Here is a 56,202-nt window from a genome sequence, read left to right as displayed (position 1 = left end):
TGCAGCGCGGCGAGGGTGACCTGCTGTGTGACTACCAGAGCGACTGGCTGCCCGGCGCGTTTGCGTGGAGCCGGCCCTTCATCCCCGACCAGGCCTTGCTCATCACCAGCGCAGCGGCACCGGCGCCGGCCGGCTTGACGGCGCTGGCCGGCCAGCCGGTGGGTACGGTGCGCGGCTATGTCTACCCCGAGATGGCCGAGGCGTTGCGTGGTGGCTTTGTGCGCGAGGATGCGCCCGATGCGGTGGTCAATCTGCAAAAGCTTGAGCTCGGCCGCGTGCAGCACGCGCTGACCGGCCGGCGCGTGCTGGAGTACCAGCAACGCATCGGGCACTTCAAGCTGGCTCTGCACCCGCCGCTGGTGGTGTCGGAGGTGCTGGCGCAGTGCGCGCTGTCGCCAAGCAGCCCGGTGCGGTTGCCGGCGCTGAACGCGGCCATCCAGGGCCTGGTGAACGAAGGCGAGCTGGCGCGGCTGATGGCGCGCTACCGCTAGCCCGCCAGCTCGCGGTGCAGCCAGGCCCGCGCGAGCGCCCAGTCGCGCTTGACGGTCGTGCGGCTGAGGTCCATCACCTCGGCAATCTCCTCCAGCTCCAACCCGCCGAAGAACTTCAGCTCGACGACCTTGGCGGCGCGCGCGTCCTGCTGCTCGAAGGCCAGCAAGGCCTCGTGCACGCGCAGCACGTCGGCATCCGCGCCACCGGCCACCTGCTGGGCCTCGGTCAGCGTCAGCGGCACCAGCATGGCCTCGCGCTTGGCGGCCTGCTTGGCCAGCGCATGGTTGACGAGGATGCGCCGCATCATCAGCGCCGCCACGCCCAGGAAATGGCTGCGGCTCTGCCACTCGGTGCGCGTCTGCTCGGCCATGCGCAGCCAGGCCTCGTGGGTCAGCGCCGTGGCGCTCAGCGTGTGGCCGGCGTGCTCCTTGCGCATCTGCGCGCTGGCGCAGCGGTGCAGTTCGTCGTAGAGGCTCTGGTTCAGCGCGTCGGACGGCGGGGCGGGTGGCGTCATGCAGAAATTCTTGCATGCGTGGTCCTTTTGGCGCCGACCTGCTGCGTGTAGGGAATGAGGCCCGACGTTTCTGCCGGGCTCACTCCCAGGAGCCCTTCATGTCCCGCCGATTCCTCATCCTCGCCGCGCTGTGCGGTGGCCTGCTGCAACCCGCCTTGGCCAAAGAGCCCACGCCGGTGCTGCTACCCCAGCCCTTCGACCTGGCCCAGGCCGCCGCCAGCCTTGTCGAGGTCACCAACGTCAAGGCGCTGAAGGGCCTGAAGCGCGTCGCCGTGCCGCAGTTCAGCATCGAGTTCGTCACCAGCGACAACGTCCGCGCCGAGACCTCCGGCTTTGCCGCCGCCGGCCGCGCCAGCGTGACGGGCTACTACCGCCTCGTCGGCGTGGCCGAGCCGGAGTTCCAGGCGCTGACCGACCAGCTCTACGCCAGCTTCGTGCAGGCGCTGCAGGCGCAAGGGCTGGAGGTGCTGACGCCCCAGCAGCTGGCTGCCGCGCCGACATGGAACAAGCTCGTGGCCGGCGGCATGCCGCTGCCGCACCGGGCCGACACCAGCATCACCGTTGCACCCGCAGGCATGGCGCTGTACGGCGGCAATCGCATGATGGCCAACCAGGGCAAGGGGCCGCTGGCGGCGCTGGCCGGCTTCAGCGCCGGCATCTCGGCCGTCTCCGAGGCAATGGACAACGTCACGCTGCAACAGGAGCTGGGCGGCGCCGCGCTGCTGGAGGTGGCGATGCGCCTGCACTTCGCCGGCCTGACGAACGACAACAAGGGCTTCTTCGGCCGCCTCAGCAGCACCGCTTCGGTCAGCGCCAAGGCCCACCCCATCCTGACGCAGGCGCGCATGCAGGTGTTCGCCGGGCCTGACGGCTCCCTCATCAGCGCCAAGGCGCCGCTGCTGCTGGACCCGGCCGCGTTCACCGAGATGCGCAAGGAGGCCGCCACGACCGGCGACATCGCCGGCGCCGTCGCCGTGGGCCTGCTGCGCATGGCCATCGGCTCCAAGGACAGCAGCTCCAGCGAGAAGTACGAGGTCGTCACCGACCCGCAGCGCTACAACGAGCGCATCGGCGCCAACCTGATGCAGACGCACGCGATGCTGATTGCCCGCATGGTCAACGAGCGTTGAGGCCGGGACACTGCGGCATGAGCAAGCCTGAAGAGTCCTGGCGCCGCGTGAAGGCGGTGTTCGATGCGGTGCTGGACCTGCCGCCCGCCGAGCGCGAGCCGCACATTGCCGAGGCCGCGCCGCCGCCCGAACTGCTGGCCGAGCTGCGCAGCCTGCTGCTGCATCACGACGAGGCCACCGGCGGCTTCCTCGCCGAGGCCGCGGCTGTGCCGGGCGACGACTGGACCGGCCGCCGCCTGGGCGCCTGGCTGCTGGTGCGGCTGGTGGGCACGGGCGGCATGGGCGAGGTCTACGAAGCGCAGCGCGCCGACGGCACTTACGAGGGGCGGGCCGCCATCAAGCTGTTGCCTGATGGCGGCAAGGGGCGCGGCGCCGGCTGGCTGGCGCGCTTCGAGCAGGAGCGCCGGCTGCTGGCGCGCGTCAACCACCCGCACATTGCGCATCTGATGGACGCGGGCATGACGCCCGAGGGCCAGCCCTATTTCGTCATGGAGTTCGTCGACGGCCAGCCGCTGGACGAGGCCGCGCGCGGCCTGCCGGTCGAGGGCCGCATCGCGCTGATGCTGCAGCTCTGCGACGCCGTCGCCTTCGCGCACCGCCAGCTGCTCGTGCACCGCGACTTGAAGCCCGGCAATGTGCTGGTGGACGCGCAGGGCCGCGTCAAGCTGCTGGACTTCGGCATCGCCAAGGCCATCGCGCCGGACGGCGCCGAACTGGACGCGACGCAGGCCAGCGCCATGACGCCCAACTACGCCAGCCCCGAGCAGGTGCGCGGCGAGCCGGTCGGCACGGCCACCGACATCTACAGCCTGGGCGTGCTGCTCTACCTGCTGCTGACCGGCGTGCGCCCGACCGGCCGCGACGCCACCACGCCGCAGGAGGCCGCGCGCAGCGTGCTGGAGGACGAGCCCACGCGCCCCAGCCGCCTCAGCCCCGACRACGTGGGCAACCCGCAGTGGCTGGCCCAGGCGCGCACGCTGCAAGGCGACCTCGACAACATCGTGCTGAAGGCGCTGGAGAAGGCGCCCGAGCGCCGCTACGCCAGCGTCGACGCGCTGGCCGCCGACCTGCGCGCCTATCTGGGCGGCTACCCCGTCAGCGCCCGCGCGCCCACCTGGGGCTACCGCACGGCCAAGCTGCTGGCCCGCAACCGCCTGGCCAGCGCCTTGGGCGCGCTCGGCCTGGTGGCATTGTTGGGCGGCCTGGCGGCGACGACCTGGCAGGCCCGCGAGGCGCGGCTGGCGCAAGGCCTGGCCGAGCAGCGGCTTGCCGAGGTGAGGCGGGTCACGCACGACCTGGTGTTCGGCTTCGGCGACAGCGTGGAATACCTGCCGGGCGGGCAGAAGATCAAGCTCGACCTGCTGCGCGACACGCACGCCGCGCTGGAGCGCCTGCTGCCCACGCTGGGCGGCGACACCGCCGTTGTGGCCGACATGGCCCAGGTGCAGGTGCGCATGGCCGAGGCGCTGATGCCCGGCTACCCCGGCTCGCTGGAAAAGCCCGACGACGCCCGCCGCCATGCCCAGGCCGCCATGGACCTGGTGGCCCGCGCCTGGCCCACGCAGAAAAGCAATGCGCTGTTCGCGACCTATGCCTCGCGGGCCTACAACGTGATGGCTTCGGCCGAGCAGGAGGCGGGCCGGCTTGAGCAAGCCGCGACGCTGACGCGCCAGGGCCTGAAGCTGGCCGAGGAGGGCTACACGCTGGCGGCACCCGGCGTGGACCGTTTGCGGCTGCTGGGCGCCATCACCGCGTCGCAGTTCAACCTGGGCCTGCTGCTGGACGACAACGGCCAGGGCCTGGACCGGCCGGCCGAGGCCATGAAGGCCTACGAGGCAGCGCGGGTGGGCGCGCTGGCGCAATTGGGCATGACGGCGGAGATCGCCGCCGTCAACGCCACGTTGCGGCCCGAGGAGACGCGCCTGGAGGCCGAGCTGGGGCAGACCCAGTCCGTCATCGCCGGCGCCATCGCGTCGTCGCGGCTGCGCCGAGGCGACTACGCCGGCGCTGCCGAGGCGCGCCGCGAGAACGTCGAGCACCTGAGGCGTGTGCAGCCCATGCACCCCGAGCAGCAGCAGTTCTGGGCCAGCCTCGCGGCCACGCTGTTCATGCAGGCGGAGCTGGAGCTGCAACTGGCCCATCCGGCCGACGCACTGACGGCGATGCGCGAGAGCATGGGCTGGACCCAGCGCCTGCTGGAGAAGGACGCCGACAACCCGCGCTGGCCCGGCGACCGCGGCGCCCGGGCGTTGACGCTGGGCACGGCGCTGGGCCGGACCGGCGCCGCCGCCGAAGCCAGGCCCTGGCTGGCGCAGACGCGCGCCTACTGGGCGGCCGAGACGGCCAAGGCCGGCAACGCGCGCAACCGGCGCTCGCTGGCCTTGAGCGAGCTGCGGCTGGCGCGCGTCGACGGCGACGCCAGGGCGATGAAGGCGGCTGCGGTGGCGCTCCAGGCGCTGTCGGACGCCGAGCCCAGGAGCGCCGACCACGCGCTGACCGCCGCCGAGGCCGCCTACAACCTGGCCGACAAGCCCGCCGCCTGCGCCGCCTGGGACCGCGCCGCGCCGCTGCGGCCGCTGCCGCCGCAGGCGCTCGCCTGGCACGCTGAACTGGGCTGTTAGGTCAGCCTTCCGTGATGCGCCTGGCCAGATGGGCCAGCGCCTCTTCCACCTGGTCCACCAGCACCAGGCAAAGGTCGCCTGGCTGCAGGCGTGCCAGCGCGCGGTCGATGGCGGTGAACTCGCCGATGATTTCCTCGATGTGCTTGGTGCGCGAAGCACCTTCCAGCCCGGCGCGCAGCAGCGCCACGACCTCGCCGGCCGCGCGGCCGCGCTGGCAGGCGTCTTCGTAGAGGATGACCTCGTCGAAGGCGGCGCCAAGGATCTCGGTCTGCACGCGGATGTCCTCGTCACGCCGGTCACCGGCGCCGCTGATGACGACGCTGCGCGTCTTGGCCGGCAGCGCGGCGACCGCGCCGACGAGGGCCTTCATCGCGTCGCCGTTGTGGCCGTAGTCGGCAATCACGGTGGCGCCGCGATAGTCCATCACGTTGAAGCGGCCGGGCGCGTTGTCGGCGTCGTTGGCGAAGCTGGCCACGCCACGGCGGATGGTGTCCCAGTCCAAGCCCACGGCCCAGCCGGCGGCAACCGAGGCCATCGCGTTCTCGACCTGGAAGCCGATCAGGCCGCCGCGCGTGATCGGGATCTCGCGCAGCGGAATGCTTTCGCGCCACACGCCTTGCGCGGCGACGAGCTGGTCGCCGTCCACGTAGACGCAGCGCTTGCCCTGGGCGCGGTGCGTGGCCATCACCGGGTGGTGGCGGTCTGCGGCGAAGTAGATGACCTGGCCGGGGCAGATGGCGGACATCTGCGCGGTCAGCGGGTCGGTCGCGTTCAGCACCGCGTAGCCGTTGGGCGCCACGTTCTGCACGATGACGCGCTTGACCAGGACCAGGTCTTCCGCGGTGTGCAGGAAGTTCATGCCCAGGTGGTCGCCCGCACCGACGTTGGTGACGACGGCGACCTGGCAGCGGTCGAAGCCCAGGCCCTCGCGCAGGATGCCACCGCGGGCGGTCTCCAGCACGGCGGCTTCCACGTCGGGGTGCATCAGCACGTTGCGGGCACTCTTGGGGCCGGAGCAGTCGCCGCTGTCGATCTGGCGGCCGTCGACGTAGACGCCGTCGGTGTTGGTCATGCCGACCTTGAGGCCGCAGCTGGCGAACAGGTGGGCGATGAGGCGCGTGACCGTCGTCTTGCCATTCGTGCCGGTGACGGCGACGACCGGGATGCGGCCGTCCTCTGCCTTCGGGCCGGTTCCGAACAGGTGGCCGACGATGCCTTCGCCGACATTGCGGCCCTTGCCGTAGCTGGGCGACAGGTGCATGCGCAGGCCCGGCGCGGCGTTCACCTCGACGATGCCGCCGCTGATCTCTTCCAGCGGCCGCAGCACGCTCTCGGCCACCACGTCCACGCCGCAGACATGCAGGCCGACGACCTGGGCCGCCGCGATGGCGCGGGCGGCCACCTCGGGGTGCACGTCGTCCGTCACGTCGGTGGCGGTGCCGCCGGTGGACAGGTTGGCGTTGTTGCGCAGGATGACGCGCTGGCCCTTCTCGGGCACGGACTCGGGCGTCAGGTCTTGCTGCACCAGGCGCGCGACGGCGATGTCGTCGAAGCGGATCTTGGTCAGCGAGGTGGCATGGCCGTCGCCCCGGCGCGGGTCGGCGTTGACCTTGTCGACCAGCTGCTTGACCGTGAGCTTGCCGTCGCCAATGACATGCGGCGGGTCGCGGCGGGCGGCGGCGATGAGCTTGTCGCCGATGACGAGCAGGCGGTAGTCCGAGCCGGGCAAGAACTTCTCGACCATCACATGGCCGATCTCGTCGGCCGCCTTGTAGGCCGCTTCGATGCCTTCGCGCGTCGTCACGTTGACGGTCACGCCCTTGCCCTGATTGCCGTCCTGCGGCTTGACGACGACGGGCAGGCCGATGTCCTGCGCGACCTCCCAGGCGTCGTCCACGGACTCGACCGGCCGGCCCGTGGGCACCGGCACGCCGGCGGCCTGCAGCAGGCGCTTGCAGAGGTCCTTGTCCTGGGCGATGGACTCGCTCACGGCGCTGGTTGCGTCCACCTCGGCGGCCCAGATGCGGCGCTGCTTGGCACCCCAGCCGAACTGCACCAGGCTGCCCTGGGTCAGGCGGCGGAAGGGGATGCCGCGCGCCAGCGCCGCGTTGACGATGGAGCCGGTCGAGGGGCCGAGGCGGATGTCTTCGTCCAGCTCGCGCAGTGTGGCCAGCACCGCGTCGGCGTCGAACTCGCCGCCGTCCAGCGCGGCCTTGAGCAGCTTGACGGCATGCTCGAAGGCCAGGCGGCCGACGTCTTCCTCGCTGTACTCGATGACGATCTGGTAGGTGCCGGCCTCGGGCGTCACATGCGTCTGGCTGAAGGTGACGGGGCAGCCGGCCTGGGCCTGCAGCGCCAGCGCGGCCTGCTCCAGCACCTGGGCCAGCGAGGCGTCGGCGCGCAGCTCGCCGATGGTGGGGAAGAGCTTGCGCAGGCGGGGCTCGAAGCCGGGCAGCCGTTCGAGCGAGCGCTCGGCGTCCAGGCAATTCACGACGGCCTCGATGGCCGTGTGACGGCTCCACATATTGGGGCCGCGCAGGGCGCGGATGCGGGAAACGTCCATGGGTCTTGTTCTTTAGGCGAGGTGCAAGGTGGGCACGAAAGTGTCGAGGCCGGCGGCGATCAACTCGGGTGAGATGCCCAGCGCCCAGGCGGCGGCGACGGCGGCCAGCAGCGTGGAGGCGTCGACGGCCTGATCGCCAAAGCGGCGCAGCAGTGCGTCGATGTTGGCGCCGGGCGTTTCGGCCGGGCCTTGCGCCAGCACGGCGGCGCCGCCGCGCAGGAAGACCGCGCGGCCGCCCCGGTCGCGGTGGTGTTGCAGGGCTTCGAGGTTGCCGTCCTCGGCGTAGAAGACGACCTCGCCATCGCTCAGCTCGGCCATGTCGACCAGGCGCGGGTGGGCTGCATTCAACACGGCCGCACCGTCGCTCAGCACCACGTCGATCTGCGTGCGCAGCACCTTGTAGAGCTGGTCGGCGTCCTGCACGTCGAACTCGGCCAGGGCCGCGATGCCGTCCAGGTCGGTGACGACGCCGACCGACGCGCGGTCATAGGCCAAGCCGTCACGCAGGATGGAGGCCGGGTCGTTCTCGATGACGACGGCGTTGACGCCGCGGTTCATCAGCAGGCGGTGGGCGGCGTCCCAGCGGGCGCTGTTCTTCTTCTCGACACGGCGCGTGCCCAGGAAGAGGCCGTCGCGGCAGGCCAGGCCGACATGGCGGCCGTTCAGGTGCAGCAGCCAGGCGACGAGGCGGGTGATCTGGTGCCCGCCCACCGAGCCGGCCACGCCGACGATGGGGATGCGGCCGTTCTCGTCTTCGGCAAACAGGTGGTCGATGATGGCCTGACCCACCGGCTGGGGCGAGCCGCCAGCGGGCTTGAGATGCATCAAGAGGCCCGGGCCGGCGTTCACCTCGACGATGGCGCCGCCGGTTTCGCTCAGCGGCTTGGAGATGTCCTCGGTGACGAGGTCGACGCCGGCGATGTCCAGGCCTATGGTGCGTGCCGCCAGGGACACGGCATGCGCGACCTCGGGGTGGACCTCGGCAGTGCAGTCGATGGCGACATTGCCGTTGCGCTGGATCAGCACGCCCTTGCCGGCAGGCGGCACCGCGTCGGGCGCGAATCCCTGGCGCTGCAGGTCCAGCAGCACGACGGCGTCGTCGCCGACGATGATGCGATTGAGCGGGAAGTCCTCGGTCAGGCCGCGGCGCGGGTCGGTGTTGATCTGCAGGTCCACCAGCTCGGCAATCGTGTGCTTGCCGTCGCCATGCACCCAGGCCGCCTCGCCGCGCGCGGCCGCCACCATCTGGCCGCCGACGACGAGCACACGGTGCTCGTTGCCTTTGATGTAGCTCTCCACCAGCACCGACGAGCCCTCGGCATCGGCCAGCTTGAAGGCCGACGCGCAGTCGGCCTCGTTGGCGATGTCCAGCGTCACGCCACGGCCATGGTTGCCGTCGCTGGGCTTGATGACGACGGGCAGGCCCAGGTCCTGCGCGGCGGCCCAAGCCTCGGCGGCGCTCTTGACCTCCTGGCCGCTGGGCACCGGCACGCCGACGGCCTTGAGCAGGGTCTTGGTCAGGTCCTTGTCGCCGGCGATGCCTTCGGCGATGGCGCTGGTCATGTCGGTCTCTGCCGTCCAGATGCGGCGCTGGCGCGCGCCGTGGCCCAGCTGCACGAGGTTGCCGTCGTTCAGGCGGATGTGCGGGATGCGGCGGTCCGTCGCGGCGGCGACGATGGCCGCAGTCGACGGGCCCAGGTAGCAGTCGTCCAGCTTCTCACGCACACGGGCGGTCGCTGCGGCCACGTCGAAGGGCTCGTCGTTGATGACGGCCATGAGGAGGGCGTGGCCCTCGGCCAGCGCGGCGCGGGCGACCTGCTCGTCGCGCGCCCGGAACACCATGCGGTAGACGCCGCGCTTGGACGTGCTGCGCGTCTGGCCGAAGCCCGTGGGCATGCCGGACAGGTTCAGCAGCTCGATGACGACGTGCTCCAGCACATGGCCCATCCAGGTGCCATCACGCAGGCGCTCGATGAAACCGCCGCGCTCGCCGACGCCGCAGTGGTGCTCGATCAGCGCCGGCAGGGCGGTGGTCAGGCGGTCGTTGAAGCCGGGCAGCAGGTGGCTGGGATGGTCTTCCAGCTCGCCCAGATCCAGCCAGACTTCCAGCACCGGCCGGTAGGTCCACATGTTGGGACCACGCAGGTAGTTGACGCGCAATAGGCGGATGTCTTCTTTTTTGCTCATGAGGTAGGGGGTAGGCGCGGCAAGCGCTTGGAATTGTGCGCCGAAGTCATGGCGGAGAATTGCTGCAGACCGTCGGAGCCAAGAACAACATGCAAGAGCAACTTCCAGTGGCAGCACCTCATCCGCAAACGGCCGCTCTTCAAGGGCGGCTGCTGGCTGGCGAGAACGTGGTGGCCACGCTGGAGGTTGACCTCGACGCGCACGGTCGCTTCGGCCAGGGGCTGATCGCGTTGACAAATGCACAGCTGCTGGCCTTCGAGCCCGCCAGCGGCACCTGGAGCGACCACCGGCTCGAAGCCGGCCAGACGCTCAAGCTCAGCGACCACGGCGGCCTGGCCTTCCTGGAGCTGTTCGACGCCGAGCGGCGCCTGGCGCGCTGGCGCTTCACGCTGGCCGCCAACCCGGCGGCCGTGCGACTGGTCGACGCCTTCGAGCGCGAGCTGCAGCGCCTGGCCGGCCACACGGTGCACGAGGAGGACGAGGGCGGCGACTCGGCCTTCGACTTCGGCGAAACCAGCAAGCCGCCCAGCACCTGGGTGCTGCTGCGCCTGTGGCGCTTCGCGCGGCCCTACCAGGGCCAGCTCCTGCTGGGCTTTGCGCTGATGCTGGGCGCGACCGGCGCGACGCTGGTCTCGCCCTACCTGACCATGCCGCTGATGGACCGGGTGCTCATCCCCTTCCAGAACGGTCAGTCCATCGACTCGGGCCTCGTCACGATGCTGCTCAGCGGCCTGCTCGGCGCCGCGCTGCTGTCCTGGGCGCTGGGCTGGGCGAAGACTTACTTGTTGGCATTGGTGTCGGAACGTATCTCGGCCGATCTCAGAACCGCCACCTTCGACCATCTGCTGGGCCTGTCGCTCGAGTACTTCGGCAACAAGCGCACCGGCGACCTGATGTCGCGCATCGGCTCCGAGACGGATCGCCTGTCGGTCTTCCTGAGCCTGCACGCGCTGGACTTCATCACCGACGTGCTGATGCTGACGATGACCTCCATCATCCTGTTCAGCATCCACCCCGGCCTGGCCCTGGCCACGCTCGTGCCGCTGCCCTTCATCGCCTGGCTCATCCACATGGTGCGCGACCGCCTGCGCACCGGCTTCGAGAAGATCGACCGCGTCTGGGGCGAGGTCACCAACATCCTGGCCGACACCATCCCCGGCATCCGCGTCGTCAAGGCCTTTGCGCAGGAGAAGCGCGAGGCCGCGCGCTTCCGCGAGGCCAACCAGAAGAACCTGCACGTCAACGACCGCCTCAACAAGACCTGGAGCCTGTTCACGCCCAGCGTCGCGCTGCTGACCGAGATGGGCTTGCTGGTCGTCTGGGGCGTGGGCATCTGGCTGATCTCGCATCAGAGCATCACCGTCGGCACGCTGACCGCCTTCCTGGCCTACATCGGCCGCTTCTACGGCCGGCTGGACTCGATGAGCCGCATCGTCTCGGTCACGCAGAAGGCGGCGGCCGGCGCCAAGCGCATCTTCGACATCCTGGACCACGTCTCCAACGTGCCCGACCCGATCAACCCCCAGCCCTTCGAGAACGTGACCGGCGCGCTCTCGCTGCAGGCCGTCAACTTCCGCTACGGCTCGCGCTCCATCATCCGCAACCTGAACCTGGACATCCACCCCGGCGAGATGGTGGGCTTGGTGGGCCACAGCGGCTCGGGCAAGAGCACGCTGGTCAACCTGATCTGCCGCTTCTACGACGTGACGGAGGGCGCCATCAAGGTCGACGGCGTGGACCTGCGCCGCGTCAAGGTGTCCGACTACCGGCGCCACATCGGCCTGGTGTTGCAGGAGCCCTTCCTGTTCTTCGGCACCATCGCCGAGAACATCGCCTACGGCAAGCCGGACGCGACCCGCGACGAGATCGTCGCCGCTGCCCGCGCCGCGCATGCGCACGAGTTCATCCTGCGCCTGGCGCATGGCTACGACAGCCTGGTGGGCGAGCGCGGCCAGGGCCTGTCCGGCGGCGAGCGCCAGCGCATCTCCATCGCCCGCGCGCTGCTGATCGACCCGGCCATCCTCATCCTCGACGAGGCCACCAGCGCCGTCGACACCGAGACCGAGAAGGAGATCCAGCGCGCGCTGGACAACCTCGTCAAGGGCCGCACCACCATCGCCATCGCCCACCGCCTGTCGACGCTGCGCAAGGCCGACCGCCTGGTGGTGATGGACCGCGGCGAGATCGTCGAGCTGGGCCCGCATGACGAGCTGATCGCCAAGCAAGGCCACTACTGGCGGCTGTGGGAAGCGCAGGCCCGCCGTGTCGAGGCCGAGGAGGCCGACGATGGCGGCCTGATGGTGGTTGCTCCCAACCCCAGCGCGCATACCGTAGACGCTTGACAGGACCACTGACATGACTGCACCTGACCGCGATCTCGAACTGGCCGCCGCCTGCGCCGAGCATGGCTTCGACCTCTCCGCGCCGATGCAGATCGGCGGCAGCTACACGCCGCTGACGCGCGATGGCCGAACGCTCTACCTGAGCGGACAGATCCCGCGCATCGGCGACCACGTCGCCGTGTCCGGCGTTGTCGGCGCGGAGGTGAGCCTGGAACGCGCCAAGCGGGCCGCGGGCATCGCCATGCTGCGAGCGCTCACGATCCTGCGCCAGGAACTGGGCAGCCTGGAGCGGCTGAAAGGCGTGCTGAGGCTGACCGTATTCGTGCACTGCACCGCCGACTTCACGAACCACAGCGAGGTGGCCGACGGCGCCTCCGACCTGCTGTGGCGCGTGCTGGGTGCGGCCGGTGCGCACACCCGCACCTCGGTCGGCGTGCTGCAACTGCCCAAGAACGCGGCGGTCGAGCTCGACCTGATCGCCGCTGAAGTGGAGTCCTGAATGTCCACACTTCCTTTTCGCGACCTCCACCTGGATGCCAACGGCCGGCTGGTGCTGACCGACCTCAATGGTGCCGCCCACGAGGGCGTCACGCCGGTGCGCGCCCACCCCATCTCGGCGCCCGACGAGGGCCTGTCCCTGGTGGGCGTGCACGGCCACGAGCTGGCCTGGGTCGAGCGCGTCTCGGCGCTGCCCGACGGGCCGCGCAAGCTGCTGGAGGCCGAGCTCGCCGCGCGCGAGTTCCACCCCACGCTCAAGCGCCTGATCTCGGTCAACACCTTCGCCACGCCCAGCACCTGGCGCATCGAGACCGATCGCGGCGAGATCGACTTCGTGCTGAAGAGCGAGGAAGACATCCGCCGGCTGGACGAGTGCCGGCTGCTGATCACGTCCACGCACGGCGTGCAATTGCAGGTGGCCGACCGCTGGGTGCTGGACAAGCAGTCCAAGCGGCTGCTGGAGCGGTTTCTTTGATCCGCTTGCAAGGCCTCGACCACCTCGTGCTGCGGGTGGCCAACCTCGACGCGATGCTGGGCTTCTACGTCGGCGTGCTGGGCTGCGCCATCGAGCGCCGCCAGGACGAGATTGGCCTAGTGCAGTTGCGCGCCGGCCAGTCGCTGATCGACCTTGTGCCCATGGACGGCAAGCTGGGCCGCATGGGCGGCGCGGCTCCAGGCAAGGAGGGGCGCAACCTCGACCACTTCTGCCTGCGCGTCGAGCCCTTCGACGAGGCCGAGATCCGCGCCCACCTCGCGGTGCATGGCATAGCCGCCGGCAAGACCGAAAGCCGCTACGGCGCCGAGGGCGAGGGGCCGTCCATTTACCTCAGCGACCCCGAGGGCAATGTTGTCGAGTTGAAGGGACCTCCCGCATGAAGCCGTTGACCCGTGCCATCGTCTGGGGCGGCTTGCTGGCCGGCACGGGCGACCTCGTCTTCGCGCTGAGCTACTACGGCATGAAGCTCAAGGTCTTCCAGACCGTCGCGGCGGGCCTCATCGGCAAGGAGGCAGCATTCGCTGGCGGGCAGGAAACCTTCGCGCTGGGCGTGGCGCTGCACTACGGCATCGCGCTGATCTGGGCGGCGCTGTTCTGCCTCGCCGCCCTGCGCCTGCCGGCTCTGCTGCGCAATGCCGCGGCCGCGGGGCTGGCCTATGGCTTGGTCGTCTACTTCGGCATGAACAACGTCGTGCTGCCGCTCTCGGCCCTGCGCACGCCGTTCTGGCCGCCCAGGCTGGATGCGGCGGCCATCGCGGCGCACTGCTTCGTGTTCGGGCTACCCATCGCGCTGGCCGCGCGGCGTTGCCTGATCGGGCCGCCGGCGCGCTGAACGCATCTGCTTATGCGCTGGCCGCGCAAGGCCGCGGGCGCTCCAGCAGAATCTCGCCACCATGCCCGTCCTGCCCACCAAGCTGCCCAACACGGGCACCACCATCTTCACCGTCATGTCGGCCCTGGCGGCAGAGCATGGCGCCGTCAACCTCGGCCAGGGCTTCCCGGACTTCAGCGCCGACCCGGCCCTGCTGCAGGCCGTGACGGACGCGATGGCCGCCGGCCACAACCAGTACCCGCCGATGACCGGCGTGCCGGCGCTGCGGCAGGCGGTGGCCGCCAAGCTCAACGACCTCTACGGCGCGGCCTACGACGCGGACCGCGACATCACCATCACCGCTGGTGGCACGCAGGGCATCATCACGGCGCTGCATGCCTGCGTCGGTGCCGGCGACGAGGTCATCATCATCGAGCCGGCCTACGACAGCTACGACCCGGCCATCCGCCTGGCCGGTGCCATCCCCATCGGCGTGCCGATGACGCTGGACTACCGCATCGACTGGCCGGCCGTGCGCGCCGCCATCACGCCGCGCACGCGGGCGCTGGTGCTGAACACGCCGCACAACCCCAGCGGCCGCGTCGCCACGGCGGAAGACCTGCGCGAACTGGAGCGCATCGCCGAACAACACGACCTGTTCGTCGTCAGCGACGAGGTCTACGAGCACATGGTGTTCGACGGTGCGCCGCACGAGAGCGTGGCGCGCTACCCGGCCTTGAGCGAGCGCAGCTTCCTCGTCAGCAGCTTCGGCAAGACCTTCCATGTGACGGGCTGGAAGGTCGGCTTCGTGGCCGCGCCGCCGGCCTTGAGCGCGGCCTTCCGCCGCCTGCACCAGTACACCGTCTTCACGGTCCACACGCCGACCCAGCACGCCATCGCCGCCTACCTCGCCAACCCCGTGCCCTGGCAGGGCTTGAGCGACTTCTACCAGGCCAAGCGCGACAGCTTCCGCGTCGCGCTGGCCGGCACGCCTTTGAAGCTGCTGCCCTGCGAGGGCACCTACTTCCAGACGGTGGACTACAGCGCGGTGTCCGACCTCACGGAGCTGGACTTCGCCAGGTGGCTGACCACCGAGATCGGCGTCGCGGCCATTCCGCTGTCGGTTTTCTACCAGCAGCCGCAGGAGCGGCGGCATGTGCGGTTCTGTTTCGCGAAGCGGGACGAGACCTTGGCGCTGGCGACGGAGCGGCTGCAGCGCGGCCTGCACGGCTAGCCGCTCCCGACCGAGCGGGTCGCCAAAGAAAAAGGGCGGCCAGGCCGCCCTTGTCCGAGGCTGCTGAAGGCCTCAGTTGCCGCAGCCCAGCGAGGCTATGCGGTCGTGCGCGGCCTTGGCGCGCACCAGGCCGTAGCCGAACTTGTCATCGCGGCCGGCCGCGCCGAGATCCTCTGCGCTCTTGGTCAGCGTGCTGCGGATCTGCGCGGCCGTGCAGGTCGGGAAATAGCTCCAGACCAGGGCCGCCACCGCCGAGACATGCGGCGTGGCCATCGAGGTGCCGTCGTAGAAGGCGTAGTTGGTCGCGGTGACCGCCAGCGTTGCGTTTTGGCCCAGTTGGTTCTTCATCGCGGCGCCTTCGGTGTCGGAGGCCGTCACCGAGGGGATGGTCGTGACCGTCGTGCCCAGCGTGCCGCCGAAACCGCCGGCCACGTTGTTGTAGACGATGGCGCCGACGCCGCCGCTGGCCTGGCAGTTGCTGACCTTGACGGAGAAGTCCACCGTGCCACGGGCGATCAGGCAGACCTTGCCGCTCACGGCCGTGTTCTTGACGTCGCCGATGCCGAAGTCGGCGAGCGGCGCGGTGACCGTCAGCTTCGGCGAGCCGTCCATGCCTCCGGGCGCATAGGCGACGCCGCCGACGCTCAGGCTGGAGCTGGAGCCTGCGCCCGTCGGCACGGTCGACAGCACGTTGACGCCGGGCGCGGCGAGCTCGACCTTGCTGTTGTACTGGGAGAAATCCGCCCAGTTCTTGCCCTCGTCCAGCGCCGCCACCGACACCACGCTGGCGTAGCCTGCCGGGTAGGACACGGCCGTCGTGCCGTCGTTGCCTGCCGCCGCGATCGACAGCACGTTCTTGCTTGCCAGCGCGGCAAAGGCCTTCTCTTCCGTCTTGTTCGGGCGGCCACCGCCCAGCGACATGCTGATCACGTTTGCGCCCGCAGCGCCGCACTTGTTGGCGGCGGTGGCCAGCGTGGACGAATAGGCCCAGCCATCGGCGTCGAAGACCTTGACGATGTGCAGCTTCAGATGCCGGTTCGGGTTGACGCCGACCACGCCCACGCCGCTGTTGTTGAGCGCCGCGATCGTGCCGGCCACATGCGTGCCATGGTGGTTCTCGTCGGTGTACCACCAGCCGGTACGCCGGTCGTATTCGCCGGTGATGCGGCTGGCGTCCGCGTCCAGATCCTCGTGGCCGCGGCTGTAGCCCGAGTCGATGATGCAGACCTTGCGGTTGGCGGCATAGGTGTCAGGCAGCTGATCGGCCTGGACCATCTTGATGCCGTAGGGCACGAGCTGGCCCAGCACATAGGGCGTGCCCGTCGAGGGGCTGGTGCCGCCGAGCGGATAGCGCTTCACGTCTTCCTCGACGTACTCGACATTCGGGTTGTGCGCCAGGCCCTTCAGTGCCTGGACGGGCACCTCGATGGCCATGGCGTCCATGCCTTCGATCTCGTGGACGACCTGGCCCCTGGCGGTCGCCACGGCAGCGCGGCCCATCGCCGCAGCACCGGGCTTGAACATGACGATGACACGACTGGTATCCGGGGCGGCGTTGGCGCCACCGGCCAGACAGAGGGCCGCTGCGACGGCGGCCAGCGGCAGCCGCGCGACAGCGATGCAGGACGGAAGAGTGCTTTTCATCGGGGGTCTCCAGCGATTGAATGGCCTGTCCAGCGCTTGTGGCGGAGTGGGTCAGGGGCCTTCGATGATAGGAAGCGACAGCGTTGCCCCAGAACTGGTATTCGCCCGACCCGGGTTTGAGGGGCTTGGCCGCCGGGCGCCCGGCCGGTTGGCGGCGGAGGGCATGTCTGCTTCAGCGCGGGGCTCGGCTGCAGAGGGTGGGCCGGAGTCGCCGCCTCACTGGCACGGCCCGTGCTAACCCTAGGTTGGCAGGACCGGCATGCTCGCCGCTGGGGGCACCGGTCGTGAACCAGCTCACGGAGGATGTCATGTCGCACCACCAGAGTGCAGCGCCCCATGCACGAAAAACGGGGGCCGCGCCCAAACAAACGGCGGGCGAGGTCTTTGGCAAGTTGATCAACCTCTCGGGCCGCCGCCGCTTCACGTCGCAGCGCGTCGTCCTTTACGCGGTGCTGGCCTCGCAGGGCCGCGAGGGCGCCCCGGCGACGGCGCGCGAAGCCTTGGTGACCTTCAGCGACGCCCACCGCGCGTTGCTTGAAGGCGAGCTCTCGCCGCAGGCCTTAGGCGGCGAGTTGCAGCAGGCCTATTTCGGCCCGGACCGCGCCCACGAGCGCATCACCGCCTTCATCGAGCTGGCCGGGCGCTCGCTGGACCTCATCGCCACCAATGCCTTCAACGCGCCGACGCTGCTCGAAGAGCTGGTGGAGGCCGCCACGCCGCTGCTGGCCACGCTGAACCGGCTGACGCAGATCTACGAAGACCTGGCTCGCCAGCAGGCCTCCACGGCCAAGAAGCAGCTGACGGCCGTCATGGGCGACATCGAGCAGATCGCCAAGCATGCGCGCATCGTGTCCTTCAACGCCCAGGTCGTCGCCGCGCGCGCCGGCACCTCGGGCCGCGAGTTCGCCGTCGTGTCGGGCGAGCTGACGCAGATCACCGGCAAGCTGGACGGCCTGGTGCGTGAGGCGGTGCGCAGCGCGGTGGCCTGAGGTTCAGGCGGCCGGGCGCAAAGGGCAGCTTGCGCCGGTCTCCGGCGTCTCGGCCAGCCGGCGCGCCAGCTCGGCGCGCAGTCCTTGCAACGCCAGGATGCGCTCGTCGATATCGCCCAGCTTGCGCGCCAGCGTCGCCCGCAGCGCCGGGCCGGCGTCCTCACCTTGGGCCAGCAACGGCAGGTCGGCGGCAATCTCGGCCAGCGTGAAGCCCAGCTGCTGGGCCGTTCGCACATAACCCAGCCATTGCACGGCCTCCTCGGGGTAGTCGCGGTAGCCGTTGCTGGCGCGGCGCGCCTGCAGCAGGCCGCGCTTCTCGTAGAAGCGCAGGCTGTCGCGGCTCAGGCCGGTGAGGGTGGACAGGGTGCCGATCTGCATGGTGTTGAAAAGTGCTTGACCCTGGAGCGTAGTCCAGCCTTGAGCATGCCGGCCTTAGTCACTTCGGCCTCATCCATGCCCTCGTTCAGCCCCTCCCAGTTCCGCCACGTCGTGCGTGCCAGTGCGGTCTACGACCTCGTCGTCACGGCGCCGTTCGCCACACCCTGGAGCTTCGCCATCGCCTTCGGCCATCTGGGTGCCGTCAACCTCGCCCTCGGTGGCCAGCCGTTGCCGGCCTTCGCGCCTATGCACATGTTGTTCGCGCTGCTGATGGGCAGCGTGGTGCTGGTCTGGTCCGTGCTGCGGTTGCGCGGGCCGACACAGCAGTTCGGCCGCTACGACGCGGCGACGCGGGTGCTGTTCAGCCTGTGGATGGCCTGGGCCTGGATGCAGACCGGCGAGCCCGTGCTGCTGCTGTTCATCGTGCCCGAGGTGAGCTGGGCGGTGGTGCAGGCGTGGCGGGTGAGGGTTGAAGTCAGCGCGCCAGCGGCAGCATCTCGTCCCGCAGTAGCTTCAGCTGAGCATCCAGCAGCGGCCCGTTAGGGTCATGGCCGGCGCGCGGCACGGTGACGAGCTGCTTGCGCGGGGCTTGGATGCGGTCGAACCAGGCGCGCGTGACGGCCGGCGGCGTCAGCAGGTCTTCCTCGCCCTGCACGAGGAAGACGGGCAGCTTGAACCGCGTGCGCTGCCCGCTCAGGTCCAGCTTCCACAGCATGCCGTCGCCTTTGAGGCCGACGAACTTCAGGAACGAGAAATCCTCGCCGGCCTCGTACGCGGCGGCGTCCTGAGGACCGGCGTAGTCTGCGGCGGGTTTCCAGGCCGGGCCGGCGTCCGCACGTTGCGCCTCGTAGCCACGCAGGATGCGGCGCAGCTTGCCGAAGCTGCGCGGGTCGGTCCAGGGCGGCGTGCCGAGGGCCTGCAGCGTGGTGACGGCCGGCTGGTCGCCCAGCTCGCGTGCGCGTTGCAGCGCGAGGCCGTGGCTGGCGGTCAGGTCGGCCGGGCCGACGAGCTGTGACACGCCGACATAGGCGTGGAAGAGTTCGGGCCTGAGGTGCGCCATCTCCACGGCCAGCGCCGAGCCCCAGGAGCTGCCAGTCAGGATGACTTTGCGCTGGCCCAGGCGTTGCTGCAGGTACTCGGCCACGGCAATGCCATCGGCGGCCATCAGTTCCAGCGTCAGCGGCGTGCTGTTGAACTCATCCGGCTCCAGCTCCCGCACCGGCAGGTTGCGGCCATAGGTGCGGCCGGCGCCGCGCTGGTCCCATTGCACGAGCGTGAAGTCCTTGGCCCAGGCGCCGTAGAGGGTGTCGGCAAAAGGGCTGACGGGGTTGCCCGGACCGCCGTGGATGAAGAGCAGCACGGGGTTGCGGCAGTCCTGGCCGGTGATGGTCAGCGATTGGGGGATGCCGTTGAGGGGGACGAAGGACTGCTCCCGGACGGCGCGGTCCTTGGCGCTGGCCTCGCAGGCCGGCGCCAGCGATCCGGCGGCATGGGTCGTGAGCTGCGCGAGCAACAGCGTGGCAGTCAGCAGACGGCGGATCAAACGGGCCTCCTTGCAGTTGAGGCGCCTTACCGCTGCGCCTTGGTGGCGCACTGTAGGGGCAGGTCTTCGCCGCTCAGCCCGCCCGCTCCAGCATCGCCTGCAACAAGACATTGCACCCCGCCTCGATGTGCTCGGGCTTGGCGTCCTCGATCTCGTTGTGGCTGATGCCGTCCTTGCAGGGAATGAAGATCATGCCAGCGGGCGCCAGCCTCGCCATGTAGACGGCGTCGTGGCCGGCGCCTGACACGGCGCGCATATTGCTGTAGCCCAGCGTGTCGGCGGCCTTCTGCACGGCGGCGATGCAGTCGGCGTGGAAGGGCTGGGCCGGGTAGTTGCTGACGGGCGTGATCTCGATGGGCAGGCCGCTCTCGGCCGACAGCTTGGCGGCCACGGCGCGGATGTCGGCGTCCATGGCCTCGCACAGCGCGTCGGTCGCGTTGCGCAGGTCGATGCTGAACTTGACGCGGCCGGGGATGACGTTGCGGCTGTTGGGGTGCACCTGCACCATGCCCACCGTGCCACGGCCGTGCGGCGGGTGGCGGTGAGCGCAGGCGACCACTTCCTGCATCAGCTTGGCGGCCACCTGCAACGCATCCTTGCGCAGCGCCATCGGCGTGGGGCCGGCGTGGGCTTCCATGCCGGTGACGACGCAGTCGTACCAGCGGATGCCCAGCACGCCGGTGACGACGCCGATGGTCTTGTCGTGGTCTTCCAGCACCGGGCCTTGCTCGATGTGGGTCTCGAAGTAGGCGCCGATGGGGTGGTCGCCGGGCACCTGCTCGCCGATGTAGCCGATGCGCTCCAGCTCGCCCTTGACCGTCTTGCCTTCGGTGTCCGTCGCTGCGTAGGCATGCTCCAGCGTGAAGGCCTTGGCGAACACGCCCGAGCCCATCATGACGGGCACGAAGCGCGAGCCTTCTTCATTCGTCCAGAACGCGACCTCGATGGGCGCCTCGGTCTCGATGCAGTAGTCGTTCAGCGTGCGCACGACCTCGATGCCGGCCAGCACGCCGTAGTTGCCATCGAACTTGCCGCCGGTGGGCTGGGTGTCGATGTGGCTGCCGGTCATGATGGGCGGCAGGCTGTTGTTGCGGCCCGCGCGGCGCATGAAGCCGTTGCCGATCTGGTCGATGGTGACTGTCATGCCGGCCTCGCGTGCCCAGCGTGTGACGAGGTCGCGGCCCTGCTTGTCGAGGTCGGTCAGCGTCAGGCGGCAGACGCCGCCCTTCTCCGTGGCGCCGATCTGGGCGAGCTCCATCAGCGAGTCCCAGAGGCGTTGGCCGTTGACGCGGAGCGTCGTGATGTCGGTCTTGGTGGGCATGTCCATCTTGGGCTCCTCAGAGCTTCGTGCCGAAGCGCAGCTTGTTGTGGTCGGGGTCGACGAGCAAGAACTCGCGCACGCCCCAGGGCATGTCTTCGATGGGCTTCACCGGCTGCACGCCGCGGGCGGTGAAGGCGGCATAGACCGCGTCTGCGTCGGGCACCCAGAAGTAGACGGCGCCACCGGGCTGGCAGTCGCCGGCGTGGCCGCTCAGGAAGATCGTCTGGCCGTCACGCGTGAGCTGCAGAAACAGCGGCAGGCCCGGCTCGAACTGGTGTTGCCAGTCGACGCTGAAACCGAGCTGATCGACGTAGAACGCCTGCGTGCGAGCCGCATCCGTCATGCGCAACTGCGGGATGACGGTCTGCATGTCAGCGGACGACGGCGGTCGGTGCGAGCTCGTGGGCGCGCTTGGCCGCGGCATCGAACTGCGGGCCGAAGGGCGGGCGCTTCAGGTAGCGGCCCTTGCCGGCTTCAGCGCGCAGATCACCCTTGGCGAACACGACGCGGCCCTGGCTGATGGTGTGGCTGGGCACGCCCTGCACGGTGCGGCCCTCGAAGAGGTTGAAGTCGTTCCTCGAGAACTGCGTCCTGGCGCTCAGCGTCTTGCTGCCGGCCGGGTCCCACAGCACGAGATCGGCGTCGGCACCCTCGGCGATGACGCCCTTGCGCGGGTACATGTTGAAGAGCTTGGCCGCGTTGGCCGACGTGATGGCGACGAACTCGCTGGGCGTCAGGCGGCCGGAATTGACGCCGGCATCCCACAGCACGGCCATGCGCTCCTCAACGCCACCGCAGCCGTTGGGGATCTTGGCGAAACCGTCCTTGCCCGCAGCCTTCTGCTCGGCGCAGAAGGTGCAGTGGTCGGTGGCGGTCGTGTGCAGCTGGCCGCTTTGCAGGCCGCGCCACAGGAACTCCTGGTGGATCTTGGGGCGGAAGGGCGGGCTCATCACATAGGCGGCGGCCTTGGCGAAATCAGGGTCGCGGTAGACGCTGTCGTCGATGAGCAGGTGGCCGGCCAGCACCTCGCCGTAGACGCGTTGGCCACGGGCGCGGGCCCGGGCAATCGCCTCGGCGCTTTCGATGCAGCTGACGTGGACGATGTAGATGGGCACGCCCAGCACATCGGCAATGGCGATGGCGCGGTTGGCGGCTTCGCCTTCGACCATCGGTGGTCGCGACATCGGATGGCCTTCGGGGCCGGTGATGCCCATCTTGGCGACCTCGGCCTGCAGCAGGTAGACCAGCTCGCCGTTCTCCGCATGCACGGTCGGCATGGCGCCCAGTTCCAGCGAGCGCTTGAAGCTGTTCACCAGCGTCTCGTCGTCGCACATGATGGCGTTCTTGTAGGCCATGAAGTGCTTGAAGCTGTTCACGCCCTCCTCGCGCACGAGGGTGCCCATGTCGTCGCTGACGCTCTGGTCCCACCAGGTCACGGCAACGTGGAAGGCGTAGTCCGTCGCGGCCTTCTCCGCCCAGCCGCGCCAGGTGCGGTAGGCCTCCATCAGCGGCTGCTGCGGATTGGGGATGACGAAGTCGATGATGGACGTCGTGCCGCCGGCCAGCGCTGCCGCCGTGCCGGTGAAGAAGTCGTCCTGCGTGACGGTGCCCATGAAGGGCAGCTGCATGTGCGTGTGCGGGTCGATGCCGCCGGGCATCAGGTACTGGCCGCTGCCGTCCAGTGTCTCGGTGCCGGCGGGCGCTTCCTTCGCGGCGCGGTCGCCGAGGGCGGCGATGCGGCCGTCGATACACAGCACATCGCTGCGGCTTTCAGCGTCGGCATTGACGACCGTGGCGCCGCGGATCAAGAGAGAGGTCATGTCACGCTCCGTGTGAGCGGTTGAGATTGCGTCTTGCCGGCCATCAAGACGCCGTAGACCAGGGCGGCGAGAGCGAGGCCGATAAACCAGGCATAGGTGTACACGGCCTTGAACACGGCGCCGACCTCGGGGAAGGCGGCCGGGAAGGCAGCGTTCAGGAAGCCGGGGATGTTGGGCGCGACGCCGACGATGAAGGCAATGACGGCGGCCATGTTCCAGCCGCCGCGATAGCTGTAGCGGCCGCCCTCGACATAGAGGTCGCCGACCACCAGTTCGGTCTTGCGCAGCACGTAGTAGTCGACGATGAGGATGCCCGCCACCGGCCCCAGCAGCGCCGAGTAGCCGATGAGCCAGGTGAAGATGTAGCCCTCGGTGGAGGCCAGGATCTTCCACGGCATCATGACGATGGCGATGCCGGCCGTGAGGATGCCGCCGAGCTTGTAGCTGATCTTGCCCGGCGCCAGCGCGGAGAAGTCATACGCCGGGCCGACGAGGTTGGCGGCGAGGTTGACGCTGACCGTGTCGATCAGCAGCACGATGAGGGCGATGAGCACGGCCGCACCCGTCATGCGGCTGGCCAGGTCCACCGGGTCCCAGATCGCCTTGCCGTAGATGACGACGGTGGCCGACGTGACGAACACCGCGAGTGCGGCGAGCAGGCCCATCGGCAGGGGCAGGCCGATGGCCTGACCGACGAGCTGGTCACGCTGCGTCTTGGCAAAGCGCGTGAAGTCGGGGATGTTCAGCGCCAGCGTCGCCCAGAAGCCGACCATCGCGGTCAGCGACGGCCAGAACACCGCCGAGAACTGGCCCGCCTTCTTGCCGCCTTCCACAAACGCCGAGGGCTGATCGAGGATCGGCCCGAAGCCGCCCGCCTTGTCCCAGGCCCACCAGAGCAGCACGAAGCAGATGACGATCTTGAGCGGCGCTGTCCAGGTCTCCAGCTTGCGGATGGCCTCGATGCCATGCACGACGAACCAGAACTGCAAGGCCCAGAAGAGCAGGAAGCAGCCGAACTGCGCCGCGCTGATGCCCAGCACAGGCAGCGGGTCGCCGCCGGGCGGGTGGCCCAGCAGCACGCCGGCCAGTGTGAAGATCATCTGGCCGCCAAACCAGGTCTGGATGCCGTACCAGCCGCAGGCGACAAGTGCTCGCAGCAGAGCGGGCAATCGCGCGCCCTGCGTGCCGAAGGAGGCCCGCGCCAGCACGGCGTAGGGGATGCCGTACTTGGCGCCGGCATGGCCGATCAAGAGCATGGGCACCAGCACGATGAGGTTGCCCAGGAACACCGTGCCCACGGCCTGGCTCCAGCTCATGCCCGACTCGATGAGGCTGGCCGCCAGCGTGTAGGCCGGGATGCACATGACCATGCCCACCCACAGCGCCGCGAAGTGGTACCAGCGCCAGGTCCGCTGGGCGGCCGTCGTGGGAACGAGATCGGGATTGCTCAGCGTTGGGTCGGTCATGGTGATGTGCTTCCTTCGTGATCAGGTGTTCTGCGGGAAAGCAAATTGCGGACCCTTGGGCAGGCTGTCCGGCCAGCGCTGCATGACGGCCTTGTGCTTTGTGTAGAAGCGCACCGCCTCCGGTCCGTAGGCGTGGTGGTCACCGAACAGGCTGCGCTTCCAGCCGCCAAAGCTGTTGAAGGCCATGGGCACCGGCAGCGGCACGTTGACGCCCACCATGCCGACCTGGATGTGGTGCACGAACTCGCGCGCCACGTGGCCGTCGCGGGTGAAGATGGCCACACCGTTGGCGTACTCGTTGGCTTCGATGAGTGCTATTGCCGCGGCCAGGTCCGGCACGCGCACGACGCAGAGCACGGGGCCAAAGATCTCCTCGGTGTAGCAGCTCATGCCGGCCGACACGCCGTCCAGCAGCGTGCCGCCGACGAAGAAGCCGTCCTCGAAGCCGGCCACGCGGTGGTTACGGCCATCGACGACGGCCCTGGCACCGGCGGCCACGCCTTCGCCGATCAGCTTCTCCACACGCTGCTGCGAGGCGCGCGTGATCAGCGGGCCCATCTCGATGCCGGCGCCATTCCCTTCGCCGATCTTCAGCGCGGCGACCTTGGGCGCGAGTGCCGCGACCAGCGCGTCGGCCGCATCACCCACGGCCACGGCCACCGAGATCGCCATGCAGCGTTCGCCGGCCGACCCGTAGGCCGCGCCCATCAGCGCGTCCACGGCCTGTTCCAGGTCGGCGTCGGGCATGACGACCATATGGTTCTTCGCGCCGCCCAGCGCCTGCACGCGCTTGCCGTGGGACGAGCCGACCTTGTAGATGTGCTCGGCCACCGGCGTGGAGCCGACGAAGCTGACCGCGGCGATGCCGGGGTGGGCCAGGATGGCGTCGACGATGTCCTTGTCGCCCTGCACGACGCTGAAGATGCCGTCGGGCAGGCCGGCGTCCTTCAGCCATTGCGCCATCAAGAGCGACGCCGACGGGTCGCGCTCGCTGGGCTTCAGGATGAAGGCATTGCCGCAGCCGATGGCCAGCGGGTACATCCACATGGGCACCATGGCGGGGAAGTTGAACGGCGTGATGCCGGCCACCACGCCCAGCGGCTGGCGCGTGCTCCAGGCGTCCAGCCCGCGCGCGATCTGCTCGGTGTACTCGCCCTTCAGCAGCTGCGGCATGGCGGTCGCGAACTCGATGTTCTCGATGCCGCGTGCCACTTCGCCCAAGGCATCGGGCATGGTCTTGCCATGCTCGCGCACGAGGGCAGCGGCCAGCTCCTCGCGCTTGTCCTGCACGATGGACAGGAACTTGAACAGCACGCGCGAGCGAGCCAGCGCGGGCGTCTGACCCCAGGCTTTGGCGGCCTTGGTGGCGCTGGCCACCGCCGCGTCCAGATCGGCCACGCTGCCCAGCAGCAACTTGCCTTGCACGGCGCCCGTAGCGGGGTTGTGGATGTCCTGCTGGCGCGCGCCGCTGCCGCTTGAAATGGCGCCGTTGATCCAGTGGCCGACTTCGTAGTGACTCATCTCAGTTCCTTCAAGCGCATCCGGCACTCATCGGGTTGTTCGGGTGCGTCGTCCAGTTGGCATAGCTGCCATCGATGACGCGGCCCGTGCGCGCATCGGTCTCGCCCGGCTGCAAGGCGCGCATCGTGATGGTGCCAGGGACGGGGCAGATCGACACGCACAAGTTGCAACCCACGCACTCGGCGTCGTTGACCTCGAAGTGGCGTTGGCCGTCCTTCATCGCAAAGATGGCCTGGTGCGAGGTGTCCTCGCAGACGACGTGGCAGCGGCCGCACTTGATGCAGCTGTCCTGATCGATGACGGCCTTCTCGACATGGTTCAGGTTGAGCTGGTTCCAGTTCTTCACGGTCGGCACCGCGAGGCCGCGGAAGTCCTCGATGGAGGCATAGCCCTTCTCGTCCATGAAGGTGTTCAGACCCGAGCACATGTCCTGCACGATCTTGAAGCCGTAGACCATGGCCGCCGTGCACACCTGCACCGTGCCGCAGCCCATGGCGATGAACTCGGCCGCGTCGCGCCAGGTGGTGATGCCGCCTATGCCCGAGAGCGGCATGCCTGCGGTGGCCGGGTCGCGCGCGATCTCGGCCACCATGTTCAGCGCGATGGGCTTGACCGCCTGGCCGCAGTAGCCGCCGTGCGAGCCCAGGCCGTCGGTGACGGGGCTCATGGTCATGCGGTCCAGGTCCACGCCCATGATGGAGTTGATGGTGTTGATGAGGCTGACCGCATCGGCGCCGCCGGCATGCGCCGCGCGGGCCGGAAAGCGCACGTCGGTGATGTTGGGCGTGAGCTTGACGATGACCGGCATGTGCGTGTGCTTCTTGCACCACTCGGTCACCTGCTGGATGTACTCCGGCACCTGGCCCACGGCCGAACCCATGCCGCGCTCGCTCATGCCGTGCGGGCAGCCGAAGTTCAGCTCCACGCCGTCGGCGCCGGTGTCGGCCACCTTGGCGAGGATGTCCTTCCAGCTCTGCTCGTTCACCGGCACCATCAGCGACACGACCATGGCGCGGTCGGGGAAGTCGCGCTTCACGCGGCGGATCTCGTCGAGGTTGATCTGCAGCGGCCGGTCGGAGATCAGCTCGATGTTGTTGAAGCCGATGACGCGGCGGTCCTGGCTCCACAGCGTCGCGTAGCGCGGGCCGTTGACGTTGACGACCGGCGGGTCCTCGCCCAGCGTTTTCCACACGACGCCGCCCCAGCCGGCCTCGAAAGCGCGGCGCACGTTGATCTCCTTGTCGGTCGGCGGGGCCGACGCGAGCCAGAAGGGGTTGGGGCTCTTGATGCCGAGGAAGTTGGTGCTCAGGTCAGCCATGGCTGGCCTCCTTGTCGAGATGGCGGGCGGTACTCAGGCCCAGGGCCCGGTCGATGCTGGCGGCGGCGCGTTTGCCGTGCTCCACCGCTTCGACGGTCAGGTCGCGGCCGCCGGCGCGGCAGTCACCGCCGGCCCAGACGCGGGCCAGGCTGGTCTGGCCGTCGTCGTCGGTCTTGATGCGGCCGGCTTGCAGCTCGATGGCCGTGCCGGCCGGTACCTCGTAAGTCTGGCCGATGGCGCGCAGCACCAGGTCGGCCTCGATGAGGAACTGCTCGCCGGTGTCGACGAGCTGGCCGTTTTCAAGTTTGGTCGCCGCAAAGCGCATGCCGCGCAGCACGCCGCTGTCGGCCTCGATGCCTAGCGGCCGCGCCCAGCAGCGGATGGTCACGCCGTTGGTCTGCGCCCAATGCTGCTCGTGCGTGGAGGCCGACAGGCCGTCCGGCCCGCGCCGGTAGACCATGGTGACTTGCTCGGCGCCCAGCAACCGGCTCTGCACGGCCGCGTCCACGGCCGTCATGCCGCCGCCGATGACCACGACCTTGCGGCCCACCGGCACGATTTCCGGCGCGCTCTGGCGCAGCTCGGCGATGAAGTCGACGGCGTTGCGAAGACCGGGCAGCTCGGGCTCGGCAAGGCCCAGCGCGTTGACGCCGCCCAGGCCCAGGCCGAGGAAGACCGCGTCGTATTCAGCCAGCAGGCCGTCCAGCGTCATGTCGCGGCCGAGTCGACAGTTCAGCTTGGGTGTGATGCCGCCGATGGACAGCAGCCAGTCGATCTCGCGCTGCGCAAAACCGCCGGCCACCTTGTAGGTTGCCAGGCCGTATTCGTTCAGGCCGCCCAATTTCGGTGCGGCGTCGAACAGGAAAACGTCGTGTCCGCGCCACGCCAGGCCGTGTGCGGCGGCCAGCCCGGCCGGCCCGGCGCCGACGACGGCGATGCGCCGGCCAGTCGGCTGTGCGCGCTCGAACAACGGTTTGGCTCCGGGATTGGCGAAGTGACCCTCCACCGCAAAGCGCTGCAACAGGCCGATCTCGACCGGTTTGCTCTCGTTGGTGTTGCGCACACAGGCCTGCTCGCACAGCACCTCGGTCGGGCAGACCCGGGCGCACATGCCGCCCAGCGGGTTGGCCGTCAGGATGGCCTCGGCCGCGCCGCGCACGTTGTCCTGCGCCACGCGCTGGATGAAGGCCGGGATGTCGATGCCCGTGGGGCAGGCCGTCTGGCAGGGCGCGGCGTAGCAGTAGTAGCAGCGCTCGGCCTCGATCAAGGCCTGCGTGCGGTTCAGCGGCGGGTGCGCATCGGCAAAGTTGCGCTCGTACTCGGCCGGTGCGAGGCGGCCGGACTTCAGGTCGGCAAGGTCCACGGGCTTCTCCCTGTAGAAAACACCCAAACATTACTACCCTGTAAAACTTGACCTAAGCGTAAAAACCCGCAGCAAGCGCTTGGTGCGCGCCCGTCAGAATCCGGTGCATGAGCGTGACAACCGCAGTACGTACCCCCCGCGCCGCCACCCTGCGCAAGCAGGAGGCCATCCTGATTGAAGCCGAACACCAGTTTGCGCGCTTCGGATTCGAAGGCGTCAGCCTCGACAGCATTGCCGCCGCACTGGATTTGTCGCGGCAGAACCTGCTCTACCACTGGCCCAGCAAGGAAGAGCTCTACCGCGCCGTGCTGGACAGCGTCATGGGCGAGTGGATGGCCAGCATGTCGGCCATCGCCGAGGCCGACGAGCCCGAGGCGGCGATCCAGGCCTATGTGCAGGTCAAGCTGCGCTTCAGCCGCGAGCGGCCCAGTGGCAACGCTGTCTTCACGCGCGAGATCATGGCTGGCGCGCCGCGCTACCAGGACGTGCTGAAGGCCCAGGTCATGCCGCTGCTGCACGCCGACGTGGCCCGCTTCGAGGGCTGGGCGGCCGAGGGCCGCGTGCGGCGCCTGGACTTCACGCACCTGATGTTCCTGATCTGGTCGTCCACCCAGGCCTACGCCGACCTGGGGCCGCAATTCGCGCTCTACATGGGCAAGCCGGCGCTGGATGAAGAGGACTTCGAGCGCGCCCGCGTGCTGATCACCAGCCTGATCTGGGGCAGCCTGGAAATTCCCAGCTAGGGCGACCCATCTCAGTTTTCCATCCGCGTTCGCGGCACTCGCGACGCATGAAACGAATGCGGAAATGCAACCACAGAGACACTGAGGCACAGAGAAATGCGTTCTCTGTGCGGCCTCTGTGTCTCTGTGCCTCTGTGGTTGCCTTCGAGTTTCACTTCAGCCCGCGCCCGGCGCGGATTCGTCGTGCATCACCCAGCGGCCCTTGCCGGCGCGTTTGCCGGCCAGCATGGCCCGGTCGGCCAGGGTAAGTAGCGTGCTGGCATCGCGGCTGTGGCGGGGGTACATGGCCACGCCGATGCTGATGCCGACCAGCGCTTCGGCGCCGCCCGGCAGCGCGATGGGCGCCTCGAAGGCGTCGAGCAGGCGGTTCAGCGCGTGCTGCTCGTCGTACAGCCCGCTGAGCTGGTTCAGCACCAGCACGAACTCGTCGCCGCCGATGCGGGCCACCACGTCGTTGCCGCGCACGCTGGCGCTCAGCCGCTCGGCGGTGCCGCGCAGCAGCGCGTCGCCGGCGTCGTGGCCCAGCGTGTCGTTGACGGCCTTGAAGCCGTCCAGATCCAGGTAGCAGATCGCCAGCCAGCGGTCGTTGCGCTGCGCGTCGCGCTGCAGGAAGGCCAGGCGTTCCAGCAGCAGCTGGCGGTTGGGCAGGCCGGTCAGCATGTCGTGAAAGGCCAGGTGCCGGGCCTGCTCCTCGCTGTGCTTGATGGCGGTGATGTCCGTCATCAGCCACACGGACTCGCCGTCGGGCAGCGCGCTGCCGCTCAGGTCTATCCAGATGGGGCGGCCGTCCTTGCGGCGCATGCGCAGCTGGCTGCGGTAGCTGTTCGTTGCGGCCAGGCGCTGGTAGCCGAGGCCGACCTGGACATAGGACTCGTCGTCCAGGTAGAGCAGGCGCGACGGCGTGCCGCTCAGCTCGCCCGGTTCGTAGCCGAACAGCCGGGCCAGCGCGGCGTTGTGCCAGACCTCCTGCCGCTCGTGCAGCTTGACCATGCCCACCAGCTCGTTGTCCAGCAGCGCGCCGCGCTCGGCGGCCAGCGCCGAGATCTGCGCCCGCGCACGCACCTGGCGCGCCTGGGCGCGATAGATGACGGCCGAGGCGGCGACGACGATCGCCGCCAGCAACAGCAGCAGGCCGCCCAACTGCGCCATCTGGCGCCACCAGGGGGCGAAGAAGTCCTCGGTCGCCAAGCCGACCTGGATCAGCAGCGGATGCTGGCCCACCTGGGTGTAGGCGGTGACCCGTTCCACGCCGTCCAGCATGCTGCGCGCGACGTAGCTGCCCTGGGTCGGGTTGACCTTCAGCGCGGCGTGGAAGGCGTCCGACACCTGGGCCAGGCCCAGCCGCGCCTCGGGGGTGCGGTCCTGCGGCGAATATCTGGCGATCAGCCGCAGCGAGGTGGAGCGCAGCACGACGACGCCCTGGCTGCCCACATCGGTGAGCCGGAAGTCCTGCACGAGGCCGTCGGTGCCGATGCCGCCATAGACCACGCCGATGAAGCGGCCCGCCTCGTCCAGCCGGGCGCGCGCAAGGATCAGCCCCCAGCCCTTCTTGAGCCGGCCCTGCAGCGGCTCGGAGATCGCCAGCCGCGTCGGATCAGCGCGGGCGGCCTGAAAGTAGTCGCGGTCCGCCATGGAGACGCTGCTGGGACCGTCGGCATCGGGGTTGAGCACGCGGCCGTCGGCATCGGTGATGCGCAGCGCCGTCAGGGACGGCACCAGCGCGCGCTGCGCGTCGGCGATGCGCGTCAGCTCGCCGGCCGGCGCCGGCCCGGCGGCGCGCAGCCGGTCCACTTGGTTGCGCGTGGACAGCAGCGAGTTGTCGACCAGTTGGAGGGTCGAGGCCACGCGCAGGCTCAGCGTGCGGGCCAGGTCGGCTGCGCTGGCGCGGCCACGCTCCTGCTGCGCGCGGTAGCTGGCCGAAATGACCAACAGCGCGGCCAGCGCAATGAGGGCCAGCAGCAGCAGATTGCCCAGGATCAGATAGCGCCTGAAGCGCTTGAGATCGGCGGTCAACTGCGGCGCGGCGTTCTGCGGCATGAGGTCAGGAACGGCCGTCAACGCGGCCAGCCGGAGTCTCGCGCCGTGCGTTCCTGCTCGGCGTTCAGCGCCTCGCCGGCCATCAGGTCGTCCACGGCCGCCAGCACGGCCGGTGGCAAGGCGCTGGCGGCCTGGCGCATGCCGCCCGCCGGCGCTGCGGTGGCGGCGACCTGTTGCAGCGCCCAGGCGCCATCGGGCTCGCGGCAGGCCAGGCCGGCCGAGGTGGTGGTCGAGAAGCTGCGGCACCAGCGGCCGTCCCTGGCCTTGAAGCTGATTTGCGTGGCCACCGCAGCCGGGCCCGTTGCAGGTGCGCTGGCGAGCTGCCGGTCCAGCGCCGTGGCGATCGCGCCAGACGCCAGCAACCGGTCGTCGCCACCGGGCGGCGCGAGGCGCGTGCCGATCAGCGTGCCCAGCACCAGCGTGGCCGCCATGCCGCCCCAGGCGGCCCAGCTGGACATGGCACGGCCCTTAGCTTGAACCTTTGCCCGCACCGCGCCCAGGTCCACGACCTGTGGCGCCGGCTCGGCCAGCAGCGCCTTGAGGCGGTCCGGCACGGRCTCGCTCAACACACCGTCAAAGGCGGCCGAGAGGCGCTGCCGCTCGGCCTTCAGTTGCTCTTCATTCAAATTCATGGCCACTCTCCCAGCAACTCTTGAAGCGCCTCGCGGGCGCGGGCCACGCGACTTGTGATGGTGCCGATGGGCACGCCCAGCGTCTGTGCCGCTTCTTGATAACTCAGGCCCTCGACGAGCACGAGGCCCACCACGGTGCGGTGCTCCTCGCTCAACTTGGCCACGGCCTTGCGCACGAGGATGGCGTCGAGCTGCGAGCCCGTGGCCGAGCCGTCGCCGACATGCTCGCCTTCCTCCTCGGGCAGGAAGGTCTGGCCGCGCCGTTCACGGGCACGCAATTCATCAATCCACGCGTTCTGCATGATGCGAAACATCCAGCTGTCCAGGCGCGTTCCAGGCGCCCACTGGTCGGTGCGGGTCAGGGCCTTCTCGATGGCGACCTGCACGAGGTCGTCGGCGTCCTCGGGGGAGCGCGCCAGCGTGCGACCGAAACGGCGCAGCCGTGGCAGCAGGGCGGCGATCTCCTGGCGAAGCTCGGGAAGGGAATCAGGCATCGATACATGGACAACGGACGAGGCATGGATTTTCTTCCCTGCCTCGCTCGTTATCCTCACAAACAGCCTGTGAGTTCCATGAAAACTGCCCTTGTTCTGTCCCTGAGCCTGACTCTGGCCGCTTTCGGCGTGCCGGCCCAGGCCCAGCTGCGCCTGCCGCAATTGCCGCAGTTGCCAGGCGTGTCGCGCCTGCCGGGCGTCCTGGACCGCGTCGCCCAGCCCCTGCCCGAGATCCTGTCGTCCACGACGCGACTGCTGGACCAGCGCGTGACGAATGTGCGCGACCTGCTGCGCCGCCACCCCCAGCTCATCGAGGCCGACCCCGCCGGCGAACTCATCCGCCGCCAGGAGTTGTTGCTGGTGTCGCCCAGCGAAGCCGCGCTGGCCGCCGCCGCCGCACTGGGCCTGACACAGCTGCGCGACGAGGACTGGCCCGAGCTGGGCCTGCGTGAGGTCGTGCTGCGCGTGCCGGCGGGCTTGGACACGGCCGAGGCGCTGGCCCGGCTGCGCGCGGCCCAGCCCGACCTGCAGGCGGATTTCAATCATCTCTATTCACGCAGCGGCGAGGTGGCGGCCGGCTCCGGTGCTGCATCGACGCCGCAGCGTGGCCCCATCCGCGTTGGCCTCATCGACGGCGGCGTGGACCGCCGGCACGCGGCCCTGCGCCACGCCACCGGCGGCAGCTTCGGCTGCGGCGGCAGCGCGCTGCCCAGCGAGCACGGCACGGCCGTCGCGTCCCTGCTGGTCGGCCGTGAGCGCGGCTTTGCGGGCGCGTCGCCGAAGGCCGAGCTCTTCAACGCCGATGTCTACTGCGACAAGCCCGACGGCGGTTCGGCCGAGGAGGTCGTGCGCGCGCTCGCCTGGATGGCGCGCGAGCGCGTGGCGGTCGTCAACCTCAGCCTCGTCGGCCCGCAGAACCGCCTGCTGGAGCAGGGCGTCGCGGCGCTCGTCAAGCGTGGCCACTTGCTCGTGGCGGCCGTGGGCAACGACGGCCCCGCCGCGCCGCCGCTGTTCCCGGCGGCCTATGCCGGCGTCGTCGGCGTGACCGGCGTGAACGCCTCGCGCCGGGTGCTGCCCGAGGCGGCGCAGGGTCCGCAGGTGATGTGGTCGGCGCCCGGCGCCGAGATGGCCGTGGCGCGCAGCGGCGGTGGCTATGGCGTGGCACGGGGCACCTCGTTCGCGGCGCCTTTGGTGGCGGGTTTGCTGGCGGTGGAGCTGCGCGAGCCGGATGCGGCGCTTGCGGCGGCGGCGGTCGAGCGACTAGCTGCGGCGGCCGTGGATCTGGGCGCCCCGGGGCGCGACCCGGTCTACGGGCGCGGGCTGCTTGCCGAGGATTTGCGCGTGGTGCCCGAGCAATTGCAGGCGCGTCAGTCGCGCTGACACAAAGGGTTGCAATCGGGCTGGGAAGGATGTTTCGACGACGGTCGTTGTACTCAGTGAAAGGGCCGGAAAGGCTGGCTCTTCCAAGACAACCATCCTGGAGATTCACCATGTTTGCAACCCGTCGCACCGTTCGTACCACCCTCAGCGCCGTCGCCATCGCCGCCGGCCTCATTGCTGCCAACGCCCACGCTGCCGGCCTGCTTGGCGGCGGTGCCGGCGGTGGCCTCACCGGCGGCTTGACTGGCGGCCTGAACGGCGCACTGTCGCCCCGCCAGCTGGACGTCGGCGGCAACGCCGCCGGCTCGGCCAACGCCAACGGCTCCCTGCTCAAGGGCACCGTCGACAAGACCAAGACCCAGGTCGGCGACGTGAAGCAGGGCGTGACCGACAAGGCCGGTGATGCCAAGACCGCCGTGCAGGGCAAGGTCGATGATGTGAAGTCAACCGCCACCGACAAGCTGGGCGACGTGAAGTCCACGACCGGCGACACGGTCGGCAACGTCAAGACGACCGCCCAGGGCCTGAAGGATCAGGTCGGTGCCACAGCCGCCAACGGCTCTGGCAGCGCCAGCGGCAGCCTGACGGGTGCCCTCAGCGGCACGGCCAACGGCATCAACGGCAACCTGGCCGGCCAGGGCAGCGGCGCGTTGAACGGCTCGCTGAGCCAGGGTGCGATGCCCGCCACCACCACGCCGGCCACGCCCGCTGTTCCCGCCGCGCCGACTGCGACGGCACCTGCCACGCCGACCGCGCCCGTCGCAGCCACGACACCCGCTCCCGCCACGCCCGCCGCTGCCACCACCGCCAGCAACAAGGGCCTGACCAGCGCCGTCAGCACCCAGGCCACCGGCCGCAACGGCCAGGCCTCGGGCAGCGCCTCCGCCAAGGCCTCGCGCGCCGACCGCTCGGTGGCGCTGGACGCCTCGGCCGGCGGCTCGGCGCAGCGCTGATCCTCTGATCCGCCTTCACCGTGACTGAGCAGGGCGGCCCTCGGGCCGCCCTTCCTCATCGTCTCGCGGCGAGGACTGCCAACACTTCGGGCAGCGGCCGCATCTGCTTTCCCGGCGTGCGCGCCAGCTCCGACCGGACGTTCATCAGGTATGGCCTGTCGAAGCGGCTGTCGTCGTAGAGGTGGATGTCCAGCGTCCGCAGGTTGAAGACGGCGGAGAAGATGGTCCTGACGTTGCTGATCCAGCCGGGCTTCTGGTGCGTGGCCGCCAGCACGCCGGCCATGAAATCGGGCGTGGGCGGGCTGGCGGTGGAGAAGCCGCTGAAGCGCCCCTCGGCGGTCAGCTGCCGCGGCGACAGCCACCGCATGAGAGCCGCGTCGCGCAGGTTGAAGTTGGTGGAGACCAGATAGCCTCGGCGCCTGTCGATGCGCGTGAACGTCAGCCGGCCATCCGCGCCCGGGTGGATGACGGCGGCGTCGCCGCTGCGGTCGGCGACGTGGATCTGGTAGGCGATGGACGGGCCCCAGTCGTAGCTGAAGTAGCGCGTCAGCAGCTCGCTGACCGTGCCTACCTCGCGCATCAGTTGCACGAGCGCCCACTCCTGCTGCGGCGTCGTGCCGGGCACGGCGGTGAGCTTCTCTTCGGGGATGGCGTTGATGCTGTAGGCGAGCCCTTGCTCGTTGATGCCCATCTGCATGACGAGTGGCAGCGTATCGGTCGGCGTGGCGACGAAGACGACGCCGTACCTGCCCGTCGTGTCGGTCACCAGATAGGCCTTGTTGGGCGGCTGGTCTTCGTTGGCGGCGAGGAAGACGGTCTCGCCGGCCGCGGCGGTGACGATGGTGCAGGCTGCCGCGTTGCCGGCCAGCAGCAGGGCCGCGAGCAGCGTCTTCATCGTTATCATCCGCGCCGCTTCAGGCGATACATCGCAATGCCGCTGCACAGCACCGTGAACCCCAGCAGCACGGCAAAAGCCATCTCCGGCCCGATGAAGCGGAACTTGTCGACACCACCCGCCGCGAAGACGAGCTGGTTGAGGTGGAACTGCGGCCAGAACGGGGCCTGGAAGTACATGGACTTGGGCAGCGGGAAGAACACGCCCGACAGGTAGAGCCCCGGCAGGTAGAGCAGGTGTGCGTAGGCCGGCGCGGCGGTGCCGTTGGCCAGCGTGCCCACCATCAACCCCAGCGCGCAAAAGGGGATGGCGCCCGCGATGAGCACGGCGCTCATGGCGGCGAGCTGGCCCGTGCTCAGCATGGTCTGGCCGCTGACGGCCGTGACGACGAGGATGGGCAGGTAGGCGATCACACCCGTGACGACGCCGGCGGCTATCTTGGCCGTGAGCCAGGCGCCGGGCGGCGCGGGCTGGGCGCGCTTGAGGGTCAGCAGGCCCTGCTCCCGCTCCATGGCGATGGACGGGCAGGTGGCGAACACGGCGGCCATGGTCACGGCCATCAGCGAGAAGCCGGAGAACATGAAGCGCGCGGCGTCCGGGTCCTTGGCGGTCTGCTCGCCGGCCACCGCGAAGGCGAACAGCAGGTAGAGCGCCACGGGCAGCACGAACATCGGCAGCGCGAAGGCCGGCGAGCGCAGCAGGCGCAGCAGTTCGAGGCGGATCTCGACGGCGTAGGGCGACGCCGCGCGCCGGGTTGCCGCGATGGGCAGGGGTTGGGTCAAGGTGGTCATGCGGCCTCCTGAGTGAGTGCGTTGAATGCGTCGTTGAGCCCGGCCTGCTTCACTTCCAGGCGCGAGAGTTGGGGGTCGGCCGCGAGCAGGCCGCGCACGACGGTTTCGGCGTCGGTGGCGACGATGTGCAACTGCGCCTGGTCGGTAGACACGTCGACGACGCCGGGCCAGCCGCGCACCTCGTTGGCGGCCACCGTCGTCTCGCAGCGGATGTGCCGGCGCGAGACCAGCGCGCGCATTTCCGGCACGCTGCCCGAGGCGATGACGCGGCCCTTGGCCAGCACCGCCACGCGCGTGGCCAGCGCCTCGGCTTCCTCCAGGTAGTGCGTCGTCAGCAGGATGGAGCAGCCCTCGCGCAGCAGCGCGCGGATGTTGTTCCACATCACTTCTCTGGCCTGGATGTCGAGGCCCACGGTGGGCTCGTCCAGGAACAACACGCGGGGCTGGCCGCAGATGGCGATGGCGAACTGCACCTGGCGCTTCTGGCCGCCGGAGAGCTTGCCGTAGGGCCGGCTCGCCAGCGCCGTGATGCCGGCGCGGTCCAGCGCTTCCTTCACGCTCAGCGGTCGTTGGTAGTAGCTGGCGGACAAGGCCACCAGCTCGTGCACCTTCAGGTCTTTCGGCAGCTCGACGTCCTGCATCATGACGCCCAACCCCTGGCGCCGCGCGATCTCCTGCGGCGAGCCGCCGAGCAGCTTGACGATGCCGGCATCGGCGTCGTGCAGGCCCAGCCACAGCGAGATGGCGGTGGACTTGCCGGCGCCGTTGGGGCCAAGCAGCGCGAGCAGTTCGCCGCGCTTGAGTTCCAGGTCGACCGTGGTCAACGCCTCAAGCTTGCCGTAGCGCTTGGATACCCCGCAGAGGGACGCGACGACCTCGTCGTCTGCCTGCACTTCGACGGGGGCATCTGCAACGGCGTGGCGCGGATAGGCGCGGCCATTGAGCAGCTTGCCGATGACCGTCGAGCGCACCAGCCAGTGATAGCTCAGCAGCAGGACGGCCAGGCTGCCCAGCACGACGACCGGGTACTTGATGCCCCAGTGCAGCGGCCAGTCGCCCACCCAGACCTGCATCGCCATGACCAGCGGCAGGTGCACCAGGTAGATCCAGTAGGACGCATCGGCGACGTAGCGCAGGGCCGGGCTGTGGCCCGAGAGGAAGCGCAGTGCCAGGCCCGTGATGGCGAAGCTCCAGGACCAGGCGGAGGTGACGAAGGACAGAGCGAAGATCAGCTTGGGCGTGTCGGGCATGCCGAAGGGCGGCTGGGTCTTCAGGACGTAGAGGCAGACGGCCGAGGACACCGCAGCCAGCGCCAGATGCAGCGGCCAGCGCGCGCCCAGCGCAGTCAGCGCACCCGGAGCGCGATGCACCAGCCAGCCGAACGCGAAGGCCGTGCCGAAGCCGATGGTGGCGGGCAGTTGCGGGATCAGCGACTGGTCGGGCGTGGGGATGCCGACCCAGGGCATCCACATCGGCAATGACAGCAGGCTTGCCGCCAGCGGCAGGCCCAGCATCAGCGCCCCGGCCGGCCAACGCACTGCGCCGGTGACGACGCGGTCCAGCAGCCTGCGCAACACCTGGCCCCGGTCCAGCGCCGCGATGGCAGCACGCATCAGCAGCGCACCGGCATACAGCCACAGCAGCTGGTACAGGAACCACAGATGGAACAGCGGCAGCGCGCCGAAGGTCTTGGGCATCTCCGGCGGCGCGGGTGGCGCGCCGTTGAAGACCTTCTGCATGCCCAGTCCCCACACGAAGATGATGGCGACGAACAGCAGCGGCCAGGCAACGACCATGGGCACCGCGATGCGCTTGCCGCGGTTGGCCCAGAAGCCGGCGGTGCCCTGCCGCTGATGCAGCAGCCGGGCGAAGTAGCCGGCGATGAAGAAGAACAGCGTCATGCGGAAGCTGTGCGCAACGAAGCCCGCGTCGCCCAGGAAGGCGCTGGGCGAGTTGTCGCTCATCGCCCACATGCCTTTCGGGATGCCGGGGATGAAGGACATGCTCGCGTGGAAGGCAACGCCCAGCAAAAGGGCAAAGCTCCGCACTGCGTCGAGGGCGTGCAGCCTCTCGCCGTTGGGTTGGGTGTTCATGAACGTTCCTTAGAGGAAGTCGCGGCGCCGTGCCGCGAAGACGAGAGGCAAGGCCAGCGCGATCAGCGCGATCACCAGTTCGGCGGCCAGCAGCAGCCAGAACGTGGTGTTCCAGACGGGCTCGGGCTTGCCCATGTAGGCGCCCAGCTCGGGGATGCGACCGATGCCCATCATGAAGAGGGACACCGACATATTGGTCAACACGATGACGCCGCCCATGCCCGCCTCGGAGCTGACGTGCAGCACGGCGCACAGCACCACCGAGAAGTTCATCAGCAGGAAGACGCACAGCAGCACCGTGTAGGGCAGCAGGCCGTCCGCAATGCCGGGCATGGCGAGCACAAGCGCCACGGCGCCGGCACTCAGCAGCGCCCAGGGCAGCACAAAGCAGGCGAGCAGCCCGAGCAGCTTGGCGCGCACGTAGTCGGCGGGCGACAGCGGCAGGCTGAGGATGAAGAGCAGCGAGCGCTCCTTGCGCTCGGTGGCGACGCCGAACAGTGCCAGCATGACGCCCAGCGCGATGATGGCCGTCAGCCAGACGAGGAAGCCGATGTTGAAGCCGAAGTCGCCGCTGGCCGCCGGCAACAGAGAAGCGAGGCCGGCGCCGGTGACGCCGACGAGCAGCCAGCGGTAGAGGTAGAGCTCCTTGGCAATGAGCTTGCGGGTGATCAAGTTCATGACGTGCTGGCCTCCCGGCTGTGCATGACGGTGGCGACGAACACTTCTTCCAGGCTCATGCGGTGCACTTCCTGCACCGGCGCGCCGAGGCGGGTGAGAAAGTCGTCGTTGAAACCGTCGATGGTCAGCGTGACGTTGGGGCCGTCGATGTCGCGGTGGACGATCTCTGGCAGCTTCCAGTCGGGGGCGCCTTCCGGCAGCCGCAGCCGCAGCGTGCGCCAGCGTTCGAGGAAGTCCTCCTTGTTGTTGGAGGCCACCACGCGGCCACGGTCGATGAAGGTGATGCGGTCCGAGATGCGCTCCACATCCACCGTGTTGTGCGACGAGAACAGGATGGAGCGGCTGTCGTCGCGCAGCACGTCCATGAACTCGGTCAGCAGCTCGTGGCGGGCGACCGGGTCCAGCCCCGACGTGGGTTCGTCCAGCACCAGCAGGCGCGGGCGGCGGGCCAAGGCCAGCAGCAGCAAGGCCTTCACCTGCTCGCCGGTGGACAGGCTCTTGGCCGTCTGGCCCGCGTGCAGGCCGAAGCGCTTCAGCAACTGGGCCGCGTAAGCCGCGTCCCAGCCGGGGTAGATGGCCGCGACGAAGTCCATATGCCAGGCCAGCGTGGCCTGTGGCAGCAGCTTCATGTCGTCGCTGACGAAGCCGACGTCGGCCTTGGCGGCGGCCTGTTGGCGCGGCATGTCGTGGCCCAGCAGGCGGATGCTGCCGGCGTCCGCCGTGAGCATGCCCATCAACAGTCGGATGGTGGTGCTCTTGCCGGCGCCGTTGGGGCCGACGAGACCCATGATCTGGCCCTGCTCCAGGTCCAGCGTCACGTCTTCCAGCGTGAAGAAGCGGAACGCCTTGCGCACGCCGTTCATTTCAATGACCTTGGCGCTCATTCCGTTGGCTCCTGTGTGTTCAGCGCGTTGCGCAGGCGGTCAATCAGTTCGGGCTCGGGCATGGCCAGCGACCGGGCGATCTCGCCGGCCGCGCTCAGGTGGGTGTCGAGCTGAGCCAGGCGCATGTCCATGGCCAGGCCTTGCGCGTCGGCCACGAACGAGCCCTTGCCGTGGCGGGTGACGATGACGCCTTCGGACTCCAGGTCCAGGTAGGCGCGCTTCACGGTGATGACGCTGACCCGCAGGTCCGCCGCCAGTGCGCGGATGGACGGCAGCTCCAGCCCCGCCGGCCAGTCCCCGGCGGCGACGCGCTGGCGGATCTGCTCCACGATCTGGAGGTACATGGGCCTCGCGTCGGTCTGCGAGATAAAAAGGCTGCTGTGCATAATGTGTATACACAGAATATATGCACAGTTCGGCGAATGCAAGTGCCGGAATGCAAAAGGCGACCATTGGCCGCCTTGATGCTGATGTCAGCCGGTGCTCAGAGCTTGAGCAAGGCCTCGAGATTGACGCGCAGCTTCAGCTCGGTCGGCGCCAGGCTGGCAGCAATCGCCTGTGCGGCCAGCCGCGTGTCGCGCGGCACCGGGTTGCTCAGCGGGCTGCCGCTCTTGCCGATCAGCGCGGCCACCAGCGGCTCGTTGGCGCTGAAACCGCGCTTGAAGACGATGCCGATCTCGCCGTTGGCCAGGCGCACGATGCTGCCTGGCGGGTAGAGGCCCACTGTCTTGATGAGGGCGGCGCCGGCCTCGTCGGGCTGGCCCAGCTCATCCAGGAAGACGGCGCGGGCGGCGGCGGCACCGCTCATCGCGGTGCGGCTGCGGCGCGGCGACAGGCGGGCGCCGAAGAGGTCGATGCGGCGCAGCAGTCGGGCCAGCCTCTCGCCATCGCTGCGGTTGCTCAAGGGGCCTGGGCCGGCCTCGTGGTGTAGGCGGACGGCGGTCAGCCAGACCTGATCGGTCACGCCGGCCTGGGCCAGGCGCTGCGCCGCGTGATCGCCGTGGGCGGCCAGGGCCTGGCGCTGGGCGGCCGAGGCGGGGTCCACCTGGCTGGCCAGGCGGTCATGCGCGGCGCCGGCGCCGTAGTTCATCGTCAGCGCAGCACCCTGCAGGGCTTCGCTCAGATGCGGGGCCAGCTGCAGTTGGCGGGCGACGAGATCGCACAGCAGCAGCGTCAGCAGCGCATGCCGCGCGCTGTAGTCGCCGAACTCCTGGCTGCTCTCGAAGACGTGCAGCATCAGCGTCGCGTCGGGGTGGGCGTGCAGGCGCTTCAGCGCGGCGTCGCGCAACTGCGCCACGCGGGCGGGGAAGTCGACAGGTTCGGGCTCGCGCAGCAGGCTGTGCGTGCGCAGCAGCAGGTCCGACCAAGCCTCGCGCGGGCCTTGCTCGGCCTTGGGGGCATTGGGCGCCTCCAGGCGAAAGCTGGTGTCGGCCTTGACGATGTCGGACAGCGGCACGCCCTGCATGACCAGCGTGTCCAGCTTGTGAGCCAGCGCGCGCTGGTACTCCATCGTGTCCTCGCTCATGACCCACGCGCCGCCGTCGACGAGGGCACGCACCAGCGGCGAGTCGCGCAGGATCTGGCCGCGCGCGAACATCAGCTTGCCGCTGGCATCAAAGATGTCGTAGGGCAGCGTCATGCCCAGGCGCAGCGTGCGGGCGGGGAGGTGGAAGAGTTCTGAAGGCATGAATCGGCGATTCTGTAACGGCCTTCGCCAGGAGCAAGCGCTTCTTGAGCGACGGCGAAGGGCCGGCTGCGTAGAATTCCCGGCTCATCCGAGGAGCGCTGCGAGGTTTTCCCCAGGCTCGGATCGTTTCCAACGGCGCTCATCGATCTCCCGCGTGGACCGCCATCGATGACCATCTCGCCGCCCCCTCTCAAACTCTCCGGCCTGGAACCCGTCGCCATCGACGCTGGCAGCCTGTTCGTCAACATCGGCGAGCGCACCAACGTCACCGGCTCCAAGGCCTTCGCCCGCATGATCCTCGCGGGTGAATTCGAGAAGGCATTGGCCGTTGCGCGCCAGCAGGTCGAGAACGGCGCCCAGGTCATCGACATCAACATGGACGAGGCCATGCTGGACAGCCAGGCGGCCATGGTGCGCTTCCTGAACCTGATCGCCGGCGAGCCCGAGATCGCGCGCGTGCCGATCATGATCGACTCGTCCAAGTGGGCCGTCATCGAGGCCGGCCTGAAGTGCATCCAGGGCAAGGGCATCGTCAACTCCATCTCGATGAAGGAAGGCGAGGACGAGTTCCGCCGCCAGGCCAATCTCGTGCGCCGCTATGGCGCCGCGGCGGTCGTGATGGCCTTCGATGAGAAGGGTCAGGCCGACACCTTCGCGCGCAAGACCGAGATCTGCGAGCGGGCCTACCGCATCCTGGTGGACGAAGTCGGTTTCCCGGCCGAGGACATCATCTTCGACCCCAACATCTTCGCCATCGCCACGGGCATCGAGGAGCACGACAACTACGCCGTCGACTTCATCGAGGCCACGCGCTGGATCAAGCAGAACTTGCCCGGCGCCAAGGTGTCGGGCGGCGTGAGCAACGTGTCGTTCAGCTTCCGCGGCAACGAGCCGGTGCGCGAGGCTATCCACACGGTCTTTCTGTACCACGCCATCCAGGCGGGCATGGACATGGGCATCGTCAACGCGGGCATGGTGGGCGTGTATGACGACCTCGACGCCGAGCTGCGCGAGCGCGTGGAAGACGTGGTGCTGAACCGCCGGCCCGATGCGGGCGAGCGCCTCATCGAGATCGCCGACCGCGCCAAGAGCGCCGGCAAGGACGACTCGGCGCGCCTGACCTGGCGCGCAGGCGACGTCAACCAGCGGCTGTCGCACGCGCTGGTGCATGGCATCACTGACTTCATCACCGAGGACACCGAGGAAGCCTGGGTCGCCATCTCGGCCGGCGGTGGCCGCCCGCTGCACGTCATCGAGGGCCCGCTGATGGCCGGCATGAACGTGGTGGGTGACCTGTTCGGCCAGGGCAAGATGTTCCTGCCCCAGGTCGTCAAGAGCGCCCGCGTGATGAAGAGCGCCGTGGCCCACCTGCTGCCCTACATCGAGGAAGAAAAGCGCCTGCTCATCGAAGGCGGCGGCGACGCCAAGCCCAAGGGCAAGATCGTCATCGCGACGGTCAAGGGCGACGTGCACGACATCGGCAAGAACATCGTCACGGTGGTCCTGCAGTGCAACAACTACGAAGTCGTCAACATGGGCGTCATGGTGCCGGCCCAGGAGATCCTGCGCAAAGCCAAGGAAGAGGGCGCGGACATCATCGGCCTGTCCGGCCTCATCACGCCCAGCCTGGAAGAGATGCAGCACGTCGCCGCCGAGATGCAGCGCGACGAGTATTTCTCGTCACGCCACATGCCGCTGCTGATCGGCGGCGCGACCACCAGCCGCGTGCACACGGCCGTGAAGATCTCGCCGCACTACGACGGCCCGGTCGTCTACGTGCCCGACGCGTCGCGCGCCGTGGGCGTATGCACCGAGCTGCTCAGCGATGACCGCGCCGCCGCCTACATCGCCGACCTGAAGGCCGACATCGAGAAGACTCGCCAGCTGCATGCCAGCAAGAAGCAGACGCCGCTGGTGACGCTGGCCGCCGCGCGCGCCAACAAGGCCCGGTTGGACCTGAGCCGCGTGCCGGCGGCGCCGAAGTTCACCGGCCGCCGCGTGCTGAAGAACCTCGATCTCGCCGAGCTTGCGAAGTACATCGACTGGGGCCCCTACTTCCAAACCTGGGACCTGGCCGGCCCGTATCCGGCCATCCTCGACGACGCCGTCGTCGGCACCGAGGCGCGCAAGGTGTTTGCCGACGCCCAGGCCATGCTGAAGAAGATCATCGACGGCCGCTGGCTTCAGGCGCATGCCGTGTTCGGCCTCTACCCCGCCGCGCGCGTCAACGAGGACGACATCGCCCTCTACGCCGACGAGAGCCGCACCGCCGCGTTGATGACCTGGCACGGCCTGCGCATGCAGTCCGAGCGGCCGGTCGTGGAAGGTGTGAAGCGCCCCAACCGCTGCCTGTCCGACTTCGTCGCGGAGAGCGGCGACCACGTCGGCATGTTCGCCGTGACGGCGGGCCTGGGCGTCGACAAGAAGGAAGCCGACTTCCTCGCCACGCACGACGACTACTCGGCCATCATGCTCAAGGCCCTGGCCGACCGCCTCGCCGAGGCCGCCGCCGAGTGGCTGCACGAGCGCGTGCGCCGCGAGTTCTGGGGCTACGCCGCGGACGAGGCGCTGAGCAACGCCGACCTCGTCGCCGAGAAGTACTCGGGCATCCGCCCCGCGCCCGGCTACCCGGCCTGCCCGGACCACCTCGCCAAGCGCGACATGTTCCGCGTGCTGGCACCCGACGAGATCGGCATGGGCCTGACCGACAGCATGGCCATGACGCCGGCCGCCAGCGTCAGCGGCTTCTACCTGGCCCACCCCGACGCGGCCTACTTCAACGTCGGCCGCATTGCGGACGACCAGCTCGCCGACTGGGCCGCGCGCTGCGGCCTCAGCGAGACCGACGCGCGCCGCGCTCTGGCGCCGCTGCTGGGCTGACCTCAGGCGGCGCCGACAGCATCTGCTTACCTTGCCGACCCCGGGCTGCGGCACTGTCCTACACGGGCACACGGCGTGCGAACGCATCCTCGGCGCATACCAACTACATCGGAAGCGTCATGTCGACCCCTAGCGTCAAGTCCACCCAGATCGTTGCCGGCGTTGCCGTCGTCATGGCGCTGCTCGGCGGCGCCTATGCGGTCGGCCGCTCGCAAATCATGAGCAGCCCGCCAGTGGCCGAAGCGCCGCCCGCCGTGACCCAGCCTGCGCCTCAGCGCGTGGCCAGGGCCGACACGGTGCGTGAAGCGCCGGCCCCCGAACGGACGACGCAGGCGGCGCTTTGCGAGAGCTGCGGCCGTGTCACGGGCGTGCATGCCGAAACCCGCAAGGGCAAGGGCAGTGGCGTGGGTGCCGTGGGCGGTGCGGTCGTGGGCGGCCTGCTGGGCAATATGGTGGGCGGCGGCACGGGCAAGAAGATTGCCACCGTGGGCGGCGCCGTGGCCGGTGGCTATGCCGGCAACGAGATCGAGAAAAACCAGAAGTCCTACACCGTCTGGGTCGTGCAAGTGCAGGAGCGCGATGGCCGCATGCGCCGCTTCGAGCGCAGCGCCGACCCCGGCCTGCGCATCGGCGACGAGGTCCGCCTGACCGAGAACGGCTTCGAGCGCAGCTGAGGCCTGGGCCTCGATGCGGCGCTCAGTGGAGCGTCTCCAGTGTCCCCGCCATCAGGCGGAATGGGCGCTCGGCAAGCCCCGGCGCAACTGAATGGCCTCGGCAACATGGACAGTGGCGATCTCGGCCGAGCCGGCCAGGTCGGCCACCGTGCGGGCCACGCGCATCACGCGGTGGAAGCTGCGCGCCGACCAGCCGAGCTTCTCTGCCGAGCGCTCCAGCAATGCCTTGGCCGCGGGCTCCAGCGCGGCGTGCTCAGCCAGGTCTTGCGCCTGCAGCAGCGCGTTGGCGACGCCCTGGCGCGCCAGCGCTCGCTCGCGCGCTGCGGTCACACGCCCGGCGACCACGGCGCTGGCTTCGCCCGGTGCCAGGTCTTGCAGCTCGCGCGGCGGGATGACGGTGACTTCGATGACGAGGTCGATACGGTCCAGGAAGGGCCCGCTGAGCCGGCCCTGATAACGCGCGACCTGGTCGGGCGAGCAGCGGCAGGCCCGCTGCGGATTGCCGAGGTGGCCGCAGGGGCAGGGGTTCATCGCCGCGACCAACTGGAAACGCGCCGGAAACTCTGCCTGGCGGGCCGCGCGCGAGATGAGGATGCGGCCGGTCTCCAGCGGCTCGCGCAGGGCTTCCAAGGCAGCGCGCGGGAATTCGGGGAGCTCGTCCAAAAACAAGACGCCATGCTGGGCCAGTGAAATCTCGCCCGGCCTGGGTGGCGAACCGCCGCCCACCAGCGCCACGCTGGACGCCGAGTGGTGCGGCGCCCGCACCGGCCTTTGCCCCCAGAGCGACACGTCGAACTGGCCGGCCAGGCTGAGCACGGCGGCGGATTCCAGCGCGGCTTCGTCGTCCAGCAGCGGCAGCAGGCCGGCCAGGCGCTGGGCCAGCATGGACTTGCCGGTGCCGGGCGGGCCGACCATCAACAGCGAGTGGCCGCCGGCCGCCGCGATCTCCAGCGCGCGCTTCGGGCCGGCCTGGCCCTTGATGTCGGCGAGATCGGGCAGGCCGCTCTGCCGTTCGCGCGGCAGGGCGGTCGCGCGGGGCAGGAGTTCGCCGTCGGGCTGCAGTGCCGCGACGACGTCCAGCAGATGCCGCGCCTGCCGCACCACCAGGCCGTCGACGAGGGCAGCCTCGGCGGCGCTGGCCTCGGGCAGCAGCAGCTCGCGTTGAACATCACCATCCTTTTCGCCAGTCTGGCGCATGGCCAGCGCCATCGCCAGGGCGCCGCGCACCGGGCGCAGCTCGCCGGCCAGCGACAGCTCACCCGCGCATTCAAAGCGTGCCAGCCTGGTCGCGTCCAGCTGGCCGTTGGCCGCAAGCAGACCCAGCGCCATGGGCAGGTCGAAGCGCCCGCCCTCCTTGGGCAGGTCGGCCGGCGCCAGGTTGACGGTGATGCGCTTGTTGGCCGGAAAGCCCAGGCCGCTGTTCTGCAGCGCCGCGCGCACGCGCTCGCGGGCCTCCTTGACCTCGGTGTCGGCCAGGCCAACGACGGTGAAGCTGGGCAGGCCGTTGGCCAGGTGCACCTCCACCGTGACCGGCGCGGCGGCCAAGCCGTCAAGGGCGCGGCTGTGGACCGTGGCAAGGCTCATCGCATGGGCTCGTAGGAGGGCGGCGGGCGAGTCTAGCCCTGGGTTCGCGTGGCGCGGATGTGGTGCTTTTCCCGTGCGCGCACCGTAAATGTGCGCTCGATGATGGAATTGATGCCAAATTGGTGCGCAATGCTGACTTGCGGGTGCGCCCATCCCAGATTCGTGCGGGGTGTCTGAGGTGTGGTGCTTGGCACGGAAGCTGCAATCAGCGGACCGGACTGCCCTCTAACCCTGAACTGGAGCCCCCGCCATGAAGTTGTCCTCTACGCTGCTCGTCTTGGCGCTGTCCGCAGCCTCGCTGCCGGCCTTCGCCGATGAGCCGGTCAACCCGCTGTCGTTCAACGCCAGCGTCGTCACCGACTACCGCTACCGCGGCGTCTCGCAGACCCGCCTGAAGCCGGCCCTGCAAGGCGGCTTCGACTACGCGGCGCCCAGCGGCTTCTACGTCGGCATGTGGGGCTCCACCATCAAGTGGATCAAGGACGGTGGCGGCGACGCCAACGTCGAGGTCGACCTCTACGGCGGCTACAAGACCGAAGTCGCCCCGGGCCTGACGCTGGACGTGGGCCTGCTGCAGTACTACTACCCGAGCAACAAGCTGCCCACCAGCGCCGACACGCTGGAGATCTACGGCGCGCTGAGCTTCGGCCCGGTGACCGCCAAGTACTCGCACAGCACGACCAACCTGTTCGGCGTGCCCGACAGCAAGGGCAGCAGCTACTTCGACGTGACGGCCAACTTCGACCTCGGTGACGGCATGACGCTGTCGCCCCACGTCGGCCACCAGACGGTCAAGCACTTCTCGATGGCGTCCTACACCGATTACTCGGTGACGCTGGCCAAGGACTTCTCGGGCCTCGTCCTGAGCGGCGCGATCGTCGGCACGGACGCCGACAAGAGCTTCTACGCCAGCCCCGCGAACGGCAAGTTCCTGGGCAAGACCACGCTAGTCGTCGGCCTGAAGAAGACCTTCTAAGAACACTGGAGCAGACATGAAACTGATCACTGCCGTCATCAAGCCCTTCAAGCTCGACGAGGTGCGTGAGGCTCTGAGCGCCATCGGCGTGCAGGGCTTGACGGTCACCGAGGTCAAGGGCTTCGGCCGCCAGAAGGGCCACACCGAGCTGTACCGCGGCGCTGAATACGTCGTGGACTTCCTGCCCAAGGTCAAGATCGAAGCCGCCGTGAACGACGACGTCGTCGACCGCGTCATCGAGGCCATCGAGTCTTCGGCCCGCACCGGCAAGATCGGCGACGGCAAGATCTTCGTGTCGCCGCTGGACCAGGTCGTACGCATCCGCACCGGCGAAACCGGCAACGACGCGCTCTGAAGCGCGCGTCCATAACAACCGTTTGGAGAACACTCAAATGAAGAAACTCCTCGCCGGCCTTGCGCTTGCCGCTGGCCTGCTTGCGCCGGCCGCCTGGGCCCAGGACGCCGCCTCGGCGCCTGCCGCCACCGCCACGGCAGCTCCGGCTGCCGATGCAGCCTCCGCCCCTGCGGCCGCCGCGCCTGCCGAAGCGGCTTCTGCCGCCGCCGCTCCCGTGCCCGTGCCCAACAAGGGCGACACCGCCTGGATGATGTTGTCCACGCTGCTCGTCATCATGATGACGGTGCCCGGCCTCGCGCTGTTCTACGGCGGCCTGGTGCGCAGCAAGAACATGCTATCGGTGCTGATGCAGGTGATGGTCGGCTTCTCGCTGATCGTCGTGCTGTGGGTGCTGTACGGCTACAGCTTCGCGTTCACCGAGGGCAACAAGTTCATCGGTGGCACGGATCGCCTGTTCATGAAGGGCATCTGGGACAACGTCGCTGGCACCTTCGCGAATGGCGCCACCTTCTCCAAGGGCGTCGTCATTCCGGAAATCGTGTTCGCGGCCTTCCAGGCCACCTTCGCCGGCATCACCGCCTGTCTCATCCTCGGCGCCTTCGCCGAGCGCATCAAGTTCTCGGCGGCCCTGGCCTTCCTGACGCTGTGGTTCACCTTCAGCTATCTGCCGATGGCCCACATGGTCTGGTTCTGGATGGGCCCGGATGCCTACACGTCCGCCGCTGTCGTCGATGAGATGAACGGCAAGGCCGGCATGCTCTGGCAGTGGGGCGCGCTGGACTTCGCGGGCGGCACGGTCGTGCACATCAACGCCGCGGTTGCCGGCCTGGTGGGTGCCTTCATGGTCGGCAAGCGCGTCGGCTACGGCAAGGAACAGTTCACGCCGCACAGCCTGACGCTGACCATGGTCGGTGCCTCGATGCTGTGGGTGGGCTGGTTCGGCTTCAACGCCGGCTCCGCGCTGGAAGCCAACGGCTTCGCTGCCCTGGCCTTCATCAACACGCTGGCTGCCACGGCTGCCGCCGTGCTGGCCTGGTGCGTCGGTGAAGCGCTGCTCAAGGGCAAGGCCTCGATGCTGGGTGCTGCCTCGGGTGCCGTCGCCGGCCTCGTCGCCATCACGCCGGCTGCTGGCAACGTCGGCATCGGTGGCGGTCTCGTCATCGGTATCGTCGCCGGCTTCGCCTGCCTGTGGGGTGTCTCCGGCCTGAAGAAGCTGCTGGGTGCGGACGACTCGCTGGACGTCTTCGGCGTCCACGGTGTCGGCGGCATCGTCGGTGCTCTGCTGACCGGTGTGTTTGCCTCGCCCAGCCTGGGCGGCCCCAGCGCCATGGGTGACTGGGTCACGGCGACCATGATCACGCCGGATGCCTTCTCGATCGGCGCGCAGTTCCTGGTTCAGGCCAAGGCCGTCGGCGTGACCCTGGTCTGGTCGGGCGTCGTCTCCGTCATCGCCTACAAGCTGGTCGACCTGACCATCGGCCTGCGCGTGACCGAAGAGGAAGAGCGCGAAGGCCTGGACATCTCGTCGCACGGCGAAACGGCTTACCACAAGTGATGTGAATCAAGGGCCGGCTGCGCGCCGGTCCTTCGTCACACCGAGCCGCCCTCCGGGCGGCTTTTCTTCGTCTGGCGCGCGCAGGTCGGCCGTTATGCTGACCCGCATGCACGTCGTCACCCTGTTCGTCGCAGTGCTGGTCAATGCATTGCTGATGAGCCTGGCCCTGGTGGTCAGCGTCGGCTTGCGGGCCCGCAGCGGCCTGCAGGCCTGGCAGTTCATGCTGCTGGGCCAGGCCGCCGGCTTCGGGCTGCTGATCGGCGCGACGCTGGGCATGCCGCGGCTGCTGGCCACGCTGGGGGTCATGGCCCTCAGCGGCTCGGCGGCGGCGATGCTGCTGGCGGTCTGCCGCTTTCTGAGCCTGCCGCTGTCGCGCCGCTGGCTGGTGCTGCCGCCGCTGGGGCTGGGCATCGTGCATTTCGTGGTCTTCGGCGACCAGGGCCTGGCCACCGGGCTGACCAACCTGGTCATAGGCGTGCAGATCCTGTGGGCCAGCGGCCTGCTGCTGCGCGGCGCCGGCCGGCTGCGCTGGCGCTGGCTGTGCGGCTTGGCCGGCATGGCCAATGCGCTGTTCACGCTGGGCCGCGCGGTGCTGGTGCTGGGCTGGCCGGAGATCTACCCGCGCTTCATCGCCCCGCATCCGCTCAACTTCGCCTCGCTGATGCTGCTCAACGCCAGCCTGGTGCTGGGCACCATGGGGTTTTTGCTCGCTCACCGCGACGAGGCCGAGCAGGCGCTGGTGCGGCTGGCCTCGCTGGACGCGCTGACCGGCCTGCTCAACCGCCGCGAGTGGATGCAACGCGCCGGCCGGGCCCTGGGCCTGATTGGAACCGCTGGTGCGGGTGAAGCCGCCACCGTGCTGCTGATGCTGGACCTGGACCACTTCAAGCGCGTCAACGACGAGCGCGGCCACCCGGTGGGCGACGAGGTGCTCAAGATCACCGGCGAGGTGCTGCGCGGCGAACTGCGCGCCAGCGATCTGGTAGGCCGCTACGGCGGCGAGGAGTTCTGCCTGCTGCTGCGCCATTGCGAGCCGGGCGCCTTCGGCCGGCTGGACAGCCGCCTGCACATGGCGCTGAAGCGGCGCTGCGAGGCCAGCCTGGGCTTTGCGGTGGACTTCAGCGCCGGCGCCGTGCGCGTGCAGCCGGGCGAGACGCTGGCCGCCGCCATCAAGCGCGCCGACGACCAGCTCTACCAGGCCAAGCACGCCGGCCGGGGCCGCACCTGCCGCGACGACGACGTCTTGTGATCCCGCGCGGCGCCCCCAAGTGGCCCGCCTCTGTCGAGTTTGAGATCATTCGGTCATGGTTCCCCATCTCATCACCGCCCTGAACGGCCCCATCAACGAGCTGGAAGCCCGCGTCCTGGAATCCATGCCGGCCACGGAACGCTGGTTCAGGCTCGAATGGATGGAGCACACGCCGACCTTCTACGCCTCGGTGGACCTGCGCAACGCCGGCTTCAAGCTGGCGCCGGTGGACACCAACCTCTTCCCCAGCGGCTTCAACCACCTGACGCCGCAGATGCTGCCGCAGGCCGTGCAGGCGGCCATGGCGGCCATCGAGAAGATCTGCCCCGAGGCGCGCAACCTGCTGCTCGTCCCCGAGCCGGGCGTGCGCTGCAGCTTCTACCTGGACCACCTCGCCACGCTGGTGCGCATCTTCACGCAGGCCGGCCTGAACGTGCGCCTGGGCGCGCTGGACCCGGCCCAGACCGAGCCCGAGGAACTGACGCTGGCCGGCGGCGGCAGCCTGGTCTTCGAGCCGCTGGTGCGCAAGCGCGGCCGCCTGATGCTCAAGGGCTTCGACCCCTGCACCATCCTGCTCAACAGCGACCTCGCCAGCGGCACGCCGCCGCAGCTGATGGGCCTGCACGAGCAATACCTGCTGCCGCCGCTGCACGCTGGCTGGAGCGTGCGCCGCAAGAGCCAGCACTTCCGCGCCTACGAGGAAGTGGCCAAGCGCTTCGGCAAGCTGCTAGGCATGGACCCGTGGCTCATCACGCCGTCGTTCCAGAGCGTCGACCTGCATGGCAAGAAGGGCCTGGAGGCGCTTCAGACTGCCGCCGACGCCCAGCTCACCAAGGTGCGCCGCAAGTACAAGGAATACGGCATCAACGAGAAGCCCTTCGTCGTCATCAAGAGCGACATCGGCAGCTACGGCCGCAGCGTGCTGACCGTGCGCGATGCCAAGGACATCGAGGCCCTGGCCGGCCGCCTGCCTGAGGACCTGGGCCAGGAGGTCATCGTGCAGGAGGGCGTTCCCACCCACGAGCGCGTGCACGAGGCGGTGGCCGAGCCGGTCGTCTACATGATGGACCGCTACGTGGTGGGCGGCTTCTATCGCGTGCACGCCAGCCGCGGCATCGACGAGAACCTCAATGCCCCCGGCGCCAGCTACGTGCCGCTGGCGTTTGCTGATTCGCTGAACCTGCCGCGCCCCGGCGAGAAGCCGGGCGCCAGCGCGCCCAACCGCTTCTACATGTACGGCGTCATCGGCCGGCTGGCGATGCTGGCGGCCAGCTACGAGCTGGAGGCGACCGACCCGCAAGCCGAGGCCGAAGCAGCTTAGTACGCCGAGGGCTCGGGGGCGTCAAGCCTTTGAGTTGCGGGTTTGCTGCACTGCACAAAAACCCAAAACCGAGCGCAGAATCCCCACTTTCGAACAAACGCCACCCCAAGCCGGTGGCCCTCACGCAGTGAGTTCTTCCCACGCGGCTCGCAGCCCCTCGGCGATGGCGGGTCTCACCCTCGGTGCGCTCGGGGTGGTTTATGGCGACATCGGCACCAGCCCGCTGTACGCCCTCAAAGAAGTCTTCCACGGCGGCCATGTCGCCACCACGCCGGAGAACATCCTGGGCGTGCTCTCGCTGCTGTTCTGGACGATGACGGTCATCGTCTCGGTCAAGTACGTGCTGCTCATCCTGCGCGCCGACAACAACGGTGAAGGGGGGCTGATCGCCATGCTGGCGCTGGCCACCAATGCGGTGAACGACAAGCCGCCGCTGCGCCGCACGCTGATGCTGGTGGGGCTGTTCGGCACGGCCATCTTCTTCGGCGACGCCGTCATCACGCCGGCCATGACGGTGCTGGGCGCCGTCGAGGGCATCGACGTCTACGAGCCCCACCTGCACGACGCCATCCTGCCCATCACGCTGATCGTCATGGTGGGGCTGTTCGCGGTGCAGCGCTTCGGCACCGGCGGCATCGGCAAGGCCTTCGGGCCGGTCATGCTGGTCTGGTTCGCCAGCCTCACGCTGCTGGGCCTGCCGCACATCGTCGACAACCCGCGCGTGCTCGCGGCGGTCAACCCGGTCTATGCGCTGAACTTCTGCCTGGAGTACGGCTGGGTTGCCTTCATCGCCTTGGGCGCGGTCGTGCTGGTCGTCACCGGCGGCGAGGCGCTCTACGCCGACCTGGGCCACTTCGGCAAGAAGCCCATCCGCATCGCCTGGTACGGCATCGTCATGCCGGCGCTGGTCATCAACTACTTCGGCCAGGGTGCCATGCTGCTGGACGACCCGGCGGGCATCAAGAACCCCTTCTTCCTGCTGGCGCCGTCGTGGGCCGAGATCCCGCTGTTCCTGCTCGCCACGCTGGCGGCCATCGTCGCCTCGCAGGCGCTCATCACGGCGGCCTTCTCGGTCACCAAGCAGGCCATCCAGCTGGGCATCATGCCGCGCCTGCGCGTCGTCCACACCAGCGTGCGCGACACCGGCCAGATCTACGTGCCCTTCATCAACTGGAGCCTGTTCGCGCTGGTGATCGTCGCGGTCGTCTTCTTCGGCTCGTCGAGCAAGCTGGCCGGCGCCTACGGCGTGGCCGTCACCATCGACATGACCATCACCACCGTGATGACCTTCTTCGTCATCCGCTACGGCTGGCGCTACCCGCTGGCGCTGTGCGTCGCCGCCACGGGCATCTTCTTCGTCATCGACGTGACCTTCCTCGCGTCCAACCTGCTGAAGCTGCTGCACGGCGGCTGGTTCCCGCTGCTGATCGGCATCTGCGTGTTCACGCTGATGCTGACCTGGAAGCAGGGCCGCAAGCTGCTGTCCGACAAGCTGCGCGAGGACGCCATCGAGCTGCCGGCCTTCCTGGAAGCCGTCTTCATCAACCCGCCCACGCGCGTGTCCGGCACGGCCGTGTTCCTGTCGTCCGAGAAGGGCTCCACGCCCAATGCGCTGCTGCATAACCTCAAGCACAACAAGGTGCTGCACGAGCAGAACATCTTCGTCACCGTCAAGCACCATGAGGTGCCCTGGGTCGGCTTCGACAAGCGTTGCGAGGTCGAGGCGCTGGGCCACCACTGCTGGCAGGTGGCCCTGCATTTCGGCTTCAAGAACGAGCCCGATGTGCCCGAGGCCTTGGAGCAGCTGAAGAAGCACGGCGTGCAGCTGGAGGAGATGGAGACCAGCTACTTCCTCAGCCGCGACATCATCATCCCCACCATAGGCTCGGGCATGGCGCTGTGGCGCGAGAAGCTGTTCGCCAGCATGCACCGCAACGCGGCCGCTGCGGCCGACTTCCTGCACCTGCCGACCAACCGCATCGTCGAGCTGGGCAGCAAGGTCGAGATCTGACGCGCCCGTTCGGCCGTCACCGGCGCAGGGTACCGAGATCGACGATGCCGCCCTGGCACAGCGGCTGCGCGGGTGGCGTGTCGGGCATTGCGCCCACGTAGATCCGTTCCGCCGGCAGCTTCAGGCGCTTGGCTGCATCTGCCAGCGCCGGCGGCTGGTAGGACGGCAGATCCACGCCCAGTTGCTTCAAGCCCTGCGCGTCCGGCACCCAGGCCAGGCAACCCAGCGCGCTGTGCGTCATGGCGAGCTTGCCCTCGCCAGCGGAGAACGTGACCGTATCGGTGCCGGCGGGCCGCGTCAGCTGGTCGAGAAACCGCTGCGCTGCGTCGGGCAGGCCCGGCGCGCGGCTGCGCAAGGCCTGGACGGCCCGGGCCCGCTCCCATAAGGGCCGGTACTGCGCCACGAAGCGCGCCTTGACCTCGGCGCCCCGGCCACCGTCATCGGCGAACAACTGTCCATCGTCCAGCGCCTGCTTCAGCAGCAGCGGCCAATCCTCCATGCTGCTGAATGCAATCAGCACGTCCTTGTCTGCCAGCCAGGCGCGGCCGGCGGTGAGCAGATCGCGAGCGCAGGCGCGCACACAGTCGCGCTCCAGCTGCACGACCGGCCGGCGCTCGTGCAGCCATTGCCCCAGCCGAGCCACTTCCAGACCATCGCCGCTGTCCTCGCCGATGCGCAGCCGCAGTGGTTTCTCGAAACGCTCCTGGGTCCATTCGCGCTGCACCTGGTCCGCATCGCCAGCCCGCAGCGCCCCGCCGACGTAGGGGCCGCCGAACCGGCCGATGGTTGCCGCACCGGCGGCGCAGGGAAGCAGGGCGAGCACCAGGGCCGCGCAGCGGGCAGGAGCAAGGAGGGCGGTGCGGTACATGGATCCGGCGAGGTGGCTTGCGGCGACGCGGCGCAGCCTAGCACCGCCGTTAGCATCGCCGCCCGTGACCTCTGCCGCCCAGCCCACCCGCCAGCTCGACGCCCGCCACGCCGGCGCGCTGTGCGTCGGCATGGTTGTCGGCGCGGGCATCTTCAAGACCTCGCCGATGGTGGCTCAGTCCCTGCCCGGCGCGGGTCAGCTCTACCTCGCCTGGGCGCTGGGCGGCCTGCTGAGCTTTGTCGGCGCGCTGTGCTTTGCCGAGCTGGCCGCTGCCTTTCCGGACGCCGGCGGCGACTATCACTTCCTGCGCCGCGCCTATGGCCGCCGGCTGGGCTTTCTGTTCGCGTGGTCGCGCTTCGCCGTCATCCACACCGGCTCCATGGCGCTGCTGGGCTTCGTCTTCGGCGACTACCTGGCCCAGGTTGTCGACCTCAGCCCCTGGCTGGGCACGCACGCCAGCGCCGTGCTGGCCGCCTGCCTCATCGTCCTGCTGACCGGGCTCAACCTGCTCGGCGTGCGCGTGGGCCTGGGCACGCAGCTGGGCCTGACGACGCTGGTCATCGCCGGCCTGCTGCTGCTGGGCGCGGGCGCCGGGGCACACCAGCTCGCGGGCCAGGCCGCCGCCACCCAGGGCGCGGCCGCGAGCGAGGCCGACTGGGGCACGGCCATGGTCTTTGTCTTCCTGGCCTACGGCGGCTGGAGCGACGCGGCGACGCTGTCCGCCGAGATGCGCGACCCCAGGCGCGGCATAGCTCGTGCGCTGCTGCTGGGCCTGGGCGTCGTGATGGTGCTCTACCTGCTGGCCAATTGGGCCTATGTCAGCGTGCTGGGCATGCCCGGCCTGGCGCGCAGCGAGGCGCCGGCTGCCGAGCTGATGCGCCTGGCCCTCGGGCCGGCGGCCGAGCTGCTGATGGTGGGCGTGGTCAGCCTGACGGCGCTGTCGGTGATGAACGCCATCCTCATCGCCGGCCCGCGCACCACCTACGCCGCCGCGCGCGACTTCGCCTCCGAGTGGCGGCTGGCGCAGTGGAACGCGCGCCGTGGCACGCCCAGCACGGCCGTCGTCGCGACCTCGGTGGTGGCCCTGCTGTTGGTCTTGCTGGGCGACCTGACGCGCGGTGGCTTCGCGACGATGGTGGACTACCTCTCGCCGGTCTACTGGGCCTTCCTGACCCTCAGCGGCGCCGCCCTCATCGTGCTGCGCCGCCGCG

General features: G+C 69.2%; 48 protein-coding genes and 1 riboswitch (2 of these 49 running past the window's edge). Of the genes, 23 read left to right on the top strand and 25 right to left on the bottom strand.

All coding sequences use genetic code 11. The features are described 5' to 3' along the window. On the top strand, window positions 1-491 hold the 3' portion of the coding sequence (locus ACXRVZ_RS02060; protein ID WP_457419070.1) for a substrate-binding periplasmic protein. Its footprint begins 226 nt before the window's first position; only the last 491 of its 717 coding nucleotides appear in the window; its start codon lies off the left edge, out of view; it ends in the stop codon at window positions 489-491. Here ACXRVZ_RS02060 and ACXRVZ_RS02055 read toward each other — a convergent pair. Continuing rightward, the gene (locus ACXRVZ_RS02055) at window positions 488-1,006 is read right to left on the bottom strand and encodes an ECF-type sigma factor (RefSeq protein ID WP_457419068.1); all 519 of its coding nucleotides are present in this window, start codon (window positions 1,004-1,006) and stop codon (window positions 488-490) included. The genes ACXRVZ_RS02060 and ACXRVZ_RS02055 overlap by 4 nt on opposite strands. A 98-nt stretch (window positions 1,007-1,104) precedes the next feature. On the opposite strand from ACXRVZ_RS02055, the gene ACXRVZ_RS02050 reads away from it, so the two are divergent. Both ACXRVZ_RS02050 and ACXRVZ_RS02045 read left to right on the top strand, forming a co-directional pair. Further along, window positions 1,105-2,136, top strand: coding sequence for a hypothetical protein (locus tag ACXRVZ_RS02050; protein WP_457419066.1), 1,032 nt, complete (start codon window positions 1,105-1,107; stop codon window positions 2,134-2,136). Window positions 2,137-2,153: 17 nt separating this feature from the next. After that, the gene (locus tag ACXRVZ_RS02045; RefSeq protein ID WP_458232162.1) at window positions 2,154-4,757 is read left to right on the top strand and encodes a serine/threonine-protein kinase; all 2,604 of its coding nucleotides are present in this window, start codon (window positions 2,154-2,156) and stop codon (window positions 4,755-4,757) included. Window position 4,758: 1 nt separating this feature from the next. Here the strand turns inward: ACXRVZ_RS02045 and cphA are convergent, their stop codons facing one another. After that, entirely contained in the window at window positions 4,759-7,320 is a 2,562-nt protein-coding gene (gene cphA / locus ACXRVZ_RS02040; protein ID WP_457419062.1) for a cyanophycin synthetase, read from the bottom strand. A gap of 12 nt (window positions 7,321-7,332) precedes the next feature. After that, window positions 7,333-9,507, bottom strand: coding sequence for a cyanophycin synthetase (locus tag ACXRVZ_RS02035; protein ID WP_457419060.1), 2,175 nt, complete (start codon window positions 9,505-9,507; stop codon window positions 7,333-7,335). Window positions 9,508-9,596: 89 nt separating this feature from the next. Between ACXRVZ_RS02035 and ACXRVZ_RS02030 the strand changes: the two genes are divergently transcribed. The 6 genes from ACXRVZ_RS02030 to ACXRVZ_RS02005 all read left to right on the top strand — a co-directional run bounded on the left by ACXRVZ_RS02030 (window position 9,597) and on the right by ACXRVZ_RS02005 (window position 14,888). Next, window positions 9,597-11,849: a cyanophycin metabolism-associated ABC transporter gene (locus tag ACXRVZ_RS02030; RefSeq protein WP_457419058.1), complete on the top strand. Its 2,253-nt coding sequence runs from the start codon at window positions 9,597-9,599 to the stop codon at window positions 11,847-11,849. A 13-nt stretch (window positions 11,850-11,862) separates the two neighbouring features. Further along, on the top strand, window positions 11,863-12,348 hold the full coding sequence (locus ACXRVZ_RS02025) for a RidA family protein (RefSeq protein ID WP_457419056.1): 486 nt from the start codon (window positions 11,863-11,865) through the stop codon (window positions 12,346-12,348). Beyond that, window positions 12,349-12,822: a cyanophycin metabolism-associated DUF1854 family protein gene (locus ACXRVZ_RS02020; RefSeq protein WP_457419054.1), complete on the top strand. Its 474-nt coding sequence runs from the start codon at window positions 12,349-12,351 to the stop codon at window positions 12,820-12,822. Next, entirely contained in the window at window positions 12,819-13,223 is a 405-nt protein-coding gene (locus tag ACXRVZ_RS02015; RefSeq protein WP_457419052.1) for a VOC family protein, read from the top strand. The genes ACXRVZ_RS02020 and ACXRVZ_RS02015 overlap by 4 nt, the downstream gene beginning before the upstream one ends. Further along, window positions 13,220-13,675 carry a hypothetical protein gene (locus ACXRVZ_RS02010; RefSeq protein WP_457419050.1) on the top strand — a complete coding sequence of 152 codons (456 nt, stop codon included), beginning with the start codon at window positions 13,220-13,222 and terminating at the stop codon, window positions 13,673-13,675. Before ACXRVZ_RS02015 ends, ACXRVZ_RS02010 begins: the two co-directional genes overlap by 4 nt. A gap of 61 nt (window positions 13,676-13,736) precedes the next feature. After that, window positions 13,737-14,888: a methionine aminotransferase gene (locus ACXRVZ_RS02005; protein ID WP_457419048.1), complete on the top strand. Its 1,152-nt coding sequence runs from the start codon at window positions 13,737-13,739 to the stop codon at window positions 14,886-14,888. Between the two features lie 72 nt (window positions 14,889-14,960). Here the strand turns inward: ACXRVZ_RS02005 and ACXRVZ_RS02000 are convergent, their stop codons facing one another. Beyond that, complete coding sequence (locus tag ACXRVZ_RS02000) at window positions 14,961-16,532, bottom strand: S8 family serine peptidase (RefSeq protein WP_457419046.1); 1,572 nt, start codon at window positions 16,530-16,532, stop codon at window positions 14,961-14,963. A 392-nt stretch (window positions 16,533-16,924) separates the two neighbouring features. Between ACXRVZ_RS02000 and ACXRVZ_RS01995 the strand changes: the two genes are divergently transcribed. Next, on the top strand, window positions 16,925-17,521 hold the full coding sequence (locus tag ACXRVZ_RS01995) for a type IV pili methyl-accepting chemotaxis transducer N-terminal domain-containing protein (RefSeq protein ID WP_458232161.1): 597 nt from the start codon (window positions 16,925-16,927) through the stop codon (window positions 17,519-17,521). Between the two features lie 3 nt (window positions 17,522-17,524). Here ACXRVZ_RS01995 and ACXRVZ_RS01990 read toward each other — a convergent pair whose 3' ends face one another. Continuing rightward, window positions 17,525-17,899, bottom strand: a complete 375-nt coding sequence (locus tag ACXRVZ_RS01990; RefSeq protein WP_457419042.1) for a MerR family transcriptional regulator — start codon at window positions 17,897-17,899, stop codon at window positions 17,525-17,527. A gap of 75 nt (window positions 17,900-17,974) precedes the next feature. On the opposite strand from ACXRVZ_RS01990, the gene ACXRVZ_RS01985 reads away from it, so the two are divergent. Continuing rightward, window positions 17,975-18,442 (top strand): hypothetical protein, encoded by a 468-nt coding sequence (locus ACXRVZ_RS01985; RefSeq protein ID WP_457419040.1) that lies wholly within the window; start codon window positions 17,975-17,977, stop codon window positions 18,440-18,442. Here ACXRVZ_RS01985 and ACXRVZ_RS01980 read toward each other — a convergent pair. The 8 genes from ACXRVZ_RS01980 to ACXRVZ_RS01945 form a co-directional block, all read right to left on the bottom strand. Then, window positions 18,375-19,442 carry an alpha/beta fold hydrolase gene (locus ACXRVZ_RS01980; protein WP_457419038.1) on the bottom strand — a complete coding sequence of 356 codons (1,068 nt, stop codon included), beginning with the start codon at window positions 19,440-19,442 and terminating at the stop codon, window positions 18,375-18,377. The two genes, ACXRVZ_RS01985 and ACXRVZ_RS01980, sit on opposite strands and share 68 nt — an antisense overlap. Before the next feature lie 73 nt (window positions 19,443-19,515). Continuing rightward, entirely contained in the window at window positions 19,516-20,769 is a 1,254-nt protein-coding gene (locus ACXRVZ_RS01975) for a Zn-dependent hydrolase (protein WP_457419036.1), read from the bottom strand. Between the two features lie 10 nt (window positions 20,770-20,779). Continuing rightward, window positions 20,780-21,133: a bleomycin resistance protein gene (locus ACXRVZ_RS01970; protein WP_457419034.1), complete on the bottom strand. Its 354-nt coding sequence runs from the start codon at window positions 21,131-21,133 to the stop codon at window positions 20,780-20,782. Between the two features lies 1 nt (window position 21,134). Next, on the bottom strand, window positions 21,135-22,583 hold the full coding sequence (gene hydA, locus ACXRVZ_RS01965; RefSeq protein WP_457419032.1) for a dihydropyrimidinase: 1,449 nt from the start codon (window positions 22,581-22,583) through the stop codon (window positions 21,135-21,137). Further along, a complete protein-coding gene (locus ACXRVZ_RS01960; RefSeq protein ID WP_458232160.1) occupies window positions 22,580-24,049 on the bottom strand; it encodes an NCS1 family nucleobase:cation symporter-1 in 1,470 nt (489 codons plus the stop codon). Before ACXRVZ_RS01960 ends, hydA begins: the two co-directional genes overlap by 4 nt. Before the next feature lie 21 nt (window positions 24,050-24,070). Beyond that, window positions 24,071-25,570 (bottom strand): CoA-acylating methylmalonate-semialdehyde dehydrogenase, encoded by a 1,500-nt coding sequence (locus ACXRVZ_RS01955; RefSeq protein ID WP_457419028.1) that lies wholly within the window; start codon window positions 25,568-25,570, stop codon window positions 24,071-24,073. Between the two features lie 10 nt (window positions 25,571-25,580). Beyond that, window positions 25,581-26,888: an NAD-dependent dihydropyrimidine dehydrogenase subunit PreA gene (preA, locus tag ACXRVZ_RS01950; RefSeq protein WP_457419026.1), complete on the bottom strand. Its 1,308-nt coding sequence runs from the start codon at window positions 26,886-26,888 to the stop codon at window positions 25,581-25,583. Then, the gene (locus ACXRVZ_RS01945) at window positions 26,881-28,251 is read right to left on the bottom strand and encodes an NAD(P)-dependent oxidoreductase (protein WP_457419024.1); all 1,371 of its coding nucleotides are present in this window, start codon (window positions 28,249-28,251) and stop codon (window positions 26,881-26,883) included. The genes preA and ACXRVZ_RS01945 overlap by 8 nt, the downstream gene beginning before the upstream one ends. Before the next feature lie 107 nt (window positions 28,252-28,358). Between ACXRVZ_RS01945 and ACXRVZ_RS01940 the strand changes: the two genes are divergently transcribed. Continuing rightward, window positions 28,359-28,994, top strand: a complete 636-nt coding sequence (locus ACXRVZ_RS01940; protein WP_457419022.1) for a TetR family transcriptional regulator C-terminal domain-containing protein — start codon at window positions 28,359-28,361, stop codon at window positions 28,992-28,994. A gap of 156 nt (window positions 28,995-29,150) precedes the next feature. Here ACXRVZ_RS01940 and ACXRVZ_RS01935 read toward each other — a convergent pair whose 3' ends face one another. The 3 genes from ACXRVZ_RS01935 to ACXRVZ_RS01925 are packed head-to-tail and all read right to left on the bottom strand — an operon-like array spanning window position 29,151 to window position 32,157. After that, a complete protein-coding gene (locus ACXRVZ_RS01935) occupies window positions 29,151-31,031 on the bottom strand; it encodes a diguanylate cyclase domain-containing protein (RefSeq protein WP_457419020.1) in 1,881 nt (626 codons plus the stop codon). Window positions 31,032-31,048: 17 nt separating this feature from the next. Next, a complete protein-coding gene (locus ACXRVZ_RS01930) occupies window positions 31,049-31,663 on the bottom strand; it encodes a hypothetical protein (RefSeq protein WP_458232159.1) in 615 nt (204 codons plus the stop codon). After that, entirely contained in the window at window positions 31,660-32,157 is a 498-nt protein-coding gene (locus ACXRVZ_RS01925; protein WP_457419016.1) for an RNA polymerase sigma factor, read from the bottom strand. The genes ACXRVZ_RS01930 and ACXRVZ_RS01925 overlap by 4 nt, the downstream gene beginning before the upstream one ends. Before the next feature lie 78 nt (window positions 32,158-32,235). Here ACXRVZ_RS01925 and ACXRVZ_RS01920 point away from each other — a divergent pair, with 78 nt between their 5' ends. Both ACXRVZ_RS01920 and ACXRVZ_RS01915 read left to right on the top strand, forming a co-directional pair. Next, complete coding sequence (locus tag ACXRVZ_RS01920; protein ID WP_457419014.1) at window positions 32,236-33,537, top strand: S8 family serine peptidase; 1,302 nt, start codon at window positions 32,236-32,238, stop codon at window positions 33,535-33,537. Between the two features lie 110 nt (window positions 33,538-33,647). Beyond that, on the top strand, window positions 33,648-34,490 hold the full coding sequence (locus ACXRVZ_RS01915) for a hypothetical protein (protein WP_457419012.1): 843 nt from the start codon (window positions 33,648-33,650) through the stop codon (window positions 34,488-34,490). 55 nt (window positions 34,491-34,545) lie between these two features. Here ACXRVZ_RS01915 and ACXRVZ_RS01910 read toward each other — a convergent pair whose 3' ends face one another. From ACXRVZ_RS01910 to ACXRVZ_RS01880, 7 genes are all read right to left on the bottom strand, one after another. Continuing rightward, the gene (locus ACXRVZ_RS01910; protein WP_457419011.1) at window positions 34,546-35,385 is read right to left on the bottom strand and encodes a hypothetical protein; all 840 of its coding nucleotides are present in this window, start codon (window positions 35,383-35,385) and stop codon (window positions 34,546-34,548) included. A gap of 5 nt (window positions 35,386-35,390) precedes the next feature. Next, window positions 35,391-36,176 carry an ABC transporter permease gene (locus ACXRVZ_RS01905; protein ID WP_457419009.1) on the bottom strand — a complete coding sequence of 262 codons (786 nt, stop codon included), beginning with the start codon at window positions 36,174-36,176 and terminating at the stop codon, window positions 35,391-35,393. Further along, window positions 36,173-38,269 carry an ATP-binding cassette domain-containing protein gene (locus ACXRVZ_RS01900; protein WP_457419007.1) on the bottom strand — a complete coding sequence of 699 codons (2,097 nt, stop codon included), beginning with the start codon at window positions 38,267-38,269 and terminating at the stop codon, window positions 36,173-36,175. The genes ACXRVZ_RS01905 and ACXRVZ_RS01900 overlap by 4 nt, the downstream gene beginning before the upstream one ends. A 9-nt stretch (window positions 38,270-38,278) precedes the next feature. Then, window positions 38,279-38,947 (bottom strand): ABC transporter permease, encoded by a 669-nt coding sequence (locus ACXRVZ_RS01895; RefSeq protein WP_457419005.1) that lies wholly within the window; start codon window positions 38,945-38,947, stop codon window positions 38,279-38,281. After that, the gene (locus ACXRVZ_RS01890) at window positions 38,944-39,831 is read right to left on the bottom strand and encodes an ABC transporter ATP-binding protein (RefSeq protein WP_457419003.1); all 888 of its coding nucleotides are present in this window, start codon (window positions 39,829-39,831) and stop codon (window positions 38,944-38,946) included. The genes ACXRVZ_RS01895 and ACXRVZ_RS01890 overlap by 4 nt, the downstream gene beginning before the upstream one ends. After that, a complete protein-coding gene (locus ACXRVZ_RS01885; protein WP_457419001.1) occupies window positions 39,828-40,175 on the bottom strand; it encodes a GntR family transcriptional regulator in 348 nt (115 codons plus the stop codon). The genes ACXRVZ_RS01890 and ACXRVZ_RS01885 overlap by 4 nt, the downstream gene beginning before the upstream one ends. A 140-nt stretch (window positions 40,176-40,315) precedes the next feature. After that, complete coding sequence (locus tag ACXRVZ_RS01880) at window positions 40,316-41,518, bottom strand: hypothetical protein (protein ID WP_457418999.1); 1,203 nt, start codon at window positions 41,516-41,518, stop codon at window positions 40,316-40,318. Window positions 41,519-41,602: 84 nt separating this feature from the next. Beyond that, window positions 41,603-41,666, top strand: a riboswitch (S-adenosyl-L-homocysteine riboswitch). A gap of 20 nt (window positions 41,667-41,686) precedes the next feature. Between ACXRVZ_RS01880 and metH the strand changes: the two genes are divergently transcribed. Beyond that, on the top strand, window positions 41,687-44,398 hold the full coding sequence (gene metH / locus ACXRVZ_RS01875) for a methionine synthase (protein WP_457418998.1): 2,712 nt from the start codon (window positions 41,687-41,689) through the stop codon (window positions 44,396-44,398). 119 nt (window positions 44,399-44,517) lie between these two features. Then, window positions 44,518-45,072: a glycine zipper 2TM domain-containing protein gene (locus ACXRVZ_RS01870; protein WP_457418996.1), complete on the top strand. Its 555-nt coding sequence runs from the start codon at window positions 44,518-44,520 to the stop codon at window positions 45,070-45,072. A 51-nt stretch (window positions 45,073-45,123) separates the two neighbouring features. Here the strand turns inward: ACXRVZ_RS01870 and ACXRVZ_RS01865 are convergent, their stop codons facing one another. Further along, on the bottom strand, window positions 45,124-46,656 hold the full coding sequence (locus ACXRVZ_RS01865) for a YifB family Mg chelatase-like AAA ATPase (RefSeq protein ID WP_457418994.1): 1,533 nt from the start codon (window positions 46,654-46,656) through the stop codon (window positions 45,124-45,126). Between the two features lie 250 nt (window positions 46,657-46,906). On the opposite strand from ACXRVZ_RS01865, the gene ACXRVZ_RS01860 reads away from it, so the two are divergent. From ACXRVZ_RS01860 to ACXRVZ_RS01835, 6 genes are all read left to right on the top strand, one after another. After that, on the top strand, window positions 46,907-47,632 hold the full coding sequence (locus tag ACXRVZ_RS01860) for a TorF family putative porin (protein WP_457418992.1): 726 nt from the start codon (window positions 46,907-46,909) through the stop codon (window positions 47,630-47,632). A gap of 16 nt (window positions 47,633-47,648) precedes the next feature. Continuing rightward, window positions 47,649-47,987 (top strand): P-II family nitrogen regulator, encoded by a 339-nt coding sequence (glnK, locus tag ACXRVZ_RS01855; RefSeq protein ID WP_233370978.1) that lies wholly within the window; start codon window positions 47,649-47,651, stop codon window positions 47,985-47,987. 37 nt (window positions 47,988-48,024) lie between these two features. Next, window positions 48,025-49,542 (top strand): ammonium transporter, encoded by a 1,518-nt coding sequence (gene amt / locus ACXRVZ_RS01850; protein WP_457418988.1) that lies wholly within the window; start codon window positions 48,025-48,027, stop codon window positions 49,540-49,542. 106 nt (window positions 49,543-49,648) lie between these two features. Continuing rightward, a complete protein-coding gene (locus ACXRVZ_RS01845; RefSeq protein ID WP_457418986.1) occupies window positions 49,649-50,791 on the top strand; it encodes a GGDEF domain-containing protein in 1,143 nt (380 codons plus the stop codon). Window positions 50,792-50,846: 55 nt separating this feature from the next. Further along, on the top strand, window positions 50,847-52,112 hold the full coding sequence (gene gshA, locus ACXRVZ_RS01840) for a glutamate--cysteine ligase (RefSeq protein WP_457418984.1): 1,266 nt from the start codon (window positions 50,847-50,849) through the stop codon (window positions 52,110-52,112). Window positions 52,113-52,275: 163 nt separating this feature from the next. After that, the gene (locus ACXRVZ_RS01835) at window positions 52,276-54,123 is read left to right on the top strand and encodes a potassium transporter Kup (RefSeq protein WP_457419227.1); all 1,848 of its coding nucleotides are present in this window, start codon (window positions 52,276-52,278) and stop codon (window positions 54,121-54,123) included. 16 nt (window positions 54,124-54,139) lie between these two features. On the opposite strand, the gene ACXRVZ_RS01830 is transcribed toward ACXRVZ_RS01835, so the two are convergent. Beyond that, window positions 54,140-54,991, bottom strand: coding sequence for a hypothetical protein (locus tag ACXRVZ_RS01830; RefSeq protein WP_457418983.1), 852 nt, complete (start codon window positions 54,989-54,991; stop codon window positions 54,140-54,142). Between the two features lie 64 nt (window positions 54,992-55,055). Here ACXRVZ_RS01830 and ACXRVZ_RS01825 point away from each other — a divergent pair, with 64 nt between their 5' ends. Further along, a protein-coding gene (locus ACXRVZ_RS01825) for an APC family permease (protein ID WP_457418981.1) crosses the window boundary here: on the top strand, window positions 55,056-56,202 show its 5' portion. Its footprint extends 182 nt past the window's final position; the window shows 1,147 of its 1,329 coding nt (coding positions 1-1,147); its start codon is at window positions 55,056-55,058; the stop codon falls past the right edge of the window.

This window comes from Roseateles sp. P5_E8 (genome assembly GCF_054177665.1).
Note: the sequence above shows the minus strand (reverse complement) of the source record. Positions and strands in the feature narration are given on the sequence as shown.

Excerpts from the sequence above, each read along its gene's own strand:
- ACXRVZ_RS02055 (WP_457419068.1), bottom strand. The coding sequence starts at position 1,006 with ATGACGCCACCCGCCCCGCCGTCCGACGCGCTGAACCAGAGCCTCTAC.
- ACXRVZ_RS02050 (WP_457419066.1), top strand. The coding sequence starts at position 1,105 with ATGTCCCGCCGATTCCTCATCCTCGCCGCGCTGTGCGGTGGCCTGCTG.
- cphA (WP_457419062.1), bottom strand. The coding sequence starts at position 7,320 with ATGGACGTTTCCCGCATCCGCGCCCTGCGCGGCCCCAATATGTGGAGC.
- ACXRVZ_RS02035 (WP_457419060.1), bottom strand. The coding sequence starts at position 9,507 with ATGAGCAAAAAAGAAGACATCCGCCTATTGCGCGTCAACTACCTGCGT.
- ACXRVZ_RS02030 (WP_457419058.1), top strand. The coding sequence starts at position 9,597 with ATGCAAGAGCAACTTCCAGTGGCAGCACCTCATCCGCAAACGGCCGCT.
- ACXRVZ_RS02025 (WP_457419056.1), top strand. The coding sequence starts at position 11,863 with ATGACTGCACCTGACCGCGATCTCGAACTGGCCGCCGCCTGCGCCGAG.
- ACXRVZ_RS02020 (WP_457419054.1), top strand. The coding sequence starts at position 12,349 with ATGTCCACACTTCCTTTTCGCGACCTCCACCTGGATGCCAACGGCCGG.
- ACXRVZ_RS02010 (WP_457419050.1), top strand. The coding sequence starts at position 13,220 with ATGAAGCCGTTGACCCGTGCCATCGTCTGGGGCGGCTTGCTGGCCGGC.
- ACXRVZ_RS02005 (WP_457419048.1), top strand. The coding sequence starts at position 13,737 with ATGCCCGTCCTGCCCACCAAGCTGCCCAACACGGGCACCACCATCTTC.
- ACXRVZ_RS02000 (WP_457419046.1), bottom strand. The coding sequence starts at position 16,532 with ATGAAAAGCACTCTTCCGTCCTGCATCGCTGTCGCGCGGCTGCCGCTG.
- ACXRVZ_RS01990 (WP_457419042.1), bottom strand. The coding sequence starts at position 17,899 with ATGCAGATCGGCACCCTGTCCACCCTCACCGGCCTGAGCCGCGACAGC.
- ACXRVZ_RS01985 (WP_457419040.1), top strand. The coding sequence starts at position 17,975 with ATGCCCTCGTTCAGCCCCTCCCAGTTCCGCCACGTCGTGCGTGCCAGT.
- ACXRVZ_RS01975 (WP_457419036.1), bottom strand. The coding sequence starts at position 20,769 with ATGGACATGCCCACCAAGACCGACATCACGACGCTCCGCGTCAACGGC.
- ACXRVZ_RS01970 (WP_457419034.1), bottom strand. The coding sequence starts at position 21,133 with ATGCAGACCGTCATCCCGCAGTTGCGCATGACGGATGCGGCTCGCACG.
- hydA (WP_457419032.1), bottom strand. The coding sequence starts at position 22,583 with ATGACCTCTCTCTTGATCCGCGGCGCCACGGTCGTCAATGCCGACGCT.
- ACXRVZ_RS01960 (WP_458232160.1), bottom strand. The coding sequence starts at position 24,049 with ATGACCGACCCAACGCTGAGCAATCCCGATCTCGTTCCCACGACGGCC.
- ACXRVZ_RS01955 (WP_457419028.1), bottom strand. The coding sequence starts at position 25,570 with ATGAGTCACTACGAAGTCGGCCACTGGATCAACGGCGCCATTTCAAGC.
- preA (WP_457419026.1), bottom strand. The coding sequence starts at position 26,888 with ATGGCTGACCTGAGCACCAACTTCCTCGGCATCAAGAGCCCCAACCCC.
- ACXRVZ_RS01940 (WP_457419022.1), top strand. The coding sequence starts at position 28,359 with ATGAGCGTGACAACCGCAGTACGTACCCCCCGCGCCGCCACCCTGCGC.
- ACXRVZ_RS01935 (WP_457419020.1), bottom strand. The coding sequence starts at position 31,031 with ATGCCGCAGAACGCCGCGCCGCAGTTGACCGCCGATCTCAAGCGCTTC.
- ACXRVZ_RS01925 (WP_457419016.1), bottom strand. The coding sequence starts at position 32,157 with ATGCCTGATTCCCTTCCCGAGCTTCGCCAGGAGATCGCCGCCCTGCTG.
- ACXRVZ_RS01920 (WP_457419014.1), top strand. The coding sequence starts at position 32,236 with ATGAAAACTGCCCTTGTTCTGTCCCTGAGCCTGACTCTGGCCGCTTTC.
- ACXRVZ_RS01915 (WP_457419012.1), top strand. The coding sequence starts at position 33,648 with ATGTTTGCAACCCGTCGCACCGTTCGTACCACCCTCAGCGCCGTCGCC.
- ACXRVZ_RS01910 (WP_457419011.1), bottom strand. The coding sequence starts at position 35,385 with ATGAAGACGCTGCTCGCGGCCCTGCTGCTGGCCGGCAACGCGGCAGCC.
- ACXRVZ_RS01905 (WP_457419009.1), bottom strand. The coding sequence starts at position 36,176 with ATGACCACCTTGACCCAACCCCTGCCCATCGCGGCAACCCGGCGCGCG.
- ACXRVZ_RS01900 (WP_457419007.1), bottom strand. The coding sequence starts at position 38,269 with ATGAACACCCAACCCAACGGCGAGAGGCTGCACGCCCTCGACGCAGTG.
- ACXRVZ_RS01895 (WP_457419005.1), bottom strand. The coding sequence starts at position 38,947 with ATGAACTTGATCACCCGCAAGCTCATTGCCAAGGAGCTCTACCTCTAC.
- ACXRVZ_RS01890 (WP_457419003.1), bottom strand. The coding sequence starts at position 39,831 with ATGAGCGCCAAGGTCATTGAAATGAACGGCGTGCGCAAGGCGTTCCGC.
- ACXRVZ_RS01885 (WP_457419001.1), bottom strand. The coding sequence starts at position 40,175 with ATGTACCTCCAGATCGTGGAGCAGATCCGCCAGCGCGTCGCCGCCGGG.
- ACXRVZ_RS01880 (WP_457418999.1), bottom strand. The coding sequence starts at position 41,518 with ATGCCTTCAGAACTCTTCCACCTCCCCGCCCGCACGCTGCGCCTGGGC.
- metH (WP_457418998.1), top strand. The coding sequence starts at position 41,687 with ATGACCATCTCGCCGCCCCCTCTCAAACTCTCCGGCCTGGAACCCGTC.
- ACXRVZ_RS01870 (WP_457418996.1), top strand. The coding sequence starts at position 44,518 with ATGTCGACCCCTAGCGTCAAGTCCACCCAGATCGTTGCCGGCGTTGCC.
- ACXRVZ_RS01865 (WP_457418994.1), bottom strand. The coding sequence starts at position 46,656 with ATGAGCCTTGCCACGGTCCACAGCCGCGCCCTTGACGGCTTGGCCGCC.
- ACXRVZ_RS01860 (WP_457418992.1), top strand. The coding sequence starts at position 46,907 with ATGAAGTTGTCCTCTACGCTGCTCGTCTTGGCGCTGTCCGCAGCCTCG.
- glnK (WP_233370978.1), top strand. The coding sequence starts at position 47,649 with ATGAAACTGATCACTGCCGTCATCAAGCCCTTCAAGCTCGACGAGGTG.
- amt (WP_457418988.1), top strand. The coding sequence starts at position 48,025 with ATGAAGAAACTCCTCGCCGGCCTTGCGCTTGCCGCTGGCCTGCTTGCG.
- ACXRVZ_RS01845 (WP_457418986.1), top strand. The coding sequence starts at position 49,649 with ATGCACGTCGTCACCCTGTTCGTCGCAGTGCTGGTCAATGCATTGCTG.
- gshA (WP_457418984.1), top strand. The coding sequence starts at position 50,847 with ATGGTTCCCCATCTCATCACCGCCCTGAACGGCCCCATCAACGAGCTG.
- ACXRVZ_RS01835 (WP_457419227.1), top strand. The coding sequence starts at position 52,276 with ATGGCGGGTCTCACCCTCGGTGCGCTCGGGGTGGTTTATGGCGACATC.
- ACXRVZ_RS01830 (WP_457418983.1), bottom strand. The coding sequence starts at position 54,991 with ATGTACCGCACCGCCCTCCTTGCTCCTGCCCGCTGCGCGGCCCTGGTG.